The sequence below is a fragment of the Candidatus Omnitrophota bacterium genome (genome assembly GCA_041653595.1).
In the GTDB taxonomy this organism is placed as follows: Bacteria; Omnitrophota; Gorgyraeia; order Pluralincolimonadales; family Pluralincolimonadaceae; genus Pluralincolimonas.
Window position 1 is genome coordinate 1 of the sequence record JBAZFB010000012.1, and the last position, 44,874, is coordinate 44,874.

Genomic DNA, 44,874 nt, shown 5'->3' on the forward strand with positions numbered 1-44,874 from the left:
GAATTTCACTTTTTTGTCGTCGAAGAAAGTATAGAATAAGCCCATCGAGTTCGAGCCGCCTCCGACGCACGCCAACAGGTAATCCGGAAGCCTGCCTTCAAGTTTTAATATCTGGCGCTTCGTTTCCTTTCCTATTATCGACTGGAAATCGCGGACCATCATCGGGAAGGGGTGCGGGCCTGCAACCGAGCCGATGCAGTAATGAGTCGTCCTGACGTTCGTGACCCAGTCGCGCATCGCCTCATTCATCGCGTCTTTTAATGTTTTGCTCCCACTTGAAACGGGCGTCACCTTTGAGCCGAGCAGTCGCATCCTGAATACGTTCAGGGCCTGCCTCTTAATGTCCTCCTCGCCCATAAAGACCTCGCATTCGAGGCCGAATAGGGCGGCGACGGTCGCGGTCGCCACGCCGTGCTGGCCGGCGCCGGTCTCTGCTATTATCCTCTTCTTTCCCATCCTGAGCGTCAAAAGCCCCTGGCCCAGGGTATTGTTAATCTTGTGCGAACCGGTATGCAGGAGGTCTTCGCGCTTAAGGTATATCTTCGGGCCCTTCAGTTTTTTGGTTAGGCGCTCCGCGTAATAAAGCGGGCTCGGCCGGCCGGCAAAGTCCGAGAGATAATAATCCAGCTCTCTTTTGAATTTCTTGTCGTTTTTTGCGGCGTCATATCCGCGCTCAAGCTCGTCGAGCGCGACCATCAGCGTCTCCGGGACGTATTTGCCCCCGAAGATGCCGAAATGGCCCTTTTTGTCAGGCAGTCTCAAGTCATAACCCCTTTATTTTAAGTAAGTAAACTTAAATATTAGCACAGAGTCAAAGAGTAGTCAATTTATAATTAGGGCGGGATCTACTTTGTTTTGAGGTTTTTGTCGAGGATTTCGATCTTGGAATCGTTCTTCTTCTTATGCTGAAGGACGAGGCGTTCGTCGATCACCATATCCAGTTGTTCTTTAAGCGTATTAGGGGTGATCTTTAATGAAGGATTTTCACTCATGCGCAGGGCCAGAGACATCTTCAGGTCTTTATTGGTGATGGGTTCGCCGTTGACCGTAGCGATGACTTTTTCTACCGGCTGGACGGCAGCCGGTTTTTCAGCCGGCCTGCCGCAGCCTGCAAATAAAAATATTGCTAATAGTATAGTAACAGTCTTCATGGCGTTACCGGCGGGGTAACAGGTCCTGCTATTACACCGTCAAAATCAAACGAGGTACCGTTGGGTGTGATCAAACCGCCGCCCGAGCCTGCGGCATTCATGTTATTTATTTGACCGAGAGCATCTGCCGTCCAGGTCATCGCTACAGTGTTAACATCTGTAAGTGTCAACCCAAGGTTATCGGCGCCACTGGTAAAATTGAATGTCTGTCCCGCCGTGGGAAGATCCGCAAAGGTCAGGTCTACGATAGCGGTGAATATCCTGTTGTCATAGACACTCAGATCGATATTGCCTCCGACATTGGCATTTTGCAGCAGCGCCGTATATGTTTCGGTTATCGGTACCTCGACCATAGCGGCTAACGCTTGCTGTGTAAAACCTAATTGGTCTGTCGTGATCTGTGCCAGGTCTACCCATTCGCCGAGCATCTGTGCCTGGAAAGTGGTATCGACTTCCGGCCCGCCCTCCTGATAAATTCCGACAACATCTCCGGTTGTCCTGCCCAGGTATAAGTCATCGCTGCCTTCGTGTACCCCGAAATAAACGCCTTTAAATGCCCCGTCGAAAGTCGTATCCGATACATCGCCGCGCGCGGAAATGAGGTAATACCCGTCGACTACTTCGTGGGTAGAATCGCTATATGAAGTCCCGCCTATAGCCATATTCCATGTCGGTTCTATTACGGCAGCCGCTTCCGCCCTTCCTACCAACATCGCCTGCATGATACCCCAGTCGTGGCCCGGGCCGTCGATCTGCATCCTGTCGCCGGCGGTCATCTCAAATTGATTATCAGCTTGATTGATGATCTCTCCGCCGAGAAAAGTGCCTGTCCCTGACCCTTCGAGCACACCTGTCTCTATCGAAAGATTGCTCACCAGTTGATCCGGCGTAAGACCTATACCCGTTTCCATTACGGTCGGTGTGATATATCCTTCCGCTATCCACATCCCCACTTCGCTGTCGCCCTGGTCCGGTAATTCGTAGAGATCGAGGTCAAGAGGCCCTCTTAATATACCGGCATCATTACCGCCTTCATCATTAGAAGCAATATAGATCGCGGCTAACCTCAATCCCGATGCGGTGTCGAGCAGCCGGCCGTCTGCCGAATTGCCTATAGCGGCATGGGCCCAGCCAAAAAAAGCTCCCTCTCCGTCAAGAGTGGTGGTTTCACATCCGTCTGTGGCGTATGCGTTATGGCTTCCTATCAGTGAAGTTACAAGGTAAGAATCGGCGTCTTCATAGATCGCGTAATCGCCCATGGCGACGGTCTTAAAACCGGTATTCTTCCATTCCGGGTCGATAGAGCCCATAAGGCCATTGAAGCTTCCGGAAAAATCTTCCGGGTCATTCCAAGGATCGAACCAGCCGTGATCTAGGTCTTTATCATTCATCCCGCCTTCAGCCCATCCGCTGGCAGTTAGTTCGTTCTCTACCCAAACCCCGAGGCTTAATGCTTCCCAAGTCCCTTCATCGGCGTCATAATCCCCTAAGAAAAACCCAAACGATTCCCCGAGATAAGTGGCGTTGAGGTCATACCCGTGTACAGCGCCTGTAATCTCACCGTTCTCCCCGAAGTTACCGTCTATAAACAAAAAGGAGTACCATGGCGAGGGGATATCGTCGTACCAATCAGTATTTCTTTCGGCCATAAACGCGCTGAACGCACCTGAAGCCTCGGTATTAATGTCACCGCCGCTCACCGCGCGCAATATACTCCAATCCTGGCCATCAAGCCGGAGGCCCTCGACGTAAAGGGTGCCGGTTATATCCCCCCTTATCTCGTATTCAAAATCTTTGCTCTGTAACGCCCCGCCCGGCTCATACAGGATATCCGGGCTGTATGCTGTGGGAATGTCGAGATAGGCCTTTACCTTTCCTAAGGCGTCATATATCCCTATAGAGGGATAGAAGTCGCCGGTCAGGTACGCGGGATTGCCGTTCTCGTCGGAAGACATGATATATCCTGCTCTGTACCTGTATCCGTCATCATCTACTACTCCGGTGTCCCTTATATAAATACCAACCAGTCCGCCTTTAAGCTTGTTATTTATATCGGTGCCGCCTATAGAACCCCTAGCAGTGGATGTCTCGTCCGTTAAGTAGAAGTCAGAGCGCCAGAGCTTATAGTTGTCTCCTTCTTCATATTTTCCGCCAAAATCCGGGTTGTAGAATTCCCCGACCATGGCAAATTCGGCCGGGCCGCCGTATAGGTTTTGGGAACCGCCGAATACCCCGTTTAAGTAGCTGGTTTCATAGTCAAGATAGAGACCCGTCTCTTCCCAGCTGTCAAAGTACCCGAAAGCGCCACCGCTTCCGTCAGGCCCTCCAGCGATAACGCCGACATAGGCCAGCGGCTTCTTTTCCCATTCGCCGAGACCCGATGCGATCCAGCTCGAACCGTAATATTCGGAGTAATCATTCCCGAACTCATCCGTTCCGTAATAGATGTCGTCGTAATATACACCGCGTAGATCACCTGACAACCTGCCGATTATGCCTTTCCCAAGGTCGATATATACGCCGTTTAAAGTTCCTATCACTTTCTCATCATTCAATGATACATCCGTCGATTTGATGAGCAGGCCGTAATCATGGCCGGTCAAACCCATCGCGATACCGTTCTCGTGTAGGGTATAATCGTCTTCGGCTCGGTAGAATTCCCCGCCCATCTTCATATTGAAGATGCCCCACGGATTACCGCCTATAGAATAGAGCGAAGCCTCGTTCATCCAGTTCTCCTGGTATTCGACGTTCCTGAAGGCTCCGCCGAAGTCCATATAAGGCATCTCCGACCACTGGATTCTGTCAGAAAGATACGCGGGATCGACAGGGAATCCATCCTTTGCCTGACGATAAAGCGTTCCCTCCGCCAGCCACATATCTATCAGATCACTATACGCCCCGCCTATGGTGCCCTTTAATAGGCCTGTCGTGCCGTCAGGCGCTGCGTAGAATGCGTAAATGCTTCCGTCGGACATGATGCCGTTCTTCCAGATGCCAATCGAGAGGCCGATGAACGCCCCATCGCCGATCGACGTGCTGTCATCATTTTTGGCATTATAACTATTTATAGACGTGTTCCAGATGAACGGTTCCTCTCTGTAATATATATAATATTCGCCGATCGCCGTGACCGGGAATGAACTCGCCTGCCACCAGTCCGGCGTGGATGAACCGATGCGGCCGTATTGCCCGCCTGCCCCGCCCATTCCCCTTTCTCCGTAGTCATTATATAGGTCGTCTTCGTAATAGCCCCAGTCCCCGCTAAAGGAGAGAGGCGATTCGATGAACCCGCCGACACCCGTTGCCTCGATGCCTTCCTCTTCATAAGCGAGTATCGTTCCGAAGTAAGCGCCGAGCGTATAATAGTCGAGATAAGCGCCTGTCATGTCCATTCTTAAACCGCCGGTACCGTCGTCGATGCCCCGCACAGAGCTGAAGAAGTAGCCGTCATTGTAATAGCCACCGGCAACACCGTTCCAATTCGCGAGGGGCCGAGAGTTATAGTAATCGCCGTAGTAATATGCTTCCCTCCAGATACCCCAGTCCTGCCCTGGTATCCTCATCATCTCCCTGTCAAATTCGGCGTCGAAATAGCCGTTGCCGTTGTCGAACCTTATGCGGAGATCTCCGGAACCTGAGCCGTATTCAGGAAAATATTTTACACCGGGCTCTAGTTGGGCTACCTGCGTAAAATACAGACTACCGCTACCTGCCAGACTGCCATCGAAAGAACAGGTTCCCGAGAGTATGTCAAATACCGTATCTCCCCCGTTAGGATCGACATACGCCGTTCCAAACCAGCCGGCCCGGCCGGAAGGGTCGATATATATTGACATGGCCGCGGCATCCCAGCTATGGTCGATACCGCCGAGCCAGCCCGCGAATTCACCGCCCCCGACGCCGCTACCCGTTACATCGCCGGTAAATACCACGTGGTCCGGACGAATATGGTTCCCTGTCACGTTTATGTCCATCTGACCGGACCATTGCCCGTCTAACGGCGTTATGCTGTTAAACGACATATCAATAAAATTATCTTCAGAGCGCTCTTGATAACCGAAGGAACCTTTCACGGTGCCGGTCATATAGGTAGTTTCTTCCCCGCCGCCTTCCCCGCCATTGCCTTCACCCCCGTTATTGTTGGTTTGGCCGATTAGCTCGGTAACGGGCTTGTCGCCGAAGACGAAATTTTCGTGCATTTCGGTGTTATAGGTATTGCTGCCTCCGCTCGTATCCTCCCCCGGCGGTGAATAACCTTCGCCTTCGCCGACATCCCAACCCTCGTTCCATTTGGATTTCTGGTCGTCGTTCTGCTCTACGGGGTCGGTGACGTTACCGTTGCCGTCGGCAGTCGAACTTGTTCCCATCGGGACGTTCTTTATAGTGCCGGAGATGAGGTTCTTTAATACGCCGTTGCCGTCTTCAAAATACGACTGCGTCTGGGTTGACGATATATTAAGGAAGATGATCGTGCCGCGGACCGAAGCTACGGATGTCGGGGTCTTTACCTCGAATTTGGAGTTGCCTTTCAGTTTCTCTACTTTGGCGCGGAGCTTGCCCTTCTTCGACTCAAAAAGGCTCTCATGTTCTCCGCTGCCGGTCTCTTTGAGGCGTGTTATCGTGAAATTCGAGTCCTGTTGTAAGGTGATGACATCGCCGTTCTCGACCCTGAATTCGGCTTTTCCGTTCTTGTTCGTCTCTATTGTATCGCCGGTTTTGAGGGTCTCATTCACTTTAGCGTCGTGCCATACCGCCGAGCCGCCATTCTTGACTTTAACGCTTCCGGAGAGTTTAACGATGACCGCCTTCATCTCGCCGGGTTCGCTGTAACCCTCGGCCGTCGCGGATCCGCCGGCAGGGGCTTTTGCTATCATAGTGTCTTTTTCGTGCGCGGTCCTCTCCATGGCAAGGATCGTCCTGGGATAGGTAGGTTCGCTGTCCGCGACTATTACCGAGGACTCCCCGCTCTTTATCTCGACCTTCTTTTCGGGAACGGCGGAACTTGAGAATGACAAACTGCCGTTCAGGACCGTCGCCGAGGTCGCCGATTTCTGGTAGGCCACCACGAGATCCGTCCCCTTTACGCTTCCCGACGCGTTAGGTGTATTTATGAGGAAATTATCTTTGCCCGGCGCCTTGGAGACCACCGCCCTTATCTTGCCCCGCTCTATATTCAGGACTGCCGCTATACGTTTTCCGTCGAGGCCTACCCTGTAGTCCTTGATCTCAAGCCTGGTTTTTTCCGAGAGGGTGACGACAGACTTGTCAAAGAACGTTAACTCTGCCTTCGAGATGCTCTTCGTTCTCAGGATGTCTCCCGCAGATACATCCTCCCCGCCTTTTACCGGCACCGCTTCGGTCCTACCCGGGCTAAGCAGGTCTACATTGCCCTCGGCGGCGGATACCCTGCCTATCACTTCGGCGCTCGCCGTGACGGCGAAAGCAAGGGACGCCGCGGCAAGTATAAATGCTCCCGCCGTTAATAGTTTTGCGGTCCGGCTTTTCATTTTACATATCTCCTCATTTTAGAATTTGTATTGGATCCCTAAACCGTAAATGCTTCTGTCGTAATCGTAGACCGCTATATTCGAATGGTCCTTCACGTATGTGTATTTGAACTGGAGCTCCGCTTCCTTCCAGAAGTTATACGCGAGCATGGAAGAGACCGTATAGACCTGGTCATCCCGCTCTTTCTTGAATATCGTGTTCGTATCGGCGAAGTCCTGGAGGAAAGCGTCGCCCGCGACGCTTAATTTAAATCTTTTGAGAAAAGGATAAAGAATGGTGGCGGTGAACCTGTTGCCGAGATAGTTCCAGTTCACGCCTTGTGTGTATTCCCGGTTCAGCCCGTAATGGAGCCCGAAGAAACCTTTATTCTCCGCGAAGAAGAAAAAGTAACCCAGGCCTCCGCCGAAATCATTCGAGTTCCTGTTCTCATCGGGTATGAAGGGGTCGCGGGCAAAAGCCTTCTTCTGGTACTTGAAATTAGCCTGGAGCATATGCCTGCCGCCGATTATGTAATTAACAACGGGGCTGGCGCTGACCGTCGTCATATATTTGGTCCTTCCTACGTCTGTATAGTTATATCCCGCGGCGATCCCGAGGGTCCCGTTCTTGAAATAATAATTCGGCGTCACCACGACGGTCTGGCTTAGGACATCGTAAATGCCGAGGTCATTCTGGTGCGCAAAGTACAGGGAATACTGGCCGTCGAGCCCCAGCTTATCGTTTAACTTCAGCCTGCCCTGGCCCATGAAGTTCACGACTTCCCTCCAGTCAGCCTCATCGCTGATCCCGGTCGCGATAGTATCGTCACCGGGCTTAAGCAGGACATTCGTGTCGTATTCCCCCCCGACGCTGACAGTCGCCCTTAGGGGCCTCTCAGCCTCCTCTTTTCTCTTGAGGGCCTCCATATATTCGTTGGAAAATGACGCGAGGTCGGAGTTAGGGTCGAGGATTATTATCTCGTGGAAGACCTTTTTTGCTTCCGCGAATCTTTTTTCCTTGAGGTTAGCGATGCCTATCTGGTAATCGGACGCCTGTGAGAGCGACGAGTCGAGTTTTTTGGCATCCTCGAAGGCGGCGATCGCGCCGGTATTATCGTTATCTTTCAGGAGGACGAGGCCTTTGAGAAAAGCGGTCTGTGACGGCCTGATCGACTCTCTTTCGGCAACCGCTATATATTCTTTCGCTTCCTTTAGGTCTCCAAGCTGGTAAAGTACCTCTACGAGCTCGACCAATGCTTCCTTTATCCTTGGGGTCAGCGTTACGGCATCAATAAGATGCTTCTTTGCTTCTTTATAATCCTGGAGTTGTTTGCAGGTTATGCCGAGATAGTATGCCGCCAGCGATGAATTGGGGTCTTTTTCCCTCACCTGCTTAAGGACAGAAGCGGCTTCATCGTAATTTTCCTGTTTGTAGAGCTTAATTCCCTGCTCAAGCTGAGGATCGTTCTCTGCGAAAACCAAACCGGATGAAGATAATGACAGAAAAAAACAGATTACCGTTAAGGCGGGAATTGCTTTTTGTGGCATTAACCAATCCCTTCTTTTTACTTAGGTTAGTTTTTAAAGAGGATGAGCGAAGTTGTTATATGTGGTAAATTTTACCATCCATATGGAAAAAAGTCAAGAAAAAAGTTCTTGACAAAAACCGGCTGGTTAATATATTATACATCTGTAGCAGGTAATGCAGCTGACAAGCCCGATAGGTGTTCCTGTAAATGAAAAAAATTATCTTTTTTTGCATTGTTCTTCTGCTTTTGGTCTTATTCTCTCCCGCGGTATTCGCCGTAGAGATGTGGCCCTTCGACTCCAGTTTGTCAACAAACTCTGTATGGCAATTCGACCTTGGCCAGAAACCTTCTATTTACGTAAACCTTCCGGAACCGGTTGAGCAGGGCCTGTGGACTTCTAAGGTTTTCAGCGATTGGAAGATAGGTACGACGCTTAAAGGTGAAGACAACCAGGAAGGCCTTTATTTCAGGCAGGAATACCAGTTGGACCTCCCTTCAACTTTTAACTGGTCCGACAAGTCAAATGTCGGTACTTGGAATGTCGTCGTAGATTATGGATATTATCGGTTGGGATCAACCGAATATTTCCGATCCGGCATCGCGTACACCTCTTTTAACATCATTGACCCCAATCCTAATACCGCCCCGGAACCTGTCGCCACAGTACTTTTTTTGGCGGGCGGGGCGACACTAGCGGTAAGACGCCTGCGTAAAAAGTAATACCCTTCTATTTTATCTTCAATACTATAACAGTCATATCATCATGCTGCGGCATTCCTTCGCTGAATTTCTCGACTTCCCCTACCAGCTTATCGGCCAGTCCTTGGGCCGGAAGCCGCCTGTTCAAGAATGCCGTATCGAGTATTTGTTTCTCGCCGAATTCCTTCTTGTTCTTGTCCCTCGCCTCTGATATGCCGTCCGTATACATCACGAATACGTCTCCGGATGAAACATCGAACTCATCGGCCATGAACTCCGAGCCGGGGATGATCCCGATCGGGCTTCCCACCGATTGCGTCAGCGCCACCACGTCCCCGGAATTTTTCACCCAGATGAGCGGGTTATGGCCGCCGTTCGAATATTTTATCTTCCTCTCCTTGGGTTTGTAGATAAGGTACTGGAGGGTGACGAACATCCCGGAGACCCCTTCTTCCACGAGCCTGTCGTTTATCGCGGTAAGGGCTTCGTCCGGTTCATTGAAGTCATGGGAAAGCCCGCGGAAATCCGCCATTGCCTTAGCCATGAATAAGGCGGCCGGAACGCCTTTGCCGGAGACATCCCCGATGACGATCCCCAGCCTGTCTTCCTTTAATTTAACTACATCAAAAAGCAATTTTATGAAATCGTAAAAATCCCCTCCCACATGCTTTGCAGGCACGAACTTGACCCCCAATTCGACGCCTGCCGTCCCGGGAAGGTTTTGGGGCAGCAGCGATTGCTGTATCCGGCTCGCTATCTGGAGCTCCTTTTCTATAAGGCCCTTTTCAAACCTCGTGATTATGAACTGGTTAAGGGTCACGGCAGGATACGCTACGCACAGCAAGATCAGTATGCTTACATAATCTAACCATATATTAAAGAAAGAAAATGAAACATACGATACGGCCAATATTCCCGCCGACAGTACCGCGAAAAATGCCAGGCCTTCGAAAGGGGTCCTCTTCGGGAGCGTAATACCGATGGTTGTCCCAATAATGAGAAGTAAAAGAAGTATCTTCCACCCGTCTACCCTCTTGATGAAGTCCCTTGTCAGTATGGTGTTTATCGCGCTCGCCCTTATGCCTACGCCCGGGTACAAGGTGGACACCGGCGTAGCCCAGAAGTCCTCGCTCCCCGTCGCGGTCAATCCTATTATGACGATCTTGTCCTTCAGGGTTTTCAGGTCCACGGCCGGCTTCTCTCCGTCCTGCGCCTGGACTCCTGACAAGGCCACAGCCGCATAAGATATCCTTTTAAATCCGGCATAAGCCCCGGGATAGTTTATCCACATCATCCTGTTAGCGTCGGTCCTGACATCGAGTTTTTCGAATGATGTGCCTAAAAAATGCGCGGCCGCGAGCGCGTCCAGGGAGAGATATTTTTTTCCTTTATGGGTGAGCTCTACCGGGACCTTCCTGACCTTACCGTCCGGCTCTACGAGGATGTTCACGAAACCTACGCCTTTAGCGTTCCGCTGTAATTCCGGTAAAGGCAATGTGATATCCCTGGGTTTGACGATGTTCTTTTTTAGGTCATCCTGGCGGAGCTCGAAGAACGCCGAATAAAATACGTTTCCGGTTATCTTCGTCTGCTTCGAGAGCAGTTCATCCTCGGCCGGCTTATCTTCCTCCGGCTCGCTGAAGATGATATCGAATACGATGGTCTTAGGGCCGTAATCATCGATAATATCCAGCAATTCGGCGTGATATCCCCTGTCCCACGGCCACCTGCCGAAGGCCTTAAGCGACGCGTCGTCTATCTCTATGACGACTATATCTGTGCTTGCCGGCCGCGGCCCGCGCAACTTGAAAAGAATGTCGATCCCTTGGTATTCGGCGAGCTCAAGAAGGCCCAGCAAATAGGCGAGCCCTATGACCGTCACGCAAATAAGCCCTATTAAAAGCCCGCTTTTCTTTTTCATTCTATTATTATCTCGCATTCCGGCAGGGCCGACAAGAACTTCCTGCCGTAGGGTTTGTGCAATATCCTGCTGTCCAGGATCACTACGATGCCGGTATCGTATTTTGTGCGCACCAGCCTGCCGAAACCCTGTTTTAATTTCAATATCGCCTGCGGGAGGCTGTAATCCTGGAACGGGTCCCCGCCCTCATCTTTTATCTTTTCCATCCTCGCCTCTGCGATCGGGTGGTCAGGCACGGCGAAGGGCAGCCTCGTGATGATGACATTGCTCAACGCCTCGCCCGGCACATCGACGCCTGTCCAGAACGAATCGACGCCGAATATCACCGAGCCGACGTCGCGCTTGAAAGCCTCGAGCATCTTTGTGCGCGGGAGCCCGGCGCCCTGTTTCAATACCGGGATCCCCAGGTCGTGCAGGAAAGGCGCGGTCTCCTCATACACATCGTCCATGAACCTGTAGCTCGTGAAGAGAACGAACGCCCTTCCTTCGGTCCGCTCAAGGTAAACCTTCAATTTATTGACGACCTCCGACCTGTATTTATCGTAGTCGTTAGGGTCAGGCATTTTTTTCGGGATATGGATCTTGACGTTATTGGCGTAATCGAACGGAGAGCCCAGTAATTTTTCGGCGCATCTCTTCAGCCCGAGGCGGCTCTTTATGTATTCGAAATTCTTCTCGGTCGATAACGTGGCGCTTGTAAGCACGACCGTATCTATCCTCGAGAAGAGCATCCCGTTGAGCGCCGGGGCAATGTTGATGGGCGCGCAATCGAGCGATATCCTGCGATACCGCCAGCTTGCGGCCCGCAGGCTGCCCGTGGGCCGCAAGCTGCCCGATACCTCCGCCCAATAGACGTAATCCGGCGCGCCCATTGTCAGGAACGTTTCCAATGCCTGGATTAGCGCGTCCGTCCTGTTCATATAATATTTGAAGTCCACCTCTTCCTCTTTCGAGCGGGCCCGCTCGAACCTGTCCTCGAGCATCCCGGAGAGTCTCTTAAGCGGGTTCGAGAGGCAATCATCAACGAAATCCGGCTGCCTGACCCTGCGTATGTTATCCCTTTCAAGCCAGTCCGCGACCCCGTCGAAAAACCTGTCCGAGGCCTTCCTAAGATCCGATACATAATCTTTCAGGCCGTCGTCACTTACCGAAGTCAGGAACCCTTTCTTCTTCGAAGGATTGTAGAGGGAATCCAGGAGGTATTTCACCTTAAAGTTTGATATCTCGTAGCCGAGATGCTCGGTAGCCACATCTTCGATCGTATGCGCCTCGTCGAAGACGACGCATGAATAATTCGGCAGGAGCGAGTATTCGGATTGGCGCAGGGCGAGGTCGGAAAAGAACAGGTGGTGGTTCACGACCAGCAGGTCCGCCTCCTGCATATTGTTGCGCGCCTTCATCAGAAAACAATCGTTCCTGTATGGGCATTTTTTCCCGAGGCAGGTGTCAGGCTCGCAGCAGACCCTCTCCCACACCTTCGGGTTGGGTTCATCCTCGAAATCCGAACGCGAGCCGTCTGTCGTGGCCTTGGACCAGGCTAGGATATTCCGCAGGTCGCCGACCTCCTCCTTCGATTCGAAGAGGTCCGTCCTCGAAGAGAAGACCCTGTTGAGCCTCCTGAGGCAGAGATAATTAGAACGGCCCTTTACCAGGCAGTAAGTGAAGTCGAACGGCATGACGGTCTTGATGAACGGAATATCTTTTTTTACGAGCTGTTCCTGGAGGCTTATGGTGTTTGTGGAGATGACCGCTTTTTTACCGGATGAGACCGCGGAATCTATCAGGGGCACAAGATAAGCGAAAGATTTTCCGACGCCGGTGCCGGCCTCGGTTATAAGATGCCTCCTCTTCCTGATGGCTTCCTCTACGGCCTTCGCCATCTCTCCCTGTTGCGGGCGGAATTCGTAATCTTTAAAGGCGTTCGCGAGCAACCCGCCCTTGCCGAAAAATCCCTCCGCGTCGATATTAACGCCCGGATCATCGGTGCCTGTGAGCAACGGGCTGTTAGGTAAGATCATCTATCTCGGGCTTATCGCAAGTTCCTCCAGCCGCGCGATCCTGCGTTCGATAGGAGGATGCGTGCTGAAGAGGTTAGTGAAGCCGCCGCCTGTGAGCGGATTGACGATAAATAAATGCGCGGTCGTCGGGTTCGCCTGCATCGGCACCTGGCGCGAGTAATTATAGAGTTTCCTTAACGCGTTCGCCAGCGAGAGAGGCCTTCCGCACAATTTGGCGCCGGATTCATCGGCCATATACTCCCTCGAGCGGGAGATCGCCAATTGTATGAGCGTCGCGACTATGGGAGCGAGAATAGCTATTATCAACAAGGCGAGCGGGTTTCCGCCTTCCCTGTCGTTATCCCTTCCGCCGACGCCTCCGAATATTGCCGCCCATCTCGCCATATCCGAAAGCATATATATCGCGCCGGCGACTGTGGCGACTACGGTCATGATCAGGGTATCCCTGTTATGGACGTGGGAAAGCTCGTGGGAGATGACGCCTTCGAGTTCGTCGTCGCTTAATAAGCGCAATATGCCTTCGGTCACGGCCACAGAAGCGTGCGCAGGGTTGCGTCCCGTAGCGAACGCGTTAGGTGTCTCAACGGGGATTATATAGATCTTCGGTTTTGGGATATCGGTTTTGGTCGCCAGGTTCTGGACTATCCTGTGGATCTTCGGGTAATCCCGGAGCGGCGCCTCTTTTGCTTTATACATCATCAGGACTATCTTGTCGGAAAACCAGTATGAGAAGAAGTTCATCAGGACCGCGAGGCCGAAGGCTATGATCATCCCGTTCCTGCCGCCTATGAAGTTTCCCACAAAGATAAGCAGGAGCGTAAGTAATGTCAGGAAAAATACCGTTTTGAATACGTTCATCTTTAAACTACCTCCTAGAGATTCTTTATCTCGGATACTTCTTTATCTATCAGGTGCGCGACTTCGGAGATCTCTTTGATCGCGTTATCGACCGCCTTCTTGAAGTAGATGGCCCCGGGATGCCTCTCCCCGAGCTCGACCAGGCGCGCGCCCATGTCAATAAGCGTCAGGTACATCTTCTTAAGCTCCTGGGCGTCCTTGTAGTTCCTGAACTTCCTGTTCAGGAACTTTACCAGCTCCTTCTTCTCTTCCGTGTCGATCTTCGTGAACCTTACTCCGATGCCGGGATAATACGTGGGATTCTTGTCCTTATCGGCTATCCAGGCCACCCGCCCGGTAACGTCTATGGGATGGGAGACCGTCGGCAGCGAGAACTCCAGGTCCATGTCCATCCCTAGCTTGAATTTTTTGTTGGTCTTGAGGAAGAGGCCGTGCTGGGCGAAATTTTTCGACCTGAAAAGGTAAGCCTTGCTGCTTGCGGACTTATCCTTTTTTCGGTGCCACTTGACCTCGACGTCCAGCGCCAGGCGGCGGTGCAATCTCTTGTTGGAAGCCATTTCGGATCCTTTCGCTATTTAATATCCTTCGCTTTTTCGATGAAACTCTTCATCAGGCCGTGGTCCTTCCTGCCCGGGGCGGCCTCAAGCCTGCTCGAGGCGTCCACGCCGTAAGGCCTTGCCTTTTTTATCGCCGACTTAACGTTGCCGGCGTCGAGTCCGCCCGCGAGGATCACGGGTTTACCGGACTTTTTCGCTTTTGCGGCCAGGGACCAATCGAATCTAACGCCCGTGCCGCCGCTCTTCCCCTCCACGAATGAATCGAGCAGGAAAGCGTCCGCGGGATACCGTCCCAACCCCTTCAGGCTATCCCCGCCTTTGATGCGGACCGCCTTTATTATTTTATAGTATTTATTGAGCCCTTTGCAATAGTCCGAGGATTCGTCCCCGTGCAGTTGGAGGAGGTCGAGCCGGCAATCGCGGGCTATCTTAAGCACTCTTCCTTTTTTTTCGTTTACAAAAACCCCCACCGTGACCACGTATGGGGGCAATTTCATTATTATATCCTTCGCTTTCTTCGGCGCGATCCCCCGCCGGCTTTTAGCGAAGACGAAACCCAGGGCGTCAGCCCCGTAACGGCAGGCGGCCTCGGCGTCTTTATAATTGGTTATACCGCAGATCTTCACTTTTACCAAGCCATCACCCTCTTTACCTCGGCGCCGATGTCGTCGGCCTCCATGAAGACCGTCCCGATAAGCACGGCCTTTACCCCTATTGAGGCAAGGGACTGCACGTCTTCCGGCTCCCTGACGCCGCTCTCCGAGACGATTATCTTACCGGGCGCGACCTTCTCGATCAATTCACGTGTTATATTAAGGTCGGTCTCTAGAGTCCTGAGGTTCCTGTTATTGATCCCGATTATCTCCGCCTCTATCCCGAGCGCCTTGTCGAGGTCGCGCTGGTCGTGGACCTCTATGATGGCGTCCATGCCGAGGGACTTGGCCTCGTGGAAGAGCGCTTTAAGCATGCCCCTGTCGAGCGCAGCGGCAATAAGGAGCACCGCGTCGGCGCCGGCTATGGCCGTCTCAAATATCTGGTATTCGGATATGATAAAATCCTTTCGCAGGATAGGCAGGTCGACGGCCTGCCTCACCGCTTTGAGATGGTCCAGGCTGCCCTGGAAATATTTATCCTCTGTCAGGACGGATAACGCGGCCGCGCCGCTCTTCTTATATATCCTCGCTATTACTTCAGGGTCATATTCATGCCTTATCACGCCGTGCGAGGGCGACGCCTTTTTCAATTCGGCGATCAGGTTTATCCTGCCGCCCCTGGAGATAGCCGCCTTGAAGCCGCGGTTCTTGACCGGGGAAGCCGCCCTCTCGATCTCGTCGAGAGGCAAAGTTTCCTGCGCTTTTTCCATTTTGTGTTTCTTGTGTTCGATTATATCTTCGAGACCTATCATGAGCTTGCCGCCTCCTTTAATGCCTGGAGTTTACCGAGCGCCATCCCGGACTCTATCGACTCTTCGGCCAATTGTATGCCCTCTTTGATGTTCAACGCCTTATCCGCCGCGTATATGGCGCAGCCGGCGTTTAACACTACGATATCATACTTAGGGCCTTTCTCGCCGCTCAGGATATCCATCGCTATCTTCGCGTTCTCGGCGGGCTCCCCGCCTTTCAGGTCACCGGGCAGGGCCTTCTTTATCCCGAAATCCCGCGGAGAGATCCCGTAGGTCTTTACCCTTCCGCCTTTTAGTTCGGATATCTGTGTCCTGTCAGTAGTGGTCACTTCGTCGAGCCCGTCTTTCCCGTTGACGACGAGCGCGTGTTTTGAGCCCAATCTCCCGAGAGCTTTCGCGATGGGCTCTGTCAATTCCCGGTCGTATACGCCCAATAACTGGTTTGTGGCGCCGGCAGGGTTGGTCATCGGGCCCAGGATGTTAAATATCGTCCTTATGCCTATCTCCTTGCGCGGGCCTACCGCGTATTGCATCGCCTTGTGCAGCGCCGGCGCAAAAAGGAACCCGATGCCGGCCTCATCTATACACTTCGAGACCGTATGTTCCTCCGCGTCGATATTTACGCCCAGAGCCTTCAGCAGGTCTGCGCTCCCGCATTTGGAAGAGACGCTCCTGTTGCCGTGCTTGGCGACGATGACCCCGGCGCCTGCCGTGACAAAAGCCGTAACCGTCGAGACGTTAAAGGTCTGGCATTCGTCGCCGCCGGTCCCGCAGGTATCCAGCACGACCTGGTGCCTCGTCTTTATCTTTGTGGCGTGCCTGCGCATGATCTCTGCCGCGCCGGTTATCTCGTCGATCGTCTCTCCCTTTATCCGCATCGCGGTAAGGAAAGCGGCGATCTGCGACGGCTGCGCCTGCCCGGTCATGATCTCCTCCATCGCGAGCTCTATCTCGTTCTTGGAGAGGTCTTCGCATTTCACTAATTTGGCTATCGCTTCTCTTATCATTATTTCTTTAGCTCCAGGAAATTCTTCAGTAATCTTTTCCCGTCGGCCGTCAATATCGACTCCGGGTGGAACTGCACGCCCCAGACAGGGAATCTTTTGTGCCTCAGTCCCATTATCTCTTTCTCTTTCGTCTCTGCCGTTATCTCGAGGGATTTCGGGAAAGACTTACGCTCCACGAGGAGCGAATGGTACCTTGTCGCGTCAAAGGGGTTCTTTAATCCCTTGAATATATCTTTGCCGTTATGGTATATCTTCGAGGTCTTGCCGTGCATCGGCCTCTCTCCCTTTACTATTTTACCTCCGAATACCTCGCCTATGCATTGATGCCCCAGGCATACGCCGAGGATAGGGACTTTTCCGGCGAACTCGCGTATCGCCTCGTTCGAGATGCCCGCGTCTTTGGGGAATCCCGGTCCCGGAGAGATGACTATCTTTTTAGGGCGGAGCGCTTTTATGTCCTTCAGGGTCATCTTGTCATTCCTCACGACCTTAAGGTCCTGGCCCATTTCGCCCAGGTACTGGACGAGGTTATACGTGAACGAATCGTAATTATCGATGACTAGGATCATCTCATTAAATCCCTTTTTCGGCGGCCTCGATCGCCTTCATGGTCGCCCTGGCTTTATTTACCGTTTCCTGGTATTCCTTTTCCGGGTCCGAATCCGCGACTATCCCGCCTCCGGCCTGGACATAGGCATTGTTGCCCTTTTTTACGATCGTCCTGATATTTATGCAGGTGTCGGTATTCCCGGAAAAACTGAAATACCCGACAAGCCCTGCATACGGGCCGCGCCGCGTATTCTCCAGTTCCTCTATTATCTCCATCGCCCTGACCTTCGGCGCGCCTGAGACAGTCCCGGCAGGGAAGGTCGCCCTTATCACGTCAAACATATCCTTATTGGGTTTGAGTTTCCCGGTGCATTCGCTGACTATGTGCATCACATGGGAATATTTCTCGATGACCATAAGCTCTGAGACCTTTACCGTCCCGTACCTGCAGACGCGGCCGATATCGTTGCGGCCGAGGTCGACGAGCATTATATGCTCCGCCCTCTCCTTCACGCTGGAGAGGAGGTTTTTTTCAAGCCGTTTCTCTTCCTCTTCGTCCCTGCCCCTGGGCCTTGTGCCGGCTATCGGCCTCAGTTTGACTATCCCGTCCTCGCTCCTTACCATAAGCTCGGGCGAAGCGCCGACCAGCGACAGGTCCCCTAACTTGAGATAATACATGTAAGGAGAGGGATTTATCATCCGCAGCGCGCGGTAGAGGTCGATTCCCGAGGAGGTTATTTTCGCGCTGAACCTCTGGGAGGGGACTGCCTGGATTATGTCGCCTATCCTGATATAGCTCTTCGCTTTTTTAACAATAGAGATAAATCCCGGCTTTGTAAAATTTGATCTTACATCCAGATGGAAATTTTTGGGTTTCGCGGTCCTGTTTGTCTTGACGGCGAGCGGGGCGTCCAGGAGCTTTACCAGGTTATCGATCTTTTTTATGGCCTTACCGTATGCCTTTGAGGGATCCCCTTCGATGTGCGCGTTAGATACGACCTTTATCTTATGTTTAACGTGGTCGAATATCAGTATCGTGTCGGTCAGGAGAAAGACCGAATCAGGGACCTTCAGCTCGTCGGGATTTTTGGAAGGCAGTTCCTCGAAAAACCTCACCATATCGTAACCCATGAAACCGACAAGCCCGCCGCAGAAACGCGGGAGGCCGGCTGTATGGACAAATTTATACCTCTCAAGGATCTTCTTCATCTCCGCGAGAGGGTCGCCGGATGCGGCAAACCGTTTCGTTTTCCCGTTCTCGATTATCTCTATATTGCGTCCCTTGCTCTTGAATACCAGGGACGGGCCGGAACCAAGGAACGAAAACCTCGCTATCTTCTCCCCGCCCTCGACCGATTCAAGCAGGAACGAATAATCGCTCTTGTCGATCTTCATGAAAGCCGAGACAGGCGTCCCGAGGTCCGCGGTGATATCCTTAAAGACGGGTATCAGGTTGCCTTTCTTTGCAAGCCTTATAAATTCCTCTTTTGAAGGTGCGTAGCTCATTATTTTTTATAGACCTTATCCGGGTCGAATATCTTCTTTCCGGATACGGCGGTATTCCCTTTCCCGTCTTTTAACTTGCGGTAAAAACACGAACGGTAGCCCGTATGGCAGGCCCCGCCTACCTGTTCGACCTTGACGAGAAGGCAGTCTGCGTCGCAATCGAACCTTATCTCCTTTACTTTCTGGACATGGCCGGACGATTCGCCCTTCAACCACAATTTCTTTCTCGACCGCGAATAGAAATGCGCCCTCTTCGTCTCTATAGTCTTCTTCACGGCGACGTCATTCATGTAAGCCACCATGAGTACCTCGTTATTCTTGTAGTCCTGTATGACGGCCGGTATAAGCCCGTTCCCGTCGAATTTCAATCCGGAGATGAATTTATTCATAGCCTGACAGCGACTCCCTTTTTATTTAAGAATTGCTTGGCTTCCTTTATCGAAAACTCCTTAAAATGGAATATCGACGCGGCCAGTACCGCGTCCGCCTTTCCCTTCGTCAATCCGTCGTAAAGGTCTTCGAGCGTGCCCGCGCCGCCGGAGGCTATCACGGGTATTCCTACCGCCCCGGATATGGCTCGGGTGAGCTCCAGGTCATAGCCGATCTTTGTCCCGTCGCGGTCCATTGAGGTCAACAGTATTTCGCCTGCGCCGCGCCTCTCGGCCTCTCTCGCCCACTTGATGGCGTCCTTTCCCGTGGGCGTCCTTCCGCCGTGGGTGTAAACTTCCCAGCTCTTTCCCTTGCGCTTCGCGTCTATCGCGACAACTATACACTGGTCGCCGAACCTGCCGGACGATCCGGAGATGAACCCGGGATCATTCACCGCTGCCGTGTTTATCGAGACTTTATCCGCCCCGGCTTTTAACAGGTTGCGTATGTCGGCGATATTCCTTATCCCGCCGCCGACGGTAAGCGGCATAAAGACCTTCTCAGCCGTCCGCCTCACGACCTCGAGCATGATATCCCTGTCCTCGTAACTGGCGGTTATATCTAGGAAGACCAGCTCGTCAGCGCCCTCTTTTTCATAAAATGACGCGTTCGTGACCGGGTCTCCCGCGTCGCGCAGGTTCAGGAATTTCACGCCCTTTACGACACGCCCGTCCTTTACGTCGAGGCAGGGTATTATCCTTTTTGTGAACATATCTTGTTTGCTTCCCTGAGCATGATCTTTCCGTCATAGATCGCGCGGCCGACTATTATTCCGATTATCTCTTTTTTGTTATATTCCTTCAGGATCCTCAGGTCGGCGAGGCTCGAGATTCCGCCGGAGACGATCATATCCATCTTTACCTTGCTTATGAAGTCCAGGATATTCGCGAAACCCGGCCCCTGGAGCGTGCCGTCCCGCGAGATGTCCGTATATTCGACCGCCTGCACGCCGAGCGTCTTTATCCTTTTCGCGAAATCAGCCGCTTTTATATCGGTCGGGTTGACCCATCCTTTCGTCTGAAGAAACCCGTCTTTTACGTCGAGGCTTACGATTATTTTATCCTTGTATTTGTCCACAGCTTTTTTAAGGAACTCCTCGTCCTCGCAGGCCTTGGTGCCGAGTATGGCGTATGAGGCGCCGGCCCTGATTATCGTTTGGAGGTCTGCCTCGGTCCTTATGCCGCCGCCGACTTCAACCGGGATATCGATCGAGGCGGTGATCTTGCGTATCCAGTCGAGGTTCTTTAATTTTCCCTCGAGCGCGCCGTCGAGGTCGACTAAATGGAGGCGCTTGGCTCCTTCGCTCTGCCACCTGAGCGCCATCTTGACCGGGTCGGCCGAATAGACCGTCTCCTTGGAAAAATCCCCCCTGAAAAGCCTTACGACCTTTCCTCCTCTTATGTCTACCGCAGGTATTACTATCATAGCTTTACGAAATTCCTCAGTATCTTCAGGCCCAGCTCCTGGCTCTTCTCGGGGTGGAACTGGGTCGCGTAAATATTATCCGAACAGACCACCGACGGGAATTTGACGCCGTAGCCTGTCCAGGCCGCGACGCATCCTTTATCCGCCGGGACCGCGTAATAAGAGTGGACGAAGTAGAAATATGAGCCTTCGGGCACGCCTTTAAGCAGCGGGCAATTCCCTTTTATCGTTAATTGGTTCCATCCCATATGCGGTATCTTCAATCTCTTCGACCTGAACTTTACGACCTTGCCTTTTAAAAGGTCCAGGCCTTTGCTTATACCGCCTTCTTCGCTCTTGGAAAATATAAGCTGGAGCCCCAGGCACAGGCCCAGAAAGGGCTTTCCTCTTCCGGTAAATTCCTTTATAGGCTCTATCAGGCGGCGCGACTTAAGCTCCGCCATAGCGTCTTTGAATGCGCCGACCCCGGGCACGATCACTTTATCGGCTCGCAGGATATCACGGGGTTTGTTTGAAACTTTTACACGGGCCCCGGCCTTTTCCAATGCCTTGGAGACGCTGCGGAGGTTGCCCATACCGTAATCGACTACGACGATCATAATTTCCCTTTTGTAGACGGGACCCCTTTGATGCGCGGGTCCAACCTTGTCGCGTCGCACATGGCCCGGCCTAAAGCCTTGAATATCGCCTCGAGGACATGATGAAGGTCCTCGCCGCGGTACTCTATATGCAGATTTATGCCCGCGTTCCTGACAAACGCCTCAAGGAATTGTTTAGCGCTGTTAAGGGAATATCCCTGCCTGTCGATATATGTCGGCGGTACGGGTTTCCCCACGCACCGCATATAAAGCGAAGGCCTGCCGCTTATGTCCAGGGCGATGCGGGCGAGGGCCTCTTCCATAGGAACCGCGACGTTCATCGAGCCGAACCTGCGGATGCCTTTTTTCTTCCCGAGAGCCTTAGCGAAGGCCTCGCCGAGCGCTATACCCACGTCTTCGTTCGTGTGATGGATATCCACTTTGAGGTCGCCCTTCGCGAGGATCTTAAGGTCGAAACAACCGTGCCTGGCGAACAGAGTAAGCATGTGGTCGAGGAACCCGACTCCGGTATAGACGCGGAATTTGCCGCTCCCGTCGATGTTGAGCTCTATTTTCACGTCCGTCTCTGTCGTCTTCCTGCGGTGTTTTACGGTCCTTTTTTTCATCTAGAACCTCACTTTGATGGATTCCATGTGCTTATTCAGCCCCTCGAGCTTCGATATCTTCTCAATCGACTTCTTTGCCTTCTCCAGCGCTTTCTTAGAATACGATATGATGTGGGATGACTTCACGAAGTCCTCCACGCCGAGGCCTGAGAAGAACCTTGCTGTCCCGCTCGTAGGCAGGACATGGCTCGGCCCTGCAACATAATCCCCTATAGCAGTGGGTGAATATTGGCCCAGGAATATGGCCCCCGCGTTATTTATCTTCTTAAGCCACTTCTGCGGGTTCTTTACCATTATCTGTAAGTGCTCCGGCGCGAGGCGGTTGACTATATCGCACGCCTCATCGAGGTTCTTCGCCAGGATTATATAACCGTTCGCGACCTCTTTCTTGAGCGTCTTCGCGAGCGGCTTCGATGTCGTGACCAGTATCGGCAGGCCTTTGAAGTGCTCGCTCTGCGCCTCAAGGTCCTTTATCGCGAAGAGCGGGTTCGTCGACCTGTTCGCGAGTATGACCACCTCGGACGGGCCGGCTATCATGTCTATATCGACATAACCGAAGACCTGACGCTTCGCCTCGGTGACGTAATCGTTTCCCGGCCCGACTATCTTATCCACTTTCGGGATAGTCTTCGTGCCGAAAGCGAGCGCGGCTATCGCCTGGGCGCCGCCAACCTTATAGATCTCGTCGACCTTGAGCAGGTTCGCGACCGCCAGTATGTGCGGGTCGATGCTTTGATACTGGTTCGGGGGCGTGCAGAGGACGATGGATTTCACGCCGGCCACCTGCGCCGGCAGGACTGTCATATATACCGTAGATATGAGCGGGGCTGTGCCGGCCGGGACGTATATACCGACCCTTTCGATAGGCGCATATTTCTCGCCGAGCACTACGCCGTCGCCGTCGACTATCCTCCACGACTTCTTGCCTTTAAACTGTTTCTTATAAAATTTAGTGACGTTATCGATGATATTCTTGAGTTCGGATATGAATTCGGAGTCGATATCCTGGAACGCGCCGCTCGCTTCGCTCTCGGTGACCCTTAGCTGCCTGGCCGAGAGTTTTACCTTGTCGAACTTGCGCGTGTACTTTATGACCGCGTCGTCGCCGTTCGCCTTGACGTCCTCTATTATCCTGCTGACGCACTCGGTGACGCGTTTCTTGCGGTTGCTATACCGGTTGCAGAGTTTCTCGAATTCCTTGCTGTAAAGCTTTATTACTTTCATATTTTAAGTTCCTTTACCGCCGCGATGCCGGCCTTCAGTGCCTCATCAAGCTTTGAGATATCCTTGCCTCCGGCCTGGGCAAGGTCTGGCCTTCCCCCGCCGCCGCCTAAGATTATCTTTGATATATATTTAATGACGGCGCGCGAATCGAGTCCTGACTTGGCCAGGTCCTGGGACATGCCTACGACTATAAAAGCCTTTTCATCATACGCGCCGAGCAATATAGATACTGCTTTCTCTTTCAGGACAGTCTTTATGGCGTCGGTTAGGCTCACGAGAGTATCGGGAGCGCAGCCATCCATCCTCCTCGCGATAAGAGTGATGCTATTATCCAATAATTCCTTCTTCGAAACAAGGTCTTTCGCCTTCTCCGAAATGTTGGACGCCTCGTAATTCTTGAGCCTCTTTTCGAGGTCTTTTACCCGGTTTGCGAGCTTTTCTATCTGCGCCGGCAGGTCTTCCGGTTTTATCTTCAGCATCTCTGCCACGGCCTTCAGGCCGCTTTCGGATTCCTTTATTTTATTGTAAGCGGCTTCTCCCGCGATCGCCTCTATCCTGCGTATCCCCGCCGCGACAGACGACTCGCCGGTAATCTTGAATAGCCCTATCTCGCCGGTGGCGTTCAGGTGCGTCCCTCCGCACAATTCCCTGGAGATATCCTCGACGCTCACTACGCGCACCTTCATGTCATATTTTTCGCCGAATAAGGCGGTCGCTCCGGACTTCTTTGCTTCCTCAAGGTCCATCTCTTTTACCTTGAGCGGAGCGTTGCGCCTGATATAATCATTTACCAGGCTCTCGGCCGCCTCAAGCTCTTCCCCGGTCAGACCCTTGAAATGCGTGAAGTCGAACCTCAACCTCTCCGGCGCGACGAGAGAACCCGACTGGTTGACATGTGCCCCAAGCACTTTCCTTAACGCCGCCTGCAATAAATGCGTGGCCGTATGGTGCCTGGCAATGGCCATCCGGCGGTGGATGTCGACCTTCGCATTGACCTTGTCGCCCGTCTTTACGCGCCCTTTTTCGAGCCTGCAGATATGCACAGGGATCTTTTCTATCAGTTTTGTATCTACAACATCGGCCTTAAAATCATTGTTTTCGAGTACCCCTGTGTCACCGACCTGGCCGCCGGTCTCACCGTAAAAAGGCGTAACATCTAGTATGACAGCGAACTCCGAAGGACCGGCCACTTCATTGACCGATTTGTTATCTATTATTATGGCTTTTATGTCCGCGCTGGATTCTAATTTATCGTATCCTATGAATTCCGATCTTACGCCGGAGCCCAAGACCGCGGCTGTCAGCGTCTCCGCAAATATGTCTCCGGAGAGTTTTGTCGCGCCCCGGGACTTTTTGCGCTGCTCTTCCATCAGCCGCTCGTAGCCTCCGAGGTCGAGTTTCATCCCCTCTCCCGCCGCGAATTCTTTTATCAGGTCTATCGGCAGTCCGCGGGTATCATGGAAATAAAATACCTTCTCCCCCGGTATTGTGTCTTTCTTTCCGGCCTTTAACAAGGCGGCCAAATTCTCGAGGTCTACCCTCACGTCTTCGCTTATCTGGAAGAATTTCTCCTCTTCGGATTTTATAATGACGCTGATATTCTCGCGCCGCGAGCCGATCTCCGGGTAACCGCCCTTCATCGCCCTCACGACCGGATCGACCAGCTTGTATAAGAACGGCTTATCGAAACCGAGGAATTTTCCGTGGACCAGCGAACGGCGTATCAGCGTCTTTAAGACATATCCCCTGCCGGTATTCGCCGGCAGAACCCCGTCGGCGACACAGAATACCGCAGCCCGTATATGGTCGGCGATCGCGTTCCTGTGGCCTACCCCTTTCTTGTCGGCCTTAGCGTTGTTCTTTTTTTCCGGGTCATCTATCAACTGATCTATCTCATCGACTATCGGCTTAAAGATATCCGTCTCGAAATTTGTCGCAACACCCTGTATGACAGATGCCAGGCGCTCAAGCCCCATGCCTGTGTCTATATTTTTACTGGGCAGCGGCTCGAGCTTGTTCACCCCTACGCGGTTGAACTGCGTGAATACGAGGTTCCATACCTCCACGTATCTCTTGCACTTGCCGCAGCCCGGGCCGCACTTGGGGTCCCCGCAGCCGTACTTCTCGCCCCGGTCGACATATATCTCGGAACATGGGCCGCACGGCCCGTTCGGCCCGTCCTCAGGCGCGTTCGCCGGCCAGAAATTATCATGCGCGCCGAATCTCGTGATCTTTTCTTTTGGGACTTTTATCTTCTCCGACCATATCTTATAGGCCTCGTCGTCATCCTTATAGACCGACACCCAGAGGTCCTTCTCTTTCATCCCGAGCTCTTTTGTAAGGAATTCCCAGGCCCACGCTATCGCCTCTTCCTTGAAGTAATCGCCGAAAGAGAAATTGCCGAGCATTTCGAAGAAGGAATGGTGCGACGGGGTCTTGCCGACATTATCGAGGTCGCCGGTCCTAAGGCACTTCTGGCAGCTCGCCGCCCGTTTCATATCTTTGCGGTTTCCGAGGAAATAATCCTTGAACTGGTTCATCCCAGCGCCGGTAAATAGCAGCGACGGATCGTCCTTCGGGACTAACGAGTCTGACGGGATGACAGGATGGCCTTTCGAAGCGAAAAATGAGAGGAATTTACTCCTCAGTTGGTCCGTAGTCATAATTTTCTTTGATTATCTTCCATATCGTGTTATAGGAGAACCCGCGCCTGCCCAGGAAATCGAGGAGCTTCTTCTTCGCCTTCTCTTTTTCGATCCCTTTCATGTGCGCCATCTTCCCGCGCACCAGAGGCATCGCTATCTCATATTCGTTGAACGAGCCGTTTAGTTCGCCGAATGCCGCGCCGATGGTCTCATCATCCACGCCCTTGGCTTTAAGCTCTCTGGTGATGAGGTTCCTGCCTGCCGGCTTGATATGCATCCTGTCGCCGATCCAAAGCCTGCAGAAGACCCTGTCGTCCAGCGACTTTTTTTCTATCAACTCGTCTATGACCCGGGCGATCACGAAACCCCGATGGCCTTTTTGCTTGAGCCGCTGCGCCATCTCCTTGACGCTGCGAGGGCGGAACCTCAATAGCCTTGAGGCATCCGCCTTCGCCTTCTGCAAAACCTCTTCGTCTATTTCGACTTTATTTTTTTCCGTTATCTTTTTGTTCCTCTTTTGCTTCTTCTTTGACCACGCCGTATCCGCGCGAGGTGAGGATAAGAACATCGCCCTTTGCCGATTTTAGCGTCTCATCGTAGTCTTTCATGTTCTTTACCGGTTTCTTATTTATCTCCAGGATAACGTCGCCGCGCCTGAGGCCTGCCTCATCGGCCGGGCTGCCCGGCTCTACATTCGTGACGACCACACCGCCCTTTTCCGTGACCTTGTATTTTTGTGAGATAGCCGGCGTCAACTCCTTGGCTTCTAACCCGCGCCAGTTGCCCAATTCTGCTTCGGCATATTCCTTGAGCTCTTCCGGCCTCTGCGCGATCTCTATATCAAGCGCGGCATCTCTCTTGTCCCTGAGGACAACAACCTTTACTTTCTTTCCGATCGGTGCCCTTCCTACGAGCTTTAACAGCTCTCGTACATTTTCGACCGGTTTGCCGTCGAAAGATTTGATGATATCCCCGCTCTTCATCTTGCCCTTCTCGGCGGGGCTGCCGGCCAAAGTCCTGGCGACCAGGACGCCATTCGTCTCGGTAAGGCCGAACTGTTTAGCAAGGTCCTCATCGAGGTCCTGCACGTTCACGCCGAGCCAGCCGTAAAGCACCTTCCTGCCTGAGATGAGGTCGCTTAAGACGCGTTTCGCCGTATTTATCGGGATAGCGAATCCAATGCCCTGGTATCCGCCTGTCGTGGATATTATCGCGACATTTATCCCTATTACCTTCCCCTCGATATCAACCAGCGGACCTCCGCTATTACCCGGATTTATCGCCGCGTCGGTCTGCAGCAGGTCGGAATAATCCTTGTCCCCGCGTGAACGCGGCAAAGAACGGTTAAGCGCGCTTATTACCCCTACCGTTACCGTCGGTTTATTGGCTATGCCGAAGGGATTGCCGACCGCTATCGCGAATTGACCGATCTTAACATTGTCTGAATCGTCCAGCTCGAGGGCCTTAAGGTTCTTGGCGTTTATCTTCAATACTGCCAGGTCCGCCCTCTCGTCCTGCCCCTTTACCTTCGCCGGGAACTTCCTGCCGTCGGATAACGTGACCTCTATCTTATCGGCGCCGTCGATTACATGCTGGTTTGTGAGGATGAAACCGTCCGCGTCGATTATGAAGCCTGAGCCGAGGCCGCGCTGCTGGAACTCGCGTTCGGGAATGTCGCCAAAGAAGTCCTTGAAAAATTGGCGGAACATCTCATCGTTTCCCATCGGGACCTGAGCGCCGCCCATCTTCGCCGTATGGACCGTCGAGATGGAGACGACTGCCACGCCTGCCTTATCAGCTACTTCTCCGAAAGTATTTTCAAGAGCTTTTGCGACGCTTAAGTCCTGCGGGTTAGCCGATGCCAGGCCGTTCAAACCGAATACAAGTACCGTAAATACCGATACAAATACGAACCGCTTAAACATTTAGATTCCCCCCTTCTGATGTTTACGCGATGGTTTTTTCTTTTATCTTCTTTTCCAGTTCGTGGAGGACTTTTGGGTTTTCCTTAAGGAAGACCTTGGCGTTCTCCCTGCCCTGGCCGAGTTTCTCGCCGTTGTAAATAAGCCAGGATCCTGATTTCTCGACGACGCCGAGGTTCGCGGCGAGGTCTATGATATCGCCGGTCCTTGAAATGCCTTCGTTGTAGATTATATCGAACTCTGCCTGGCGGAACGGCGGGGCGACCTTGTTCTTGACCACCTTTACCCTGACGTGGCTTCCGACAGACTGGTCGTTGATCTTTATGTTCTCAATCCTCCTTATATCGAGCCTGACCGACGCGTAAAATTTGAGCGCCCGGCCGCCCGGCGTCGTCTCGGGATTTCCGAACATAACGCCTATCTTCTCGCGGATCTGGTTGATGAATATGACCGAGGTCTTGGATTTGCTTATCGAGGACGTCAGCTTGCGCAGCGCCTGTGACATCAGCCTCGCCTGCAAGCCTACGTGTGAATCGCCCATCTCGCCTTCGATCTCGGCGCGGGGAACTAACGCTGCGACCGAATCGATGACGACAACGTCGACCGCGCTGGACTTTACCAGCGTCTCGCAGATCTCAAGCGCCTGCTCTCCGGAATCCGGCTGGGATATTAAAAGATCGTCGAGGTTCACACCCAACTTCTTCGCGTATGTGGAATCGAACGCATGTTCTGCGTCGATGAAAGCGGCGGTCCCGCCTTTCTTCTGCGCCTCGGCGATCACGCTCAATGAGAGCGTAGTCTTGCCGGATGATTCCGGGCCGTATATCTCAACAACGCGACCCCTGGGTATGCCGCCTACGCCTATCGCCAGGTCGAGTGAAAGAGCGCCTGTCGGGATAGATTCGACGGTCACATGGGTCTCTTGCCCCAGCTTCATTATGGAACCCTTGCCAAACTGCTTCTCAATGTGCGCCAGCGCCAATTCGAGCGCCTTTGTGCGCTCTCCCTGCTCCTTCTGCGCCTCTTTTTCTTCCCTTTTTACTTCCTTTTCGTCCTTCTTTACCATATCCTTCTCTCCTCTATTATGTTGAAATGCGGTTAAGGTACTTCGCCTATAGTAATAGACGAAGCCTTAGTGGATTTTCTTTCAAAAATCTTTAGGTTGGCCCCAAAATGTTGTATTTATTATACGATTCCGGGGTTATTATGTAAAGTAAAATCGGGGGCGGGATTTGTCGTAACTTAAACGGCGGCTACCAGATAAAATGATAGCCGCCGTAGGTTAAAACTGTAAACCGGTTATTCCTGCTTCGCTTTCATCTCCTCGATCTTGAGGCCTCTAAGCTCTGTAGGCAGGACGAATTTTACGCCCTTGGGGGGTTTGGCGGTGCCGTAGATGAAATACTTAATGGTATCGCCTTCTTTCTTTATCACGTAGCAGATCTTGCCGTAGGGCGTAGGCAGGTCCTTGACCTCGATACCCTGGTCAAACCATTCCGCGGCCAGTCCTTCGCCGAGTATAAGCTTGCCGTTATCATCATAGACGAACATCGTCCGGACCGCGTCGATATAACCCGAACCGACCCATGTATGCGGCATATCGCCGATATACGAAGGCGTGCGCGGTTTGGCGTATACGACCTCAGCCATATGGTTCCAGCCGTACGGCCTGACCGAGTCTTTCGTAAAATACCTTAGCATGGCGAGGCCGCGTTCGCGCTGGTCCATCCTGAAATAGGCGTTCGCCGAGCGGACCTCGTAAGGAGTGAATGTCCTCTCGTGGCCCGGCTCCATGCCTTTGCTGACGTCGTTATAATACCTGTCGAAAGTATTTTTCAGCAGGTCCTTCGGCATGTATTCCAATTCTCCGGCCGCAACTATTGCGATGGCGGTCGAGGTCGAGTCGAAGTCTCCCTTCTCGACGCATCCCGCGATATAATTAATCTTATCGCGCTCAGCTACCAGTTTTATCGAATCGTAGAGGCACTTGCGGAAATCGTCTACTTCCTTCTGCATCCATTCCGCGCTCGCCTTATCTCCCATAAGGTTGGCGAGATAGACCCCGTCCTTGAACCCTTTAAGCGCGAAGAAATCATCCCAGTAGCTTGTCATCGCGGGATAATAACCTTCGTGGCTGTTTGATTTTGGAAGTATCCCGTAATACGGCTGTTTCTTAGGGTCGGTCTTAAAATCAGTGCCCATAGTGCGGCGGCGGAGGCTGCGGGTGAATTCCAGGACCTTTACGACCTTCGGATAGATCTTCGGAAGGTATTCCTTATCCCCGGAATAGTCCACATAGTTGCGGACCGCGAAGACATATTCTCCCTGCGCGTCCCATTCGACGCCTTCTCCCGAGCCGTTATCATTATTGCCTACGGCATTGCCTCCCTCGAAAATTATATACGGGACAAACCCGTTATCCGCGACTTTTGAGGAGAACGCGTCGAGCCATTCCTTCACCGGCTCAACTACGCCCACCTTCAGGAGCGCCGCGCTCGTCAGGCAACCGTCGCGCATCCATGAATGGCTGTAATTGCGCGAGCCGGGCTTTATCCACGGCCCGTCCTTATTTATGAGGATGTAGGCGATATTGGTTTTCATGACATCGATCAGGCGTTTCTCGGGAATATTGATAGTGAAGCGGTTTTCAAACCCGGCCCACATGGCCGCCTGTTTCTGGAGCTCGGTATCGAAATCCGCGATCGTCCCGTCACCCGGGAACCGGATGATGAAATCCTTTGTTTCGCCCGGTGCGGCTTTGAGCTCATAAGAAAGCCCGGCCGAAGCTGTCCCTTCGCTGCTTTGCGCGGACGCGGAATCAGGCAACCCGCCCTTTTCCATGAAATCGATGATATCTCCTGAAGAGAATGGCACCGCTGCCATCTTAACGCCAACTGTGCCCGTGGCCAATTTAGCCTGGCCGTTTATCAGGAGTTTCGGAGGCGCGCATTCAACCTTATTGATCGGGCTGAAACCGCCGTACTGCCATATCGGATTCAACTGAACCGGCCTCACCGCGAGGTCGAACAACCCGCTGAACGGCTTGTTCCCGGTATTCTTGAACCTGTACCTGACCTCCATCGTCGACCCGCCGGCCGAGATCGCCGTAACTTCAAGCGTCCAATCGCTATGGTCCCATTTTACCGTCGGTACCGGCAGGTAATCTTCAAGCAGGCTCTGGGTTACTTTGCAGTCATTAGCGGTGTAAAGTTTCTTGCCGTCGTAGATAAAGGGCATGACCGAGAAACCGCCCTTATATGGCTCAAAGCTACCCGTCTCGCTCAAAAGTCCTTCGTCATTGGAATCCGGCGCGCCGACAACCGTCCAGAACTCCTGGGCCCTGCGCAGCCACATCGGATAATAACCGGGCGGTGATTGTTTCGCGAGCGACTGGTAGATCTTTATCGGCGTCGCCTGCTCTTCGCCGCTCTTCGGCTCGAAACTCTTCAGGACGCATTCCTTCCCGGTCGCCGATGCGAGGCAGTTCACCCTGAATTCCCTGACAGGGCCGGCCTTGAAATAGATCCAGTTGTCTTTTGACGTATTCTTGTCAGTCTTGAATACTTCATTCCAGGCCTGTCCGTCAGCCGAGGCCTCCACGGTAAAGGATTTAGGGTAGTTTTCATCCCATCTCAGGATGATCCCGCCCAGGTTTATTCTTGCGGGCAGTTTTATATCGGTCTGTGCGCCGTTCCTGGTAACTACCGGCGGCTTATCCCCGTCGAGGAAAGTCACTTCCCAGAGGGAATTGCCCCAGCCGGTGCCGCGCTGGATGCAGTTTATCTTGAGCGCGGTCGCTACGACCGGCTCAAAATAGATTATGTCGGTGTTGCCGTCGCCCTCGGTGGTCTCGTATACCTTCTTCCAGTTGCCTGAGGTGCCCTTAACTTCTATATTATATATCTCGGTAAAAGCGTTCTCCCATTTAAGGACGACACCGCAAATGTTGTGGGGGGTGTCGAACTCGGCCTGCCACCACTGGTTGTCCTCGAACTTGCTCGACCAGCGCGACTGCATATTCCCATCTATCGCCTTATCTGCGCTGTAATCGGCGTCGCCGGATGAGGCGGTAGCCTTCGCCTTTATCGGGTCAGGCGCGTTAAATTCGACCTCAAAAAAGGAGAAACCCCATTTGGTCGCCCGCTTGATAAGGTCAAGCTTCACGTAACGGGCTTTGACCGGGGTGAGCTTTATGATCTCGGTCCCGCCGGAACCGTTCTTCTTTTCATAGACTTTTTTCCATGAGGTCTTATCGTTGGAGACGAGGATGTTATAATCGCTCCCGTAGGCGGCTTCCCAGGTGAGAGTTATCTTCTTTATCTCGGTAGGTTGGCCGAGGTCGATGATCAACCATTGGTTGTCTTCGAACGTGCTGGACCAACGGGTAGACGGGTCGCTGTCTATGGCGGACTGTGGATTGAGATTCTCTCCGCTTGAAGATGCGGATGCCTTCCATTCCGCGGCGTGGGAAAACTGGCTGAAACAGGCAAGAACCGACAAAACCAGGACAAAACCGAGCTTTTTACCGGACATCTTCCCTCCTAAAGTTGTATCCCCCTGAATGTTATACAATAATACATTAACATATCTCCCAATGCAAGCCATTTTGTGTTATCATTGCCATATGGCAAAAACACCCGTCGGGCTTCCCCGTTTTGATGAAGATTTCCTGGAAAAACGGGAATGTTTCATGCTCTTCGAGACGAGCCTTTTTGACGGCGAAAATTCGAAAAGCTACATCCTCCTCGACCCGGTCGATACCATAAAAGTATACGGGTTCAGCGACGTCAAGCGGGCGTTCGAGCGCATAGAGGAGTATTCGAAGTTACACTTTCTCGCCGGATATTTTTCGTATGAACTGGGATATTATTTCGAGAAAGCGTCTTTCGCCCCGAAAGACCCCTTTTCCCGTCCGCTGATCCACCTGTGTGTATTCAAAGATATGATGACCTTCGACCACAGGACAGGAAAGTTATCGCCCCGCGTGCCCGGCCTTTTCACGGAAGAGGCCGGCCGGCGCGATTTTCGCGTCGATAACCCCAGGTTCAACCTTACGAAGCCTGCATACTTCCGCAAGATCTCACGGATAAAAAAGCATATAAAAAACGGCGACACCTACCAGGTCAATCTTACCGGGAAATATTCCTTCGGTTTCTCGGGCAGCGCCTTTTCTTTTTACCGGGACCTCAAGGAAAAACAGAACGTGCCGTATGGCGCCTTCTGTAAACTGGGCGGAGGATACCTCCTCTCGCTCTCCCCCGAACTCTTCTTCAGGAGAGACGGCAATACCATATACTCCAGGCCGATGAAAGGGACGATCGGAAGAGGCGCGAATATGAAGGAGGACCGCGGCAGGATATCAGAGCTTAAGCACAACGCCAAGGAAGTCGCGGGGAACCTGATGATCGTCGACCTGATACGAAACGACCTGGGAAAGATCTCAAAGACCGGCAGCGTCAAGGTATCTTCGCTCTTCGACGTAGAAAAATACAATACCCTCTTCCAGATGACCTCGACCATAAAAAGCGTTTTAAGGGAGGGCGTGACCTATTTCGATATATTCAGGAGCCTCTTTCCGGGAGGGTCTGTTACCGGCGCCCCCAAAATAAGGACGATGCAGATAATAGAGGATCTCGAGAAAGCCGACAGGAAGGTCTACTGCGGCGCGCTCGGCATCATCTTTCCCGGAAATAAAGCGGTCTTTAACCTGCCTATCAGGACGATATCCATATCGCGCGGGAAGGACAAGGTCCTAAAAGGCGAGATGGGCGTCGGCGGAGGAATAACCGTCGATTCTGACCCTGAGGAGGAATACCGCGAATGCGTCTTAAAGGCCAGGTTCCTCACGGAAAGGCACAGCCCTTTCTCGCTTATTGAGACGATGCTATGGGATGGAAAATTCAAGTTCCTGGACCGGCATCTCGGAAGGATGCGCGATTCGGCCGCATATTTCGGGTTCGTTTTTGACCGCGTGAAGATAATAAGAATATTAAAAAACACCGGGAAGGCCTTTAAAAAAAATGCCCGTTACAAGGTCAGGGTTTTGCTGGACAAAGACGGCAGGGTCACGGCCGGGGCATCGGAGATCGAGCGGGACACCAAGCAAGCCTCGCGGACTGCCGCGGTCTCGAAATTCAGGACCGATGCCGGCAACGTCTTCCTTTACCATAAGACGACAAACAGGGGACTTTATGACGCCGAATACGGACGTTACAGCGCAAAGGGATATCTCGACGTCATATTCCTTAACTCAAAAGGTGAAGTGACCGAAGGCGCCATAACAAACGTGGTAATAAAGAAAAACGGGAGATGCTACACTCCCCCTCTCTCCTCCGGACTTTTGCCAGGTGTTTTCAGGTCCCATCTGATAGAAAGCGGACGCGTTAAGGAAAAGAGGATATTTTTGGATGACCTGCGTAGATCCGATAAGATATTCCTTTGTAACTCGGTCCGCGGGCTCGTTGAAGTCAAATTGACTTCTCCTTGCCCATAACCTATAATAGACCATCATGAAAGCCGAAATAATCTCTATAGGTACCGAGATCCTCCTCGGCCAGATACTGAACACCAACCAGCAGTGGCTCTCGCTGAAACTCGCCGAGCTCGGGGTAGACGTCTATTACCAGTCCACCGTGGGGGATAACCCGGAACGTTTGGCCCGCGCGATACGGCAGGGGCTCCTCCGCTCGGATATCGTGATAACTACCGGCGGGCTGGGCCCTACCGTAGACGATATCACCCTAGAGGCGATATCGCGCGCGATGCCGAAAAAACTCATCTTTCACAGGGCGATAGCCTCTAAAATAAAATCGCATTTCGGGAGCCAATGCCTGAATATGCCTTCCGGAAACCTCAGGCAGGCCCATATCCCGGAAGGCGCGAAAGTCCTCGCGAATAACGTAGGCACGGCCCCGGGGTTTATCGTCGAGGAGGCCGGAAAGATGCTGATAGCCCTTCCCGGGCCGCCGCGCGAGCTCAATCCGATGTTCGAAAGATACGCGATGCCTTATTTAAGGAAAAAAGCCGGGACGGACCGGGTAATAAGGATCCGCACGATAAAGATGACAGGCCTGCCGGAATCCGCCGTCGACCTGAAGGTAAAAGACCTGCTGGAAAGCCCTCCCCCGGTCACCGTCGGCATCTACGCAAAACCGGCCCTGATAGAACTAAAGATAACGGCGAAGGCGAAAAATGAAAAGGCCGCGAAGACCCTGATAGACAGGATCGACAAAAAGATCACCGCGCGGCTGAAAGGTTATGTATTCGGCCGAGATAATGAGACCCTTGAGGGCGCCGTGGGAAAGATCCTGGCCGCAAATGCAAAAACGCTCGCAATAGCCGAATCCTGCACCGGCGGGCTTATCTCGACCAGGATCACCGATATCCCCGGAAGCTCGAGATATTTCAGGATGGGGGTCGTCGCTTACTCGAACGACGCGAAGATATCCCAGCTATGCGTCTCTCCCGGCACAATTTCCAAATACGGGGCGGTGAGCCGCCAAACTGCCGTAGAAATGGCAAAAAATATCAGGGATATCTCAGGGGCGGATATAGGACTTTCTGTCACAGGGATCGCCGGGCCCGGCGGCGCCACAAAGGCAAAACCGGTCGGGCTTGTCTATATAGCTCTCGCCATTCCTGGAAAGACTATCTGGAAGGTATTCCGTTTCAGGGGCGACCGGGAAATGATCAAATTCAGGAGTTCGCAGGCGGCGCTCGACCTTCTCAGAAGATCTCTGTAGAGCCCTTCTTCCCTATATCCTTCACAAGGCAGACCTGGTCCTTCCCGTGTTGTTTTGCCCAGTATAAGGCGTCGTCCGCCTTCTTGAACAGCTGCTGCTGTGTCGTGCCGTCATCCGGATAGACGGCGATGCCCATACTTATGGTGAAAGAGACGGATTTACCGTCGACCTTTATCTCTTTGGCCTTGACCGCTTCCCTCAGCCTTTTTCCTACGGTGACGGCATTGCCTGTATCGGACCTGGCGAGAAGGACGACAAACTCATCCCCGCCGTACCTGCCTATAGCGTCCACGGGCCGGCCTTTGACATCGAAATTACGTATATGCACCTTTAGGATGTCCGCCAACGAGGTTATTATCATGTCGCCCGCCTGATGGCCATAGAGGTCGTTATACCTCTTAAACCCGTCGATATCGATTATGATAAGGGCGAATTTCTCCTTGGACCTTACGGCCCTCTTTACTTCTTCATCGAGGCGGGCGAGGAAAAAATTATGCACATAGAGGCCGGTGAGGCTGTCGCGGATGGAAAGCTCTTTTACCTCTTCGTATAATCTCGCTTTTTCTATTGTGATCGCCGCCTGGTTCGCGAGTATATCGATACTCTCCCGCTCATCTTTTGTTATAGGCTGCTGGCTGAAGATATTATCTACCACAAGAACGCCTATCCTGGCGTTCTTCACCATCAGCGGGACGTAAAGGAACATGCCCTCTGTCCCCTGCGCCCCGGAAACCTGGGGCGCCCCTTCATCGAACAGGCTGTCGACTATCGTGTTAACGCCTCTTTCGATCCGGAATGTTCCATTTCTATGGGCCTGGCGACTTTCCTGATATCGGCGCTGGCGACTCCTTTCAAGATATTTTCTTCCTTGTCTATTAAATAAAGTTTTGCCCTGTCGAAATGCAGCACCTCGACAGCGCTCTTGAGGATTATCGAAAGCACGTGACTTAATTCCAGAGTGCTCGCCATGGCCTCGCTTATCTTGGAGAGGGCCAGTAGCACGCTTATCTTCCGCAGATTGGCGTGAAATACCTTTATGTGCCTTATACCCCTGCTGAATTCCCTGGCGTAGTCGCTTAGCATATCTTTTTCTTCGGGTGTTATCTTCTTCTTGCTGGCCAGTTTATCCGCCATAAGGAACCCGAGTTTGTCATCCGCGGTGATCAGCGGCAGGCATATCTGCAGGCCGTCGTCCCATATTGCGGAATCGCTCTTTCCGAGGAATACATCGACCAGGATCCCGCCGCCGTCCTCCTTTACGGGTATCCTGCTCTCTCCGGCTATTATTCCCTTTCCCCTCATCCGTGCCTGATAGCATTCCAGCGAGTTCGTCGTCTCCTCGTAGAGGAATATATAGACGGCGTCGAAACCGATATCGTCGAGGATAGACTTAAGCCCCGCCTTGAGGGTTTGGTCCAGCCCGGTCTCAAGCTGGAAAAATACCCTTACCGAATCCTGCAGGATCCTGAGGTGATCTTGTAATTTTTCTCTTCCGATCTTCTCTTCCACCGCGCCCGTCCTATAATGATAAGATATAATTTACCTGGGCGGCGTATTTGCGCGCCTCGGATGCCAGGTACTTTTCGTTATACTTCCGGGTTTTTATAGCGTCGATGATGTTCCCGAAAAACTCGGTTATTATGAATTCGACCCCGCCCCAGAAATCTATCTGCCTGTAGCTCCTGCCGTATTCGCTGTAAGTCTGCTTCAGGACCTTCTCCTGATCGGTCTCCCCGCGGAAGATCTCGGAGAAGGGCTCGATGCCCGCGGGCAGTGTGCCTATAGACTTATACAGGTTGACCTGCGATTCGTTCGAGGTAAGGAATTTCATGAAGAGCCAGGCCTCGTGTTTATTCGCCGAATAGTTCGATATCGCCAGGTTGCTTCCTCCCGCGAAACTGAAACGTCCGGCCGGGCCGGAGGGAAGAAAAGCCACTCCGAACTTATCGATTATCTCCGGCGACGCGCGATTTGAGGGCGTTCCGAAGAAACCGGGGATGTAATCTGCGGCGACGAACGCGCCGGCTATGCACATGGCGTATTTTCCGGTGATAAAAAAATCATGCCCCGGATATGCCGGGACTTTTCTTTCCCGGACCGGCGCGTAATCCCTGTTCATCAGGTCGAAGTAGAACTTTATCCCCCTCAGGGCCTCTTCCTTGTCAAAGGCCGCGGCGAGGCCGTCTTTTGAGAGGTAATCCCCTCCTGACGACCATATCCAGGGGACGGTATCATGGACAAGCCCCTGGTCTTTTATGTCAGAGACGCCGAGGACCCCGATAGGCCCGTTGCCGTGGTCATACCCCTTGAGGACCGAGCATGTCTTTTCGAAAAGTTCCCATGTGGAGATATCGCCGGCCGAAAGATTGAACTTCTTGAATATATCTTTCCTATAGAAGAGCATCCTGGTCTCGGCGCCCCACGGGAGGGCGTGTATCAGCCTTGTCGTTTCGTCCTCACAGGTAGCCCACGAGACGGGGTGGAATTTGTTCTTCAGCCTCTCTTCCGAGGCCTCTGAAGTAAGGTTGGCCAACGAGCCTACGGATGCGAGGGTCTTAGTCCAGGTATTCCCTATCTGGAAGATGTCCGGCAGCTGCTTGGTCTTGGCCGCGAAAATTATTCTTTTCCACGCCTGGGTCCAGGGGATTATCGAGAGGTCTATCTTTATTCCGGGGTGGGTCCTCTCAAATTCTTCTATCTCTTTATCCATCATCGGGCCCGTGTCGACGCCGCCTATGGGCATGACCCAGAATTTGAGAGATACGGGATTTTTCATATTTAAAATTATACCACCAGGTTGATTAAAGTCAACGCGTAATGTATAATCTCAGTCAAATGGGTGAGACTATAAGGGTTTTCATAGCGATAGAGCTTCCTCCGCAGGCGCGCGATGAGCTCATCTCAGTCCAGGCAACGCTCAAAAGATCCGGCGCCGATGTTAAGTGGGTCGAACCGGAGAATATCCACCTCTCACTCCGGTTCATCGGGGACGTAGGGCCGGATAAGACGGAGGAGATAAAAAACCAGCTTGCCGGCGTTGCTTCCGCTTCCAAAGCATTTGAACTCACGATGAAGGGTATCGGGGCATTCCCCGACCTGGACCATCCCAGGGTCATATGGGCAGGCGTGGACCGGGGGGCCGCCGAATCGGCGCGGATCGCGGATGGCCTGGAGGCTAAATTACGCGCCATAGGCATCGCCGGGGAAGAGATGTTAAAGAACAAATTCCATCCTCACATAACGCTTGGGAGGGTCCGGAGCGGGAGGAACGGCGATAAGCTGCGCGGGCTTGTCGAAACGGTCGGGTTTGAGGCGGGCCCGGTAATAAAAGCGGAATACCTTACACTCTTCATGAGCCGGCTGACGCCGCAGGGCTCTGTCTATACCGCGCTTTTGAAGGCCAAAATGGCTATAAGCCGGACCGAGAGGTTCGCGTAGACAGCCGCAACCGCATCATCCAGCACCACTCCCCACGGGCTCTCTATCTTTTCTATCCGTTTGATCGGGAAAGGTTTCGTTATGTCGAATACCCTGAATAATACGAAGGCGAGGGCGATCAACTCCGGCCTCATCGGTATGAACAGGAGCGCTATCATCATCCCTATTGCCTCGTCGATTACTATCCTCCTCGAATCCTTTTTACCGAAGAGCTCCTCCGCGCTCCTTATAACCAGAAGGGCCGCCGCCGTCAATACAGATAAGGTTATGAACGTGACCGGAAGGCTGTAATTTACAAGAAGGAAAAGCAGCAGGCCGCACACAGAACCGGCCGTGCCGGGTATCTTTGGGATATAGCCCGCGTAGAAACATGTGCTCACAAGCCTGATGACGGTCTTCAATTGAACAGCTTCCTGTTCTTTATGAAAAAGGATATCCCGGACGTAAGCGTAAGCGCGACGGTAATGAGCATAACGAAGAATATCAGGTTAAGGAGCCACTTCTCCGTATCGGCATTCCAGAAAGCGAGGGAAGTTCCGGCGTCCTTGAACATCAAGAATATGAGTATCATCGATACGGCTATCATCTGCGAGACGGTCTTGTGCTTCCCCGCCTCTTCCGCCTCGATGACTTTCCCCCTTGTAAGGGAGGCGATCCTCAACCCGGTGACCGTAACTTCCCTTGCCATTATTACCACTACCGTCCACGCCGGGATGAGCTCAAGCTCGACGAAAGCCAGGAAAGCCGACAGGACGAGGATCTTGTCGGCTATCGGGTCCATCAATTTCCCGAAATCGGTTATCTTATTTTCTTTGCGGGCAAAATACCCGTCGAAATAATCGGTAAGGGAGGCGGCCGCGAAGGTAAAGAACGCGAAATATTTAGCGCCCTGCCATTTGGCAAAAAGGAAATACATAAGGACGAAAGCCAGGAATATCCTGGAGATAGTTAGTTTGTTCGAAAGGTTCATTTAGCCCGTTCTTTCTCGCCGATCAGATCGTATTCCAGAGCGCCCGTTATCCTCGCGGTCACAAAATCCCCTACCCTGATGCCGGGACCGTTTATGTATACCCCTCCGTCGATCTCCGGGGCATCCATATATGTCCGGCCCAGGTAACTCTTCCCGCCGGAGGCCTCTTTTTCGTCGATAAGGACCTCAAACCTGCGGCCTATGTATCTTTTGTTATTATCCGAAGAGACCCGGCGCTGCGCCTTCATCAACTCGTTCCGCCGCGCTAATTTTTCTTTTTCGGGTATACGGCCCTTCGAACCCGCGGCCGGAGTCCCCTCTTCCTCCGAATATACAAAAGCACCGAGCCGCTCAAATCTCGCCTCTTTAACAAAATCGAGGAGTTCGTTGAATTCCTTATCCGTCTCGCCCGGAAAACCCGCGATGACGGCGGTACGGATGGCTATCCCCGGGACGCGCCCGCGCAATCTTGCGAGCAGGCCCCTGATAGACGCGCTTGACGTCCCCCTCCTCATCGCGTTCAGTATCCTGTCACTGATATGCTGGACAGGCAAGTCGATATATTTGCATATCCTTTCCTCGCCGGCGAGGGCCGAGATCAACCCGTCATTTAAATGTGCCGGGTGCGCGTACATGAGCCGCAACCACCGCGCCCCTTTGAGCCGCGCGATCCTTTTGAGCAATTCCGCGAGCGCGGGCCGGCGGTAAAGGTCGACGCCGTAGAGGGTGGTATCCTGCCCTATCAGATTTATCTCTTTTACACCCCGGCCTATAAGGTCCTGCGCCTCGGCGACGATCGATCCCATGCCTCGGCTCCTGTGCCTGCCGCGTATCTTAGGTATGACACAGAAGGAGCATTTATGCGAACAGCCCTCGGAGATCTTTATGTAGGCGAAATGCCTTGGGGTAAGGGCCTGCCTGGGCGTTTTCCAGTCATAGAGGTATACGGGGTTACGTGTGACGCTGTAGATCCTCTTCCCGGCCATGATATCATTAATGATCTCGGGAAGCCTGGAGAAACCCTCGACGCCTATGAAACCGTCTATCTCGCCCATCTCCTTTTGCAGCGCCTTGCCGTATCTTTGCGGAAGGCAGCCAGCGACAAGTATCCCCTTTATTTTTCCGGAGCTCTTGAGTTCGATGAGATCGAGAATGGTCTCGATAGATTCTTTTTTGGCGTCTTCTATAAAAGAACAGGTATTGACTATCGCTATATCAGCGCCGCGTGAGGATGCCGTTACCGCGAACCCGGAATCTTTAAGCGTGCCTAAAATTATCTCGGAATCTACCAGGTTCCTCGCGCAGCCCAATGAGATAAGTGATATCTTGGTCGGCTTGGTCGGCATTTAGGATAGCGCTACTTGGGTAATTTCAGGCCTTTTATCACGCCTTTTCCCAGCGGGGCCAGGGGAGTCCCGTTCATATCCGCTGCCAGCGCCTCACCCTTGCTGGCCGAGACCTCGAAAGATTCCTTCGCCTCCCATCTCTCGCTCGATCCCTTCTTCAGGATGCCGTCGTATACGACGCTGCCGTCGGCCCTTAACTTCAAATATACGTCCGCGCGCGCCTTAAGCGAGAGCATAAGGTTTTCGCCTTTCGGTATCCGCAGGGCAGGTGCTGCCGCGGCCTTCGGCGCCGGCTTAGCCGCCGGCTTCGGCTTTACCGCCGCTACAACCTTATTTTCGGCCTTAGGCCTGGATTTGAAGAACGCTATCGTCTTTGAGCCTGCAATGCCTATCAATTTAACGGCGAAGAAGATGACCAGGACGGCTATCGCGGCATAGATTATCTTTTTGAAGGGGAATTTTATTCCTGCGGGCGCCCTGCCCCATCTATCATCCTTATTGAGGACAGAGATCTGCTCCTTGAACGCGGGCTTCTCCCCGGTGAAGCTCTCGGCCAGAGATGCGCCGTCAAGCCCCAGGTAATCGGCGTATTTCTTGATAAAGCTCTTTATATAGACCGGGCCTGATATCAATTCCTGCGCCCTGTCCGCCTCGATGGCGCTTAAGATCCTCCCGCTTATGCGGGTTTCTTTTTGCGCCTCATCGATCGATATCCCTTTTGATTCCCGCGCGGCCTTTATTCTCGACCCGATTGATTCCATTTCGCTTTTACCGCCTCCATGGTATCTATCAGTATATCACGGGGTTTCGAACCGTTATAAGGACCGACTATCCCTTCGGCTTCCATCGTGTCTACGAGGCGCGCGGCCCTTGTGTAGCCGAGCCCGAGCCGGCGCTGGAGCATCGAGACCGAAGCCTGTTTGGTCTCCAGCACCATCCTTACCGCTTCCTCGTACATCTCGTCCTTCTCGTATGTCTTGCCGTGGGATTTCTTTTCTTGTTCTTTCTGTATCTCTTCGTCGTATTCGGCCTTCCTCTGCTCCTTTATAAAACTTATGACCCTCTCTATCTCCCTGTCCTTGACAAGGCATGCCTGCGCGCGGGTCGGCTTCGCGTCGCCGGGGCGCATAAAGAGCATATCGCCTTTACCGAGGAGTTTATCCGCCCCGTTCATGTCGAGGACGGTCCGCGAGTCGACCTTAGAGGCGACCTTGAAGGATATCCTTGCCGGAAAATTGGCTTTGATGACGCCGGTCACGACGTCGACCGAAGGCCTCTGCGTCGCGAGTATTATATGTATACCGACCGCGCGGGAGAGCTGGGATAACCTGGTTATCGCGTTCTCGACCTCCTGCGGCGCGACCAGCATGAGGTCGGCCAGCTCATCGATTATCACCACTATATAAGGAAGGACTTCCGGCACTTCCTCTTGGTCCTTGAATTCGCCCTTGCTTAATTTTTCGTGGAAGAACTCGATATTCCTTACCGCCAGGCGCGCGAAGAGCCTGTAGCGCGAATCCATCTCGCTGACGACCCAGTTCAGGGCGCCGGAGACCTTCTTATGGTCGGTCACGACCGGACACAATAGATGCGGCAAGCCGTTGAACATCGCCAGCTCGACCATCTTCGGGTCGACCATCAGGAATTTCACTTCGTCGGGAGAGGCGTTAAAGAGCATGGAGCTTATTATGGAGTTGACGCAGACCGTCTTGCCGGAACCGGTCGTCCCGGCGATCAACATATGCGGCATCTCGCCGAGGTCTGCGACGACAGGCGTCCCGGCTATATCCTTGCCGAGCGCCAGGGTTAGTTTTGATTTCGAGTTCTGGAACTCGGGCGACTGAAGTATCTCTTTCAGATATACGAAAGAGCTCGAGGAATTCGGGACCTCAACGCCCACCCTTGCCTTTCCCGGGATCGGCGCGACTATCCTTACGCTCTGCGCCTTCATAGCCAGGGCAATATCGTCGGAGAGGCTCGTTATCTTCGTTACCTTTACGCCCGGCGCCGGCTCAAGTTCATATCTCGTGATGACCGGCCCACGCTCCACGGCCGTTATCTTTACCTCAATGCCGAAATCCGCCAAGGTCTCTTCGAGCACCTTGGCGCTCGCGTCCAGGTCGTCGCTTATCTTGCGCTCTTCCAGAGGCGGCGGTGAATCAAGCAGGCTCATATCCGGCAGTTTGTAATTGCCTACGACCTGCTTAACCACTTTTACCTGGGCAGGCTTCGACTCCTCCTTCTTTATGATCTTCTTGATATCTATTATTGTGGTGCGTTCCCCTGCGGGGACCTTGCCCTGCTCTCGCAGGACCTTGGGTTCTTCCCTGGCGGCCTTCGCTTCGTTGACCGCCGCCTTCTCTTTCGTCTCCTTGCCCTTGGCTATCTCCGCCTTTATCTGCTCAAAACTTCTCCTTAAAGGCGACTGGGCTTCGGCTTTCTCGAATCGTTTCTCCTTCGCCTGTCCCGGTTTCTTCTTGAAGACGATCGAGATAAGCTCCGATACCGCGCTTGCGAGGGACACCACGATGGGAAATATAAGCAGCTCAGTCGCGAGTAGGATCGATAAAGCGCCGAGGACTATAACCATCACCCACGCGCCTACCGGGCCGAGATACCTCACGAAAAAGTTAGAGGAGAAGAGGCCGAGCAGGCCGCCCCAATGGACCTTGACCGCGTCGCTCTGGGGCGAAGAGGCGAGACTCAATAAGGCGCTGCAAGCTATAAAAAGAAATAAGGTCCCGAGCAGCTTGAAATAAAACTTCTGCGGGACCTTATTTAAAAATTTGCCGAGCGACCATGTCAGCGTCAGCGTGGGTACTATATAAGCGCTGAACCCTACCAGGGAGAAGAGCGCAAACGCGACTAACGCACCGAATATGCCGACATAGTTGTGGGTATATACGTTCGGATTAGACGTCAAAAACCAGAGGTCGTTCGGGTCATAGCTAACAAGGCTGACGAAGACAAGGACAGATAAGGCAAAGAGAAGAACGCCCCAAATCTCGTTTTTCCTCTCCTGCTTCACTTCTTATGATATCTCCTTTCGCCTCTTCCTTCCCCGGGCCCTCTAGATTCCCTCGGCTCGCGGGGTTCCCTGGGCTTTTCCTCCCCGGGGACGTAACCCGGCATGGCCTGCTTCCTGCTGAGGTTAAGCCTGTTCTGGTCGTCTATCTCCATGAGTTTGACCGGGAATTCATCGCCGAGTTTTACGACATCCTCGACGTTCTTGACGTATTGGTCCGACATCTCCGAGACGTGGACGAGGCCTTCCTGCCCGGGCAGTATCTCCACGAACGCGCCGAAAGGCATTATCCTCTTGACCTTGCCGTTATATATCTTGCCGACTTCCGGCATCTGGGTCAGGCTATTTATGATATCCAGCGCCTTCTGCAGGGCCTCACCGTCGGCTGATGCGACGTTCACCGTGCCGTCATCCTCTATATCGATCGTAACGCCGGTGTCCTCTATTATCTTGCGTATGACCTTGCCTCCCGGCCCTATGACATCCCTGATCTTGTCAGGGTTGATCTTAAAGGAGACGATGCGCGGCGCGTATTTCGAGAGCTCGGCTCTCGGTCCGGCTAGCGCCTGTTTTATCTTCTCAAGGATGATCATCCTCGCCTCTTTCGCCTGCTCGAGAGATTGTTTCACTATCTCGAGGTCTATCCCGTCTATTTTCAGGTCCATTTGTACGGCGGTAACGCCCTTCTCCGTGCCGGTGACCTTAAAATCCATATCGCCGAAATGGTCTTCCAGTCCTGCGATGTCCGTAAGTATTACGAAACTCTTGCCCTCTTTGACCAGTCCGATGGCAATACCGCTGACAGGTGCCTTTAT

General features: G+C 52.8%; 37 protein-coding genes. 4 read left to right on the forward strand and 33 right to left on the reverse strand.

Features of this window, described 5'->3' with window-relative positions; genetic code table 11:
* From trpB to WC317_05665, 4 genes are all read right to left on the reverse strand, one after another.
* Positions 1-762: tryptophan synthase subunit beta (trpB, locus tag WC317_05650; GenBank protein MFA5339608.1), on the reverse strand; the 762-nt coding region annotated here is incomplete at its 3' end.
* Between the two features lie 83 nt (positions 763-845).
* On the reverse strand, positions 846-1,151 hold the full coding sequence (locus WC317_05655; GenBank protein MFA5339609.1) for a hypothetical protein: 306 nt from the start codon (positions 1,149-1,151) through the stop codon (positions 846-848).
* A complete protein-coding gene (locus tag WC317_05660) occupies positions 1,148-6,661 on the reverse strand; it encodes a FecR family protein (protein MFA5339610.1) in 5,514 nt (1,837 codons plus the stop codon). The genes WC317_05655 and WC317_05660 overlap by 4 nt, the downstream gene beginning before the upstream one ends.
* A gap of 18 nt (positions 6,662-6,679) precedes the next feature.
* The gene (locus WC317_05665) at positions 6,680-8,188 is read right to left on the reverse strand and encodes a tetratricopeptide repeat protein (GenBank protein MFA5339611.1); all 1,509 of its coding nucleotides are present in this window, start codon (positions 8,186-8,188) and stop codon (positions 6,680-6,682) included.
* A 188-nt stretch (positions 8,189-8,376) separates the two neighbouring features.
* Here WC317_05665 and WC317_05670 point away from each other — a divergent pair, with 188 nt between their 5' ends.
* Positions 8,377-8,889 (forward strand): hypothetical protein, encoded by a 513-nt coding sequence (locus WC317_05670; protein ID MFA5339612.1) that lies wholly within the window; start codon positions 8,377-8,379, stop codon positions 8,887-8,889.
* 7 nt (positions 8,890-8,896) lie between these two features.
* Here WC317_05670 and WC317_05675 read toward each other — a convergent pair whose 3' ends face one another.
* From WC317_05675 to WC317_05770, 20 genes are all read right to left on the reverse strand, one after another.
* Positions 8,897-10,789: a CHASE2 domain-containing protein gene (locus WC317_05675; protein ID MFA5339613.1), complete on the reverse strand. Its 1,893-nt coding sequence runs from the start codon at positions 10,787-10,789 to the stop codon at positions 8,897-8,899.
* Positions 10,786-12,807 (reverse strand): ATP-dependent DNA helicase, encoded by a 2,022-nt coding sequence (locus WC317_05680; GenBank protein ID MFA5339614.1) that lies wholly within the window; start codon positions 12,805-12,807, stop codon positions 10,786-10,788. Before WC317_05680 ends, WC317_05675 begins: the two co-directional genes overlap by 4 nt.
* On the reverse strand, positions 12,808-13,665 hold the full coding sequence (htpX, locus tag WC317_05685; GenBank protein MFA5339615.1) for a zinc metalloprotease HtpX: 858 nt from the start codon (positions 13,663-13,665) through the stop codon (positions 12,808-12,810). It abuts the gene before it with no gap.
* 14 nt (positions 13,666-13,679) lie between these two features.
* Positions 13,680-14,222, reverse strand: a complete 543-nt coding sequence (locus WC317_05690) for a PilZ domain-containing protein (protein MFA5339616.1) — start codon at positions 14,220-14,222, stop codon at positions 13,680-13,682.
* A 14-nt stretch (positions 14,223-14,236) separates the two neighbouring features.
* Positions 14,237-14,848, reverse strand: a complete 612-nt coding sequence (locus WC317_05695) for a phosphoribosylanthranilate isomerase (protein MFA5339617.1) — start codon at positions 14,846-14,848, stop codon at positions 14,237-14,239.
* 2 nt (positions 14,849-14,850) lie between these two features.
* On the reverse strand, positions 14,851-15,627 hold the full coding sequence (gene trpC / locus WC317_05700) for an indole-3-glycerol phosphate synthase TrpC (protein ID MFA5339618.1): 777 nt from the start codon (positions 15,625-15,627) through the stop codon (positions 14,851-14,853).
* On the reverse strand, positions 15,624-16,634 hold the full coding sequence (gene trpD / locus WC317_05705) for an anthranilate phosphoribosyltransferase (protein ID MFA5339619.1): 1,011 nt from the start codon (positions 16,632-16,634) through the stop codon (positions 15,624-15,626). The genes trpC and trpD overlap by 4 nt, the downstream gene beginning before the upstream one ends.
* The gene (locus WC317_05710; GenBank protein ID MFA5339620.1) at positions 16,634-17,203 is read right to left on the reverse strand and encodes an aminodeoxychorismate/anthranilate synthase component II; all 570 of its coding nucleotides are present in this window, start codon (positions 17,201-17,203) and stop codon (positions 16,634-16,636) included. The genes trpD and WC317_05710 overlap by 1 nt, the downstream gene beginning before the upstream one ends.
* Positions 17,204-17,207: 4 nt before the next feature.
* The gene (trpE, locus tag WC317_05715) at positions 17,208-18,689 is read right to left on the reverse strand and encodes an anthranilate synthase component I (protein ID MFA5339621.1); all 1,482 of its coding nucleotides are present in this window, start codon (positions 18,687-18,689) and stop codon (positions 17,208-17,210) included.
* Positions 18,689-19,078: a phosphoribosyl-AMP cyclohydrolase gene (hisI, locus tag WC317_05720; GenBank protein MFA5339622.1), complete on the reverse strand. Its 390-nt coding sequence runs from the start codon at positions 19,076-19,078 to the stop codon at positions 18,689-18,691. The genes trpE and hisI overlap by 1 nt, the downstream gene beginning before the upstream one ends.
* Complete coding sequence (gene hisF / locus WC317_05725; GenBank protein ID MFA5339623.1) at positions 19,075-19,830, reverse strand: imidazole glycerol phosphate synthase subunit HisF; 756 nt, start codon at positions 19,828-19,830, stop codon at positions 19,075-19,077. Before hisF ends, hisI begins: the two co-directional genes overlap by 4 nt.
* Positions 19,812-20,543, reverse strand: coding sequence for a 1-(5-phosphoribosyl)-5-[(5-phosphoribosylamino)methylideneamino]imidazole-4-carboxamide isomerase (gene hisA / locus WC317_05730; GenBank protein ID MFA5339624.1), 732 nt, complete (start codon positions 20,541-20,543; stop codon positions 19,812-19,814). Before hisA ends, hisF begins: the two co-directional genes overlap by 19 nt.
* A complete protein-coding gene (gene hisH / locus WC317_05735; protein ID MFA5339625.1) occupies positions 20,540-21,142 on the reverse strand; it encodes an imidazole glycerol phosphate synthase subunit HisH in 603 nt (200 codons plus the stop codon). The genes hisA and hisH overlap by 4 nt, the downstream gene beginning before the upstream one ends.
* Positions 21,139-21,747 (reverse strand): imidazoleglycerol-phosphate dehydratase HisB, encoded by a 609-nt coding sequence (gene hisB / locus WC317_05740; GenBank protein MFA5339626.1) that lies wholly within the window; start codon positions 21,745-21,747, stop codon positions 21,139-21,141. Before hisB ends, hisH begins: the two co-directional genes overlap by 4 nt.
* A complete protein-coding gene (hisD, locus tag WC317_05745; GenBank protein ID MFA5339627.1) occupies positions 21,748-22,971 on the reverse strand; it encodes a histidinol dehydrogenase in 1,224 nt (407 codons plus the stop codon).
* The gene (gene alaS / locus WC317_05750; GenBank protein MFA5339628.1) at positions 22,968-25,634 is read right to left on the reverse strand and encodes an alanine--tRNA ligase; all 2,667 of its coding nucleotides are present in this window, start codon (positions 25,632-25,634) and stop codon (positions 22,968-22,970) included. The genes hisD and alaS overlap by 4 nt, the downstream gene beginning before the upstream one ends.
* Complete coding sequence (locus tag WC317_05755; protein ID MFA5339629.1) at positions 25,609-26,184, reverse strand: regulatory protein RecX; 576 nt, start codon at positions 26,182-26,184, stop codon at positions 25,609-25,611. Before WC317_05755 ends, alaS begins: the two co-directional genes overlap by 26 nt.
* Positions 26,102-27,541 (reverse strand): Do family serine endopeptidase, encoded by a 1,440-nt coding sequence (locus WC317_05760; GenBank protein MFA5339630.1) that lies wholly within the window; start codon positions 27,539-27,541, stop codon positions 26,102-26,104. Before WC317_05760 ends, WC317_05755 begins: the two co-directional genes overlap by 83 nt.
* 22 nt (positions 27,542-27,563) lie before the next feature.
* The gene (gene recA / locus WC317_05765) at positions 27,564-28,604 is read right to left on the reverse strand and encodes a recombinase RecA (GenBank protein MFA5339631.1); all 1,041 of its coding nucleotides are present in this window, start codon (positions 28,602-28,604) and stop codon (positions 27,564-27,566) included.
* A gap of 233 nt (positions 28,605-28,837) precedes the next feature.
* Entirely contained in the window at positions 28,838-32,071 is a 3,234-nt protein-coding gene (locus tag WC317_05770) for a discoidin domain-containing protein (GenBank protein ID MFA5339632.1), read from the reverse strand.
* Positions 32,072-32,162: 91 nt separating this feature from the next.
* Between WC317_05770 and pabB the strand changes: the two genes are divergently transcribed.
* Together pabB and WC317_05780 are read left to right on the forward strand one after the other, a co-directional pair.
* A complete protein-coding gene (gene pabB / locus WC317_05775) occupies positions 32,163-34,031 on the forward strand; it encodes an aminodeoxychorismate synthase component I (GenBank protein ID MFA5339633.1) in 1,869 nt (622 codons plus the stop codon).
* Between the two features lie 16 nt (positions 34,032-34,047).
* Positions 34,048-35,280, forward strand: coding sequence for a competence/damage-inducible protein A (locus WC317_05780; GenBank protein MFA5339634.1), 1,233 nt, complete (start codon positions 34,048-34,050; stop codon positions 35,278-35,280).
* Here the strand turns inward: WC317_05780 and WC317_05785 are convergent.
* The 3 genes from WC317_05785 to WC317_05795 are packed head-to-tail and all read right to left on the reverse strand — an operon-like array spanning position 35,264 to position 38,056.
* Positions 35,264-36,070 carry a sensor domain-containing diguanylate cyclase gene (locus WC317_05785; protein MFA5339635.1) on the reverse strand — a complete coding sequence of 269 codons (807 nt, stop codon included), beginning with the start codon at positions 36,068-36,070 and terminating at the stop codon, positions 35,264-35,266. The two genes, WC317_05780 and WC317_05785, sit on opposite strands and share 17 nt — an antisense overlap.
* The gene (locus WC317_05790; protein ID MFA5339636.1) at positions 36,046-36,789 is read right to left on the reverse strand and encodes a hypothetical protein; all 744 of its coding nucleotides are present in this window, start codon (positions 36,787-36,789) and stop codon (positions 36,046-36,048) included. The genes WC317_05785 and WC317_05790 overlap by 25 nt, the downstream gene beginning before the upstream one ends.
* Positions 36,790-36,799: 10 nt before the next feature.
* Positions 36,800-38,056, reverse strand: coding sequence for an extracellular solute-binding protein (locus WC317_05795; protein MFA5339637.1), 1,257 nt, complete (start codon positions 38,054-38,056; stop codon positions 36,800-36,802).
* A gap of 59 nt (positions 38,057-38,115) precedes the next feature.
* Here WC317_05795 and thpR point away from each other — a divergent pair, with 59 nt between their 5' ends.
* On the forward strand, positions 38,116-38,718 hold the full coding sequence (thpR, locus tag WC317_05800) for an RNA 2',3'-cyclic phosphodiesterase (GenBank protein MFA5339638.1): 603 nt from the start codon (positions 38,116-38,118) through the stop codon (positions 38,716-38,718).
* Here the strand turns inward: thpR and WC317_05805 are convergent.
* The 6 genes from WC317_05805 to WC317_05830 form a co-directional block, all read right to left on the reverse strand.
* Positions 38,661-39,119 (reverse strand): phosphatidylglycerophosphatase A, encoded by a 459-nt coding sequence (locus tag WC317_05805; GenBank protein MFA5339639.1) that lies wholly within the window; start codon positions 39,117-39,119, stop codon positions 38,661-38,663. The genes thpR and WC317_05805 overlap by 58 nt on opposite strands.
* Positions 39,116-39,688, reverse strand: a complete 573-nt coding sequence (gene pgsA, locus WC317_05810; protein MFA5339640.1) for a CDP-diacylglycerol--glycerol-3-phosphate 3-phosphatidyltransferase — start codon at positions 39,686-39,688, stop codon at positions 39,116-39,118. The genes WC317_05805 and pgsA overlap by 4 nt, the downstream gene beginning before the upstream one ends.
* Positions 39,685-41,034, reverse strand: coding sequence for a 30S ribosomal protein S12 methylthiotransferase RimO (gene rimO / locus WC317_05815; GenBank protein ID MFA5339641.1), 1,350 nt, complete (start codon positions 41,032-41,034; stop codon positions 39,685-39,687). The genes pgsA and rimO overlap by 4 nt, the downstream gene beginning before the upstream one ends.
* 11 nt (positions 41,035-41,045) lie before the next feature.
* Entirely contained in the window at positions 41,046-41,795 is a 750-nt protein-coding gene (locus WC317_05820) for a RodZ domain-containing protein (GenBank protein ID MFA5339642.1), read from the reverse strand.
* Complete coding sequence (locus WC317_05825) at positions 41,771-44,062, reverse strand: DNA translocase FtsK (protein ID MFA5339643.1); 2,292 nt, start codon at positions 44,060-44,062, stop codon at positions 41,771-41,773. Before WC317_05825 ends, WC317_05820 begins: the two co-directional genes overlap by 25 nt.
* Positions 44,059-44,874, reverse strand: an 816-nt coding sequence (locus WC317_05830; GenBank protein MFA5339644.1) for a S1 RNA-binding domain-containing protein, incomplete at its 5' end; no start/stop codon positions are given. The genes WC317_05830 and WC317_05825, both read right to left, overlap by 4 nt.

Bases quoted from the DNA above. Each gene is read 5' to 3' on its own strand.
- recA (MFA5339631.1), bottom strand. From the start codon at position 28,604: ATGGTAAAGAAGGACGAAAAGGAAGTAAAAAGGGAAGAAAAAGAGGCG.
- hisA (MFA5339624.1), bottom strand. From the start codon at position 20,543: ATGATAGTAATACCTGCGGTAGACATAAGAGGAGGAAAGGTCGTAAGG.
- WC317_05780 (MFA5339634.1), top strand. From the start codon at position 34,048: ATGAAAGCCGAAATAATCTCTATAGGTACCGAGATCCTCCTCGGCCAG.
- htpX (MFA5339615.1), bottom strand. From the start codon at position 13,665: ATGAACGTATTCAAAACGGTATTTTTCCTGACATTACTTACGCTCCTG.
- WC317_05690 (MFA5339616.1), bottom strand. From the start codon at position 14,222: ATGGCTTCCAACAAGAGATTGCACCGCCGCCTGGCGCTGGACGTCGAG.
- pgsA (MFA5339640.1), bottom strand. From the start codon at position 39,688: ATGAACCTTTCGAACAAACTAACTATCTCCAGGATATTCCTGGCTTTC.
- hisF (MFA5339623.1), bottom strand. From the start codon at position 19,830: ATGTTCACAAAAAGGATAATACCCTGCCTCGACGTAAAGGACGGGCGT.
- hisI (MFA5339622.1), bottom strand. From the start codon at position 19,078: ATGAATAAATTCATCTCCGGATTGAAATTCGACGGGAACGGGCTTATA.
- WC317_05665 (MFA5339611.1), bottom strand. From the start codon at position 8,188: ATGCCACAAAAAGCAATTCCCGCCTTAACGGTAATCTGTTTTTTTCTG.
- WC317_05680 (MFA5339614.1), bottom strand. From the start codon at position 12,807: ATGATCTTACCTAACAGCCCGTTGCTCACAGGCACCGATGATCCGGGC.
- hisH (MFA5339625.1), bottom strand. From the start codon at position 21,142: ATGATCGTCGTAGTCGATTACGGTATGGGCAACCTCCGCAGCGTCTCC.
- WC317_05755 (MFA5339629.1), bottom strand. From the start codon at position 26,184: ATGTTCTTATCCTCACCTCGCGCGGATACGGCGTGGTCAAAGAAGAAG.
- WC317_05820 (MFA5339642.1), bottom strand. From the start codon at position 41,795: ATGGAATCAATCGGGTCGAGAATAAAGGCCGCGCGGGAATCAAAAGGG.
- thpR (MFA5339638.1), top strand. From the start codon at position 38,116: ATGGGTGAGACTATAAGGGTTTTCATAGCGATAGAGCTTCCTCCGCAG.
- WC317_05710 (MFA5339620.1), bottom strand. From the start codon at position 17,203: ATGATCCTAGTCATCGATAATTACGATTCGTTCACGTATAACCTCGTC.
- WC317_05675 (MFA5339613.1), bottom strand. From the start codon at position 10,789: ATGAAAAAGAAAAGCGGGCTTTTAATAGGGCTTATTTGCGTGACGGTC.
- rimO (MFA5339641.1), bottom strand. From the start codon at position 41,034: ATGCCGACCAAGCCGACCAAGATATCACTTATCTCATTGGGCTGCGCG.
- WC317_05660 (MFA5339610.1), bottom strand. From the start codon at position 6,661: ATGAAAAGCCGGACCGCAAAACTATTAACGGCGGGAGCATTTATACTT.
- trpD (MFA5339619.1), bottom strand. From the start codon at position 16,634: ATGATAAGAGAAGCGATAGCCAAATTAGTGAAATGCGAAGACCTCTCC.
- hisB (MFA5339626.1), bottom strand. From the start codon at position 21,747: ATGAAAAAAAGGACCGTAAAACACCGCAGGAAGACGACAGAGACGGAC.
- WC317_05670 (MFA5339612.1), top strand. From the start codon at position 8,377: ATGAAAAAAATTATCTTTTTTTGCATTGTTCTTCTGCTTTTGGTCTTA.
- pabB (MFA5339633.1), top strand. From the start codon at position 32,163: ATGGCAAAAACACCCGTCGGGCTTCCCCGTTTTGATGAAGATTTCCTG.
- WC317_05760 (MFA5339630.1), bottom strand. From the start codon at position 27,541: ATGTTTAAGCGGTTCGTATTTGTATCGGTATTTACGGTACTTGTATTC.
- WC317_05795 (MFA5339637.1), bottom strand. From the start codon at position 38,056: ATGAAAAATCCCGTATCTCTCAAATTCTGGGTCATGCCCATAGGCGGC.
- alaS (MFA5339628.1), bottom strand. From the start codon at position 25,634: ATGACTACGGACCAACTGAGGAGTAAATTCCTCTCATTTTTCGCTTCG.
- WC317_05655 (MFA5339609.1), bottom strand. From the start codon at position 1,151: ATGAAGACTGTTACTATACTATTAGCAATATTTTTATTTGCAGGCTGC.
- WC317_05770 (MFA5339632.1), bottom strand. From the start codon at position 32,071: ATGTCCGGTAAAAAGCTCGGTTTTGTCCTGGTTTTGTCGGTTCTTGCC.
- trpC (MFA5339618.1), bottom strand. From the start codon at position 15,627: ATGATAGGTCTCGAAGATATAATCGAACACAAGAAACACAAAATGGAA.
- hisD (MFA5339627.1), bottom strand. From the start codon at position 22,971: ATGAAAGTAATAAAGCTTTACAGCAAGGAATTCGAGAAACTCTGCAAC.
- trpE (MFA5339621.1), bottom strand. From the start codon at position 18,689: ATGAGCTACGCACCTTCAAAAGAGGAATTTATAAGGCTTGCAAAGAAA.